59 protein-coding genes (2 of these 59 cut by a window edge) are annotated in these 54,643 nt (G+C 62.9%); 34 read left to right on the top strand and 25 right to left on the bottom strand.

Annotated features, from left to right (window positions below; all coding sequences use genetic code 11):
* A protein-coding gene (locus XB14_RS07635) for a uracil-DNA glycosylase family protein (protein WP_077961031.1) crosses the window boundary here: on the bottom strand, nt 1-402 show its 5' portion. Its footprint begins 237 nt before the window's first position; the window shows 402 of its 639 coding nt (coding positions 1-402); the start codon lies at nt 400-402; its stop codon lies off the left edge, out of view.
* Nucleotides 395-982 carry a thermonuclease family protein gene (locus XB14_RS07630; protein WP_077961030.1) on the bottom strand — a complete coding sequence of 196 codons (588 nt, stop codon included), beginning with the start codon at nt 980-982 and terminating at the stop codon, nt 395-397. The genes XB14_RS07635 and XB14_RS07630 overlap by 8 nt, the downstream gene beginning before the upstream one ends.
* A 308-nt stretch (nt 983-1,290) precedes the next feature.
* On the opposite strand from XB14_RS07630, the gene XB14_RS07625 reads away from it, so the two are divergent.
* Complete coding sequence (locus XB14_RS07625) at nt 1,291-2,826, top strand: sensor histidine kinase (RefSeq protein WP_077961918.1); 1,536 nt, start codon at nt 1,291-1,293, stop codon at nt 2,824-2,826.
* A 3-nt stretch (nt 2,827-2,829) separates the two neighbouring features.
* Nucleotides 2,830-3,387, top strand: a complete 558-nt coding sequence (locus XB14_RS07620) for a GNAT family N-acetyltransferase (RefSeq protein ID WP_077961029.1) — start codon at nt 2,830-2,832, stop codon at nt 3,385-3,387.
* Here the strand turns inward: XB14_RS07620 and XB14_RS07615 are convergent.
* Nucleotides 3,377-3,790: a diacylglycerol kinase gene (locus XB14_RS07615; RefSeq protein WP_077961028.1), complete on the bottom strand. Its 414-nt coding sequence runs from the start codon at nt 3,788-3,790 to the stop codon at nt 3,377-3,379. The genes XB14_RS07620 and XB14_RS07615 overlap by 11 nt on opposite strands.
* A 228-nt stretch (nt 3,791-4,018) precedes the next feature.
* Complete coding sequence (gene cobT / locus XB14_RS07610) at nt 4,019-5,035, bottom strand: nicotinate-nucleotide--dimethylbenzimidazole phosphoribosyltransferase (protein WP_077961027.1); 1,017 nt, start codon at nt 5,033-5,035, stop codon at nt 4,019-4,021.
* Between the two features lie 246 nt (nt 5,036-5,281).
* Here cobT and XB14_RS07605 point away from each other — a divergent pair, with 246 nt between their 5' ends.
* Genes XB14_RS07605 through XB14_RS07590 form a run of 4 tightly spaced genes read left to right on the top strand, consistent with a single transcriptional unit; the run spans nt 5,282 to nt 7,762 of the window.
* Nucleotides 5,282-6,070, top strand: coding sequence for an adenosylcobinamide-GDP ribazoletransferase (locus XB14_RS07605; protein ID WP_077961026.1), 789 nt, complete (start codon nt 5,282-5,284; stop codon nt 6,068-6,070).
* Nucleotides 6,071-6,105: 35 nt separating this feature from the next.
* A complete protein-coding gene (locus XB14_RS07600) occupies nt 6,106-6,327 on the top strand; it encodes a DUF1289 domain-containing protein (RefSeq protein WP_077961025.1) in 222 nt (73 codons plus the stop codon).
* Nucleotides 6,324-7,025: a TIGR02281 family clan AA aspartic protease gene (locus XB14_RS07595; protein WP_077961024.1), complete on the top strand. Its 702-nt coding sequence runs from the start codon at nt 6,324-6,326 to the stop codon at nt 7,023-7,025. Before XB14_RS07600 ends, XB14_RS07595 begins: the two co-directional genes overlap by 4 nt.
* A 53-nt stretch (nt 7,026-7,078) precedes the next feature.
* Nucleotides 7,079-7,762: a hypothetical protein gene (locus XB14_RS07590; RefSeq protein WP_077961023.1), complete on the top strand. Its 684-nt coding sequence runs from the start codon at nt 7,079-7,081 to the stop codon at nt 7,760-7,762.
* A 12-nt stretch (nt 7,763-7,774) separates the two neighbouring features.
* Here XB14_RS07590 and XB14_RS07585 read toward each other — a convergent pair whose 3' ends face one another.
* The 5 genes from XB14_RS07585 to XB14_RS07565 form a co-directional block, all read right to left on the bottom strand.
* Nucleotides 7,775-8,536: an ABC transporter permease gene (locus XB14_RS07585; protein ID WP_077961022.1), complete on the bottom strand. Its 762-nt coding sequence runs from the start codon at nt 8,534-8,536 to the stop codon at nt 7,775-7,777.
* Entirely contained in the window at nt 8,533-9,459 is a 927-nt protein-coding gene (locus XB14_RS07580) for an ABC transporter ATP-binding protein (protein ID WP_077961021.1), read from the bottom strand. The genes XB14_RS07585 and XB14_RS07580 overlap by 4 nt, the downstream gene beginning before the upstream one ends.
* 107 nt (nt 9,460-9,566) lie before the next feature.
* The gene (locus tag XB14_RS07575; RefSeq protein ID WP_077961020.1) at nt 9,567-10,052 is read right to left on the bottom strand and encodes a YeeE/YedE family protein; all 486 of its coding nucleotides are present in this window, start codon (nt 10,050-10,052) and stop codon (nt 9,567-9,569) included.
* Entirely contained in the window at nt 10,049-10,456 is a 408-nt protein-coding gene (locus tag XB14_RS07570; protein WP_077961019.1) for a YeeE/YedE family protein, read from the bottom strand. Before XB14_RS07570 ends, XB14_RS07575 begins: the two co-directional genes overlap by 4 nt.
* Nucleotides 10,453-10,785: an ArsR/SmtB family transcription factor gene (locus tag XB14_RS07565; protein ID WP_077961018.1), complete on the bottom strand. Its 333-nt coding sequence runs from the start codon at nt 10,783-10,785 to the stop codon at nt 10,453-10,455. The genes XB14_RS07570 and XB14_RS07565 overlap by 4 nt, the downstream gene beginning before the upstream one ends.
* 38 nt (nt 10,786-10,823) lie before the next feature.
* Between XB14_RS07565 and XB14_RS32595 the strand changes: the two genes are divergently transcribed.
* Nucleotides 10,824-11,438: a hypothetical protein gene (locus XB14_RS32595; RefSeq protein ID WP_143348280.1), complete on the top strand. Its 615-nt coding sequence runs from the start codon at nt 10,824-10,826 to the stop codon at nt 11,436-11,438.
* Here XB14_RS32595 and XB14_RS07560 read toward each other — a convergent pair.
* The 4 genes from XB14_RS07560 to XB14_RS07545 all read right to left on the bottom strand — a co-directional run bounded on the left by XB14_RS07560 (nt 11,435) and on the right by XB14_RS07545 (nt 16,049).
* Entirely contained in the window at nt 11,435-12,685 is a 1,251-nt protein-coding gene (locus tag XB14_RS07560) for an extensin family protein (protein ID WP_077961017.1), read from the bottom strand. The two genes, XB14_RS32595 and XB14_RS07560, sit on opposite strands and share 4 nt — an antisense overlap.
* A 324-nt stretch (nt 12,686-13,009) precedes the next feature.
* The gene (locus XB14_RS07555) at nt 13,010-13,561 is read right to left on the bottom strand and encodes a Kazal-type serine protease inhibitor family protein (protein ID WP_077961016.1); all 552 of its coding nucleotides are present in this window, start codon (nt 13,559-13,561) and stop codon (nt 13,010-13,012) included.
* A gap of 259 nt (nt 13,562-13,820) precedes the next feature.
* The gene (locus tag XB14_RS07550) at nt 13,821-14,225 is read right to left on the bottom strand and encodes a barstar family protein (protein ID WP_234804002.1); all 405 of its coding nucleotides are present in this window, start codon (nt 14,223-14,225) and stop codon (nt 13,821-13,823) included.
* A 9-nt stretch (nt 14,226-14,234) separates the two neighbouring features.
* The gene (locus XB14_RS07545) at nt 14,235-16,049 is read right to left on the bottom strand and encodes a methyl-accepting chemotaxis protein (protein WP_077961014.1); all 1,815 of its coding nucleotides are present in this window, start codon (nt 16,047-16,049) and stop codon (nt 14,235-14,237) included.
* A 274-nt stretch (nt 16,050-16,323) separates the two neighbouring features.
* On the opposite strand from XB14_RS07545, the gene XB14_RS07540 reads away from it, so the two are divergent.
* From XB14_RS07540 to XB14_RS07530, 3 genes are all read left to right on the top strand, one after another.
* On the top strand, nt 16,324-16,713 hold the full coding sequence (locus XB14_RS07540; protein WP_077961013.1) for an acyl-CoA thioesterase: 390 nt from the start codon (nt 16,324-16,326) through the stop codon (nt 16,711-16,713).
* A 10-nt stretch (nt 16,714-16,723) separates the two neighbouring features.
* Nucleotides 16,724-17,314: a hypothetical protein gene (locus XB14_RS07535; RefSeq protein WP_077961012.1), complete on the top strand. Its 591-nt coding sequence runs from the start codon at nt 16,724-16,726 to the stop codon at nt 17,312-17,314.
* A 123-nt stretch (nt 17,315-17,437) separates the two neighbouring features.
* Nucleotides 17,438-18,082 carry a TerC family protein gene (locus tag XB14_RS07530; protein ID WP_077961011.1) on the top strand — a complete coding sequence of 215 codons (645 nt, stop codon included), beginning with the start codon at nt 17,438-17,440 and terminating at the stop codon, nt 18,080-18,082.
* An 85-nt stretch (nt 18,083-18,167) separates the two neighbouring features.
* On the opposite strand, the gene XB14_RS07525 is transcribed toward XB14_RS07530, so the two are convergent.
* Nucleotides 18,168-18,521: a DMT family protein gene (locus tag XB14_RS07525; protein ID WP_077961917.1), complete on the bottom strand. Its 354-nt coding sequence runs from the start codon at nt 18,519-18,521 to the stop codon at nt 18,168-18,170.
* 480 nt (nt 18,522-19,001) lie between these two features.
* On the opposite strand from XB14_RS07525, the gene XB14_RS07520 reads away from it, so the two are divergent.
* Entirely contained in the window at nt 19,002-19,445 is a 444-nt protein-coding gene (locus tag XB14_RS07520) for a TIGR02594 family protein (protein WP_077961010.1), read from the top strand.
* Nucleotides 19,446-19,513: 68 nt separating this feature from the next.
* Here the strand turns inward: XB14_RS07520 and XB14_RS07515 are convergent, their stop codons facing one another.
* Entirely contained in the window at nt 19,514-20,029 is a 516-nt protein-coding gene (locus XB14_RS07515) for a GNAT family N-acetyltransferase (RefSeq protein ID WP_077961009.1), read from the bottom strand.
* 203 nt (nt 20,030-20,232) lie between these two features.
* Here XB14_RS07515 and XB14_RS07510 point away from each other — a divergent pair, with 203 nt between their 5' ends.
* Together XB14_RS07510 and XB14_RS07505 are read left to right on the top strand one after the other, a co-directional pair.
* Complete coding sequence (locus XB14_RS07510) at nt 20,233-21,987, top strand: adenylate/guanylate cyclase domain-containing protein (RefSeq protein ID WP_077961008.1); 1,755 nt, start codon at nt 20,233-20,235, stop codon at nt 21,985-21,987.
* Nucleotides 21,988-21,993: 6 nt separating this feature from the next.
* The gene (locus XB14_RS07505) at nt 21,994-24,165 is read left to right on the top strand and encodes a CHASE2 domain-containing protein (protein WP_077961007.1); all 2,172 of its coding nucleotides are present in this window, start codon (nt 21,994-21,996) and stop codon (nt 24,163-24,165) included.
* Nucleotides 24,166-24,345: 180 nt separating this feature from the next.
* On the opposite strand, the gene XB14_RS07500 is transcribed toward XB14_RS07505, so the two are convergent.
* On the bottom strand, nt 24,346-25,284 hold the full coding sequence (locus XB14_RS07500; protein WP_077961006.1) for a FecR domain-containing protein: 939 nt from the start codon (nt 25,282-25,284) through the stop codon (nt 24,346-24,348).
* A gap of 252 nt (nt 25,285-25,536) precedes the next feature.
* On the opposite strand from XB14_RS07500, the gene uvrB reads away from it, so the two are divergent.
* The 4 genes from uvrB (at nt 25,537) to tyrS (ending at nt 32,469) form a co-directional block, all read left to right on the top strand.
* Nucleotides 25,537-28,506, top strand: a complete 2,970-nt coding sequence (uvrB, locus tag XB14_RS07495) for an excinuclease ABC subunit UvrB (protein WP_077961005.1) — start codon at nt 25,537-25,539, stop codon at nt 28,504-28,506.
* Nucleotides 28,507-29,715: 1,209 nt separating this feature from the next.
* Nucleotides 29,716-30,819 carry an AIPR family protein gene (locus XB14_RS07490; protein WP_077961004.1) on the top strand — a complete coding sequence of 368 codons (1,104 nt, stop codon included), beginning with the start codon at nt 29,716-29,718 and terminating at the stop codon, nt 30,817-30,819.
* Nucleotides 30,820-30,909: 90 nt separating this feature from the next.
* Entirely contained in the window at nt 30,910-31,110 is a 201-nt protein-coding gene (locus tag XB14_RS07485) for a hypothetical protein (RefSeq protein WP_077961003.1), read from the top strand.
* Nucleotides 31,111-31,206: 96 nt separating this feature from the next.
* Nucleotides 31,207-32,469, top strand: a complete 1,263-nt coding sequence (tyrS, locus tag XB14_RS07480) for a tyrosine--tRNA ligase (RefSeq protein ID WP_077961002.1) — start codon at nt 31,207-31,209, stop codon at nt 32,467-32,469.
* Between the two features lie 604 nt (nt 32,470-33,073).
* Here the strand turns inward: tyrS and XB14_RS07475 are convergent.
* Nucleotides 33,074-33,424, bottom strand: coding sequence for a winged helix-turn-helix transcriptional regulator (locus tag XB14_RS07475; protein WP_234804001.1), 351 nt, complete (start codon nt 33,422-33,424; stop codon nt 33,074-33,076).
* A gap of 166 nt (nt 33,425-33,590) precedes the next feature.
* On the opposite strand from XB14_RS07475, the gene XB14_RS07470 reads away from it, so the two are divergent.
* Entirely contained in the window at nt 33,591-34,475 is an 885-nt protein-coding gene (locus XB14_RS07470) for an NAD(P)-dependent oxidoreductase (RefSeq protein ID WP_077961001.1), read from the top strand.
* A gap of 243 nt (nt 34,476-34,718) precedes the next feature.
* On the opposite strand, the gene XB14_RS07465 is transcribed toward XB14_RS07470, so the two are convergent.
* The gene (locus XB14_RS07465; RefSeq protein WP_077961000.1) at nt 34,719-35,306 is read right to left on the bottom strand and encodes a J domain-containing protein; all 588 of its coding nucleotides are present in this window, start codon (nt 35,304-35,306) and stop codon (nt 34,719-34,721) included.
* Nucleotides 35,307-35,947: 641 nt separating this feature from the next.
* On the opposite strand from XB14_RS07465, the gene XB14_RS07460 reads away from it, so the two are divergent.
* A complete protein-coding gene (locus XB14_RS07460) occupies nt 35,948-36,160 on the top strand; it encodes a cold-shock protein (protein ID WP_065774817.1) in 213 nt (70 codons plus the stop codon).
* Nucleotides 36,161-36,577: 417 nt separating this feature from the next.
* Here XB14_RS07460 and dusA read toward each other — a convergent pair whose 3' ends face one another.
* Nucleotides 36,578-37,675 (bottom strand): tRNA dihydrouridine(20/20a) synthase DusA, encoded by a 1,098-nt coding sequence (gene dusA, locus XB14_RS07455; protein WP_077960999.1) that lies wholly within the window; start codon nt 37,673-37,675, stop codon nt 36,578-36,580.
* Nucleotides 37,676-38,070: 395 nt separating this feature from the next.
* Here dusA and XB14_RS07450 point away from each other — a divergent pair, with 395 nt between their 5' ends.
* Nucleotides 38,071-38,826, top strand: a complete 756-nt coding sequence (locus tag XB14_RS07450; protein WP_077960998.1) for a hypothetical protein — start codon at nt 38,071-38,073, stop codon at nt 38,824-38,826.
* Between the two features lie 109 nt (nt 38,827-38,935).
* Here XB14_RS07450 and XB14_RS07445 read toward each other — a convergent pair whose 3' ends face one another.
* A complete protein-coding gene (locus XB14_RS07445; RefSeq protein ID WP_077960997.1) occupies nt 38,936-39,733 on the bottom strand; it encodes a glycosyltransferase family 25 protein in 798 nt (265 codons plus the stop codon).
* A 288-nt stretch (nt 39,734-40,021) separates the two neighbouring features.
* On the opposite strand from XB14_RS07445, the gene XB14_RS07440 reads away from it, so the two are divergent.
* The 9 genes from XB14_RS07440 to XB14_RS07405 all read left to right on the top strand — a co-directional run bounded on the left by XB14_RS07440 (nt 40,022) and on the right by XB14_RS07405 (nt 44,773).
* Nucleotides 40,022-40,405 (top strand): hypothetical protein, encoded by a 384-nt coding sequence (locus XB14_RS07440; RefSeq protein ID WP_234803999.1) that lies wholly within the window; start codon nt 40,022-40,024, stop codon nt 40,403-40,405.
* 143 nt (nt 40,406-40,548) lie between these two features.
* A complete protein-coding gene (locus tag XB14_RS33755) occupies nt 40,549-40,671 on the top strand; it encodes a hypothetical protein (protein WP_268802273.1) in 123 nt (40 codons plus the stop codon).
* 188 nt (nt 40,672-40,859) lie between these two features.
* On the top strand, nt 40,860-41,252 hold the full coding sequence (locus XB14_RS07435; protein ID WP_077960996.1) for a hypothetical protein: 393 nt from the start codon (nt 40,860-40,862) through the stop codon (nt 41,250-41,252).
* 127 nt (nt 41,253-41,379) lie between these two features.
* The gene (locus XB14_RS07430) at nt 41,380-41,946 is read left to right on the top strand and encodes a hypothetical protein (RefSeq protein ID WP_143348279.1); all 567 of its coding nucleotides are present in this window, start codon (nt 41,380-41,382) and stop codon (nt 41,944-41,946) included.
* A gap of 134 nt (nt 41,947-42,080) precedes the next feature.
* On the top strand, nt 42,081-42,269 hold the full coding sequence (locus tag XB14_RS07425) for a hypothetical protein (RefSeq protein ID WP_077960994.1): 189 nt from the start codon (nt 42,081-42,083) through the stop codon (nt 42,267-42,269).
* Between the two features lie 193 nt (nt 42,270-42,462).
* On the top strand, nt 42,463-42,699 hold the full coding sequence (locus tag XB14_RS07420; RefSeq protein ID WP_077960993.1) for a DUF982 domain-containing protein: 237 nt from the start codon (nt 42,463-42,465) through the stop codon (nt 42,697-42,699).
* A 325-nt stretch (nt 42,700-43,024) separates the two neighbouring features.
* Entirely contained in the window at nt 43,025-43,231 is a 207-nt protein-coding gene (locus tag XB14_RS07415) for a hypothetical protein (RefSeq protein WP_043625188.1), read from the top strand.
* A 249-nt stretch (nt 43,232-43,480) separates the two neighbouring features.
* Nucleotides 43,481-44,167 (top strand): fumarylacetoacetate hydrolase family protein, encoded by a 687-nt coding sequence (locus tag XB14_RS07410; RefSeq protein ID WP_077960992.1) that lies wholly within the window; start codon nt 43,481-43,483, stop codon nt 44,165-44,167.
* A gap of 75 nt (nt 44,168-44,242) precedes the next feature.
* Nucleotides 44,243-44,773 carry a gamma carbonic anhydrase family protein gene (locus XB14_RS07405; RefSeq protein WP_077960991.1) on the top strand — a complete coding sequence of 177 codons (531 nt, stop codon included), beginning with the start codon at nt 44,243-44,245 and terminating at the stop codon, nt 44,771-44,773.
* A 368-nt stretch (nt 44,774-45,141) separates the two neighbouring features.
* Here XB14_RS07405 and XB14_RS07395 read toward each other — a convergent pair whose 3' ends face one another.
* The 3 genes from XB14_RS07395 to XB14_RS07385 are packed head-to-tail and all read right to left on the bottom strand — an operon-like array spanning nt 45,142 to nt 47,265.
* Entirely contained in the window at nt 45,142-45,537 is a 396-nt protein-coding gene (locus XB14_RS07395; protein ID WP_077960989.1) for a Fur family transcriptional regulator, read from the bottom strand.
* On the bottom strand, nt 45,537-46,367 hold the full coding sequence (gene znuB, locus XB14_RS07390; RefSeq protein ID WP_077960988.1) for a zinc ABC transporter permease subunit ZnuB: 831 nt from the start codon (nt 46,365-46,367) through the stop codon (nt 45,537-45,539). Before znuB ends, XB14_RS07395 begins: the two co-directional genes overlap by 1 nt.
* Nucleotides 46,360-47,265, bottom strand: a complete 906-nt coding sequence (locus XB14_RS07385) for a metal ABC transporter ATP-binding protein (RefSeq protein WP_077960987.1) — start codon at nt 47,263-47,265, stop codon at nt 46,360-46,362. The genes znuB and XB14_RS07385 overlap by 8 nt, the downstream gene beginning before the upstream one ends.
* Before the next feature lie 184 nt (nt 47,266-47,449).
* Between XB14_RS07385 and znuA the strand changes: the two genes are divergently transcribed.
* The 3 genes from znuA to XB14_RS07365 all read left to right on the top strand — a co-directional run bounded on the left by znuA (nt 47,450) and on the right by XB14_RS07365 (nt 50,200).
* The gene (znuA, locus tag XB14_RS07380) at nt 47,450-48,439 is read left to right on the top strand and encodes a zinc ABC transporter substrate-binding protein ZnuA (protein ID WP_077960986.1); all 990 of its coding nucleotides are present in this window, start codon (nt 47,450-47,452) and stop codon (nt 48,437-48,439) included.
* Between the two features lie 346 nt (nt 48,440-48,785).
* Nucleotides 48,786-49,988, top strand: a complete 1,203-nt coding sequence (locus tag XB14_RS07370) for a GTP-binding protein (RefSeq protein ID WP_077960984.1) — start codon at nt 48,786-48,788, stop codon at nt 49,986-49,988.
* A complete protein-coding gene (locus tag XB14_RS07365; RefSeq protein ID WP_077960983.1) occupies nt 49,988-50,200 on the top strand; it encodes a hypothetical protein in 213 nt (70 codons plus the stop codon). Before XB14_RS07370 ends, XB14_RS07365 begins: the two co-directional genes overlap by 1 nt.
* 35 nt (nt 50,201-50,235) lie before the next feature.
* Here the strand turns inward: XB14_RS07365 and XB14_RS07360 are convergent, their stop codons facing one another.
* Nucleotides 50,236-50,637, bottom strand: a complete 402-nt coding sequence (locus tag XB14_RS07360) for an RcnB family protein (RefSeq protein ID WP_077960982.1) — start codon at nt 50,635-50,637, stop codon at nt 50,236-50,238.
* Between the two features lie 124 nt (nt 50,638-50,761).
* Entirely contained in the window at nt 50,762-52,390 is a 1,629-nt protein-coding gene (locus XB14_RS07355) for a glycoside hydrolase family 43 protein (RefSeq protein WP_077960981.1), read from the bottom strand.
* A 345-nt stretch (nt 52,391-52,735) separates the two neighbouring features.
* On the opposite strand from XB14_RS07355, the gene XB14_RS07350 reads away from it, so the two are divergent.
* Together XB14_RS07350 and XB14_RS07345 are read left to right on the top strand one after the other, a co-directional pair.
* Entirely contained in the window at nt 52,736-53,311 is a 576-nt protein-coding gene (locus XB14_RS07350; protein ID WP_077960980.1) for a TRAP transporter small permease subunit, read from the top strand.
* Nucleotides 53,308-54,643 carry the 5' portion of a TRAP transporter large permease gene (locus XB14_RS07345; protein ID WP_077960979.1) on the top strand. It continues 488 nt past the right edge of the window, so 1,336 of the gene's 1,824 nt are visible here — the first part of the coding sequence; the start codon lies at nt 53,308-53,310; its stop codon lies beyond the right edge, outside the window. Before XB14_RS07350 ends, XB14_RS07345 begins: the two co-directional genes overlap by 4 nt.

Genomic DNA, 54,643 nt, shown 5'->3' with positions numbered 1-54,643 from the left:
CTCGACCTGCGGCATCTGCTCCATCACGCGGTGGCGCCAGAGCGGCGCGCATTCGCGCCGCGGCGGCAGGTCGCTGCCATGGGCGTCGTAGCCGGGAAAGCAGAAGCCCATCGGCACGATCGCGAATTTCCCAGGGTCGTAGAAGGTCTCGCGGCCGACCCCCAGCCATTGCCGCAGCCGGTCGCCGGACGCATCGTTGAACGGCAGGCCGCTGTCGTGCACGCGAAGTCCGGGCGCCTGCCCGGCGATCAGGATGCGTGCGGTCGTCGAGATCACCGCGACCGGCCGCGGCTCGTGCGGCAGCCGGTCGCCGTCGCCGCGCAGCGGGTTGTCGCGACAGACGCGGCAGGCGGCGATTTCGGCTCTCAGGCGCTCAAGTTCTAGAATGCGGTCGTCAGGCATCGGCGATACCGGAAAAGACTGCGGTCAGGCGCTCGAGCAGCCAGCTTCGGATCGCCGCCAGCCAGCCATCGATCAGGTGCGGCCCCTCGTCAGGATGACCGTTTGTCCGGCGCCACTCCTGCGGCTTCACGAACTCCCCGGCCCAGAGCCCTCGTTGCTCTCGTTCCGCCTTTGCCTCCTCCGCTTCATAGCGACCGTAGCTCACCGCATAGCCCGAAAGCACCATCTCACGTCCGACATCGCGGCTGGCTGCATCGCAAACACCGAGTTCGCGGCCGTATTTGTCACGACCATGAAAACGACAACGCACGTCGCCCGCAGATACGAGCGCCCGCAATCGGTCGCGCGCCTCGCGGCCGCATTCCCACGTGGCGCCCTCACGCTTGCAGGTCTGGCCAAGCTCCGGCGCGTCGATGCCCTCGATGCGGACACGCTTGCCGGCGATCCGCAGGCTGTCGCCGTCACTTGCCAAGGCACCCCCGCGGGCTTCACCGGTTGGCGATCTTTCTCCCACAGGCAGCCGGTCGGAAAAATAGGCGCCGAGCGCCAGCAGTAACAGAATGGCCCATCCGCCGGCCATGCCACCGCGGCCTCCGCGCCGCGCACCACCCCGTTGCCCGCCGCCGCCGCTGGGATGCCGATATGTCGTCCGTCCGAATTTCACGTCTGTCCCAACCTTGATTGCCTGCGCGACTGCCTCGCAGGTCGCCGCGTCATAAACATGGTCGATTCCAAAAGATTAGAGAAGGAACCTCAGATCCCGCGCGACCTGTCGCGACCTCGGACACGGCGGCGCCACAATGGTTGTCGAATCCTTCACGCCCCGCAGCAACTTCTTAAGGATTGCTCACTAGACTGCAACGCAATCGCAACCCGTCGCATATGAGCATGAGTATCGCCGCCAGCACATCGACAGATAAGATTATCGTCGACAAATCTCGCAGCCATCGAAACAAGGCTGTTTCGAGGACGGTCCGTGCGACGCGTGAACGGCTGCAAACGGGCTCGTCGGTGCCCTCGGGCTTCGAGCGCGAGATGCTCAATCTCTACATCGATAGCGCACTGCATGGCGCAATCGCCATCCCCGTCCTCGTCACGCTGATTGCCGCCATCGGCATCTACCTCTCCGGCGATCTCGGTTTCATCCTCTGGGCGCTCATGACCTTGTCGGCCCATGCCGTCACGCTCTTTCTCGCCCGCAAGGCGCGCCGGGAAGACATGAGCGCCGAGAAGGTCCCGGTCTGGCGGCGTCGCTTCCTGCTTGGCCAGGTGCTGATGGGGCTCTGCTGGGCAACCTTCGTGGCGCAGGATTGCGCAAGCTGCGGCAATGTTCGTTTCGGCTTCTTCGAAGGCACGGTGCTGCTCGTCGCCCTGGCCGCGACCGCCATGGGCACGTTCCTGCTGCGCAATGCGCTCCTCTACACCTTCGCCCCGGTCGTGGCCGCGCTCGCCTTCGCAGCGCTGACGACAGGCGACCCGATCTATGTCGGGCTCACCGGCGTCATCTCGCTGTCGTTGCTCTTCCTGGTGCTGATGACCGACCGCATGAACCGCGCAAGCGTGCACATCCTTTCCGTCCAGTCGGAAAAGGACGACCTGATCGCGGAGCTCGAAGTGGCAAAGTCGATGTCGGACGAGGCCCGCCGGCGCGCCGAGGAAGCCAACCTCGCAAAGTCGCGCTTCCTCGCGTCGATGTCGCACGAGCTGCGCACCCCGCTGAACGCCATTCTCGGTTTCTCCGAGGTCATGTCGACCGAGGTCCTGGGCCCGCTCAGCAACCCGACCTACAAGGAATATACCAACGACATCCACCGTTCGGGCGAGCACCTGCTCAATCTCATCAACGAGATTCTCGACCTCTCGCGCATCGAGGCCGGCCGCTACGACCTCAACGAGGATTCCGTCAGCCTCGTCGATATCGCCGAGGACTGCATCGGCATGGTGCAGCTCAAGGCCCGCGCCAAGAACATCACGATCCATCAGCAGTTCGAATTCGGCATGCCGTCTGTCTGGGTCGACGAGAAGTCGATGCGCCAGGTCATTCTCAACCTGCTGTCGAATGCCGTGAAATTCACCAACACCGGCGGCGAAGTCACCTTCAAGGTCGGCTGGACAGCGGGTGGCGGCCAGTACCTCTCGATCAAGGACAACGGTCCCGGCATTCCCGAGGAAGAGATCCCGATCGTGCTTTCGGCCTTCGGCCAGGGCTCGATCGCCATCAAGAGCGCCGAACAGGGCACCGGTCTCGGCCTGCCGATCGTCCAGGCCATTCTCGCCAAGCACAATGGCGAATTCATCCTGCGCTCCAAGCTGCGCGAAGGCACGGAGGCGATCGCCATCCTGCCCGCCCGCCGCGTGCTCGAAAGCCTGCCGGCAATCGAGGATGTCGCAGCGCCCGTTCGCCGCCGCAAGAGCTTTGCCTGATCCATGCAGTTTGAAACGCAGCGCCTCAGGCTTCGGCCCTGGGAAGAACGCGATATCGCGCCCTTTGCAGTCGCCAATGCCGATCCGGAAGTCCGGCGCTACTATTATCCGGCCATTCTGACGCGCGACGAGACGGCAGCGATGATTGCCGACTGCGCCCGCCACCTCGCCGACCACGGGTTCGGTTTCGTCGCGGTGGAGCACAAATCCGATAACGCGCTCATCGGCGGCCTCGGCCTTTCAAGGACCGGAGACGATATTCCCGGCGGACCGCATGTCGAAATCGGCTGGATCTTCGCCCGCCCCTATTGGCGGCAGGGCTATGCGCTGGAAGCGGCAAGCGCCTGTCTGCAGCATGCGTGGCGGACGCTCGGGCTTGCCGAGGTCATCGGCTACACCTCGCGCATCAACCACCCGTCGCGGGCACTGATGGAAAAACTGGGCATGGTGTCGGATCGATCAGAGGATTTCGACGACGTCACGGTACCCGAAGGCAATCCGCTGCGTCCGCACGTGCTCTATCGGATCAAGGCTCCGGCCCCTTCGTCGATCACTGCATGAAGCCGTCGAAGATCACCACATAGGCCGCATAGACGCCGTTGGCGACGATCAGGCACAGGCAGGCGAAGGATCCGAGATCCTTGGCGTTCTTGCCCATTTCAGAGATCTCGGGAGAGACGCGATCGACGATTTCCTCGATTGCCGTGTTGATCGCCTCGAAGGCCATCATCAGCAGGAACAGGATCGCCATTGCCACGAACTGGAAGAAGGTGGCGCCGACGATGACAAAGGCAACCATGGCGATCCCGAAGGCGATGAGCTCATGGCGAAACGCCGCCTCGCTCACCAGCCGCTTCGCACCGCCCAGCGAATAGCTGGCTGCGGCGAAGAGATGCCGAATACCGGTCTGCTTCTCGACGGGACCCGTCTGTCCAATGCGGTGCGTGGTGTTCTTGGCGTCCATTTCTTCTCGACAGGGCTTGAAATCGTGCTTGCTTCGACATCGTGATTGAGGCGAATGCAAGGCGGTCTCGGTTGCAGGCACCCAAGACTATAGCTAGGGCGCGCATCTGCGCTTTGGATAGGCGAGAAGAACGCATCCATCAAGGCCCGACACGTGGTGGCGTCGCGCCCGTGACAGGCCTTGGACAGAAACCGGCCGGCCTTCCGGCAAAGCCCGGCCGTAACTTCACTATTCCTTGTTGCTGACGCCGGCCTGGGCGAAGGTCGCCATGCCGCTGTGGCAGGCGGCTGCCGCCTTGACGATTCCGGCAGCAAGTGCTGCTCCCGTGCCCTCGCCGAGCCGCATGCCGAGCGCCAGCAGCGGCGTCTTGCCGAGCTTCTCGATCGCGCGGATATGGCCGGGCTCGCCGGAGACATGGCCGATCAGGCAATGGTCGAGCGCCGACGGGTTGGCCGCCTTCAGGATGGACGCCGCAGCGGTCGCCACGTAACCGTCGATAATGACCGGAACCTTCTGGACGCGGGCAGCCAGGATGGCGCCGGCCATCGCCGCGATCTCGCGGCCGCCGAGGCGGCGCATCAGTTCGAGCGGATCGGACAGGTGATCGCGATGCAGCGCCACGGCCTTTTCAACAGCGGCGACCTTGCGCTTCAGCACTTCGCCTTCCGAGCCGGTGCCCGGGCCGACCCATTCCTCGGCCGTGCCGCCATAGAGGGCGAGATTGATCGCGGCCGCGATCGTCGTGTTGCCGATGCCCATCTCACCAATGCACAGAAGATCCGTGCCGCCGGCGATGGCTTCCATGCCGAAGGCCATGGTTGCCGCGCAGTCGCGCTCGGACAGCGCCGCTTCCTCGGTAATGTCGCCGGTCGGGTATTCGAGCGCGAGGTCGAAGACCTTCAGGCCGAGATCGTGGCTGACGCAGATCTGGTTGATCGCCGCACCGCCGGCGGCAAAATTCTCGACCATCTGCGCGGTGACGGAGGACGGGAACGGGGTCACGCCCTGGCGGGTGACGCCGTGGTTGCCGGCAAAGATCGCCACCAGCGGCCGGTTGACGGCCGGCGCCTTGCCTGTCCAGGCGGCGAGCCAGAAGGCGATTTCCTCAAGGCGTCCAAGCGCGCCCGGCGGCTTCGTCAGCTGGGCGTCCCGCTCCCGCGCGGCAACCAGCGCGGCCCCGTCCGGACCCGGCAGGTTGCGCAACAACTCGCGAAAATCATCAAACGGCAGGCCGCTGGCACTCATGGGAGGAATCCTTGCATCATCGTGAAGCTCTATCTACGCCCCTCATAGAGGTCGCCGAAAATTCGGGCAACGACATTTGCGCCAATCGGCGTCGCCGTTCGGACCCGGCGGCGCTCACAAGCGGTCTAGGAAGGTTTGGGAAAAGTGTGCGTTGCTTTCGCCCGGAACCCGCCCCGGCTTGCGGGACTCGCCGAGGTCGGCGAGTTTGGCAGCGGCCGGGTCAATGGCCGGAACCTTGGAGGAGCCATGGGCTTCGTTGGCGATTTCTGTGACGATGTGGCGCGGTCGATCGGCTTCTTGAGCCGCATCCCGATGCCCGCGCGCCACTTCGAAGGCTACGACGGGCGCTTGAGCCGCGCCGTGCGCGCCTTCCCGCTCGCCGGCCTGCTGATCGCCTTGCCGTCGGCAGCTGTCGCGGCGGCGCTCGTCGCGTTGCAAGTGAGCTCTCTCTTTACCGCCTTCGTCGTCGTCGCGATCCAGGCGCTCGTGACCGGCGCTCTGCACGAAGACGGACTTGGCGACACAGCCGACGGCTTCGGCGGCGGTCGCGATCGCGAAGCGGCACTCACCATCATGAAGGACAGCCGCATCGGCACCTATGCGGCCGTCGCGCTCATCCTCTCCTTCGGCCTGCGCGTCTCAGCGCTCGCTTCGATCCTGCCGCTGTTCACGCCTCTTGGCGCCGGCATGGCAATCCTTGGCGCAGCAAGCCTCAGCCGCGCCGCCATGGTCTGGCACTGGTCGTCGCTTCCGCCGGCACGCAGCGGCGGCGTTGCCGCCTCGGCTGGCGAGCCGCAGCCGGCGGCAACACGCGTCGCGCTCGGCTCCGGTCTTCTCGCCGCGATGCTGCTCTTCTATCTTGCGCAGGTTCCGGCGCTCGGCCTTATCGTCGCGCTCGGCGCTTTCCTTGCCGCCGTGAAGGGTTTTGCGCGCCTCGCGATGCGCAAGATCGGCGGGCAGACGGGCGACACGATCGGAGCCACACAGCAACTGACGGAAATCGCCGTGCTCGGTGCCCTTGCACTGACGGTCTGAAACATCGATATATCAAGGGAAAACTGAGCAAGCCCATGGAATCGCCCTGCATTCTCGTCTGTTCGATCGACGACAAGACCGGCTACTGTTTCGGCTGCGGCCGCACGCGCGACGAAATCGGGCGCTGGACGCTCTACACCGACGCCGAACGGCGGGCGATCATGACCACGCTGCCCGACCGGCTCGATACGGTCGAACGCAAGCCGCGGCGCGAAACGCGCCGCAGCCGTATGGCGAGGGAACGCGGCCAAGCATGACCCGTTTTGCCATCCTGCTCTCGATCCTGGCTATCGGCCTCATTCTGCTGATCATCAATCATGACGCCGGCCGCACGATGGGCCTTGCCAATGACGACTTCGGACAGCTCGTGTCGCTCGGCGCCATCGCAACGCTGATCGGCGCCGGCATCATCCAGAGCCGCCGGCGTTTCGGCGAAGGACTGCGTCAGGTTGCCCTCTGGCTCCTTATCGTGCTGGCGCTGGTCTCGGCCTATGTCTACCGCTTCGAGCTGCAGGGCTTTGGCAACCGCCTGCTCGCTGGCCTCGTTCCGGGCCGGGCGACCATCATCACCGACAGCGAGGGCCAGCAGGAGGTGGTGCTGCACAAGATGCTGAACGGCCACTTCGAGACGGGCGCCACCGTCAATGGCCAGGAGATCAGCATGCTGGTCGATACCGGCGCCAGCAGCATCGCGCTCACCTACGAAGATGCCGAAAGGATCGGCCTGGACCCGGCCAACCTCGACTATATCGTCACGGTCATGACCGCCAACGGCCGCGCCCAGGCCGCCCCGGTGATGCTTCAGGAAATTGCGATCGGCCCGATCACCCGCCGCAACATCGGCGCGACGGTTACCGCCAAGGGAAAGCTCGACCAGAGCCTGCTCGGCATGAGCTTCCTCTCCACCCTCGAAATGCTGCAGATGCGCTCCGACGAGTTGCGTCTGCGCGATTGACCGGCACCCGCCCGGCGCGGTCCTGCCACGCATGGAAGCAAGGGGAGCACGGTATGGATTTCATGCGACTGCTGAAGTCGATCGAGGAGCTGCTCTACGAACTCGTCTGCTGGCTGCTGTTCTACCCGCTGACCCTGTGGCGCACGCTTCGCCACCCGCAGGCGATGATGCGCTACGCCGACGTCGAACTCGGCGACGACCTGCCGGATCAGTATTCGGACGCGCTGAGCCCGCCGCTCTTTCTGTTGATCACATTGCTTCTAGCGCATGGGCTGGAGCTCGGCCTCGTCAGGCAGGCCGCTCCCTGGGCGTCAACGTCGCTGCTTGCCTCCGATTCCAACCTGCTGATGTTTCGCGCCGTCGCCTTCAGCATCCTGCCATTGCTGATGGCGGTGAAGCTCTTGCGCAGCAAGGGCGCGAAGCTGACACGCGATACGCTGCGCCCGCCCTTCTTCAGCCAGTGCTACGTCACGGCGCCTTTCGCGTTTGCGATCAGTCTCGGCGGCCAGCTGCTGATGGCCGGGCACAACGCCTTCACGTCGATAGGCGCCGTCTTCGTGGCGGCTTCCATCGTCTGGTACATCGTCGCCGAGACGCGCTGGTTCATGTCCGACCTCGGGCTGTCCTCGATACGGGCGCTGTTGCGCGTCGTCGTGACCATTCTGCAGGCGCTCGTTGCGATGGTCGTTGCCAGCGCGATCATCGCCTATGCCAGCGGAGCGGTGCCCGTATCCTGACGGCCGGAGCCGTCAGTTTCTCAGGCGGTAGCCGGTGCGGAAGATCCAGGCGAGCACCGACATACAGATCATCAGGAAGGCGAGGATGATCACCGCGCTGAAAATCGGATTGACGTCCGACACCTCGAAGAAGCTCCAGCGGAAACCGCTGATCAGGTAGAGCACCGGATTGAAGTGGCTGACCGCCTGCCAGAAGGGTGGCAGCATCTTCACCGAATAGAAGCTGCCGCCGAGGAAGACGAGCGGCGGGATCACCAGCATCGGGATGAGGTTCAATTGCTCGAAGTCCTTGGCCCATATGCCGATGATGAAGCCGAACAGGCTGAAGGATATCGCCGTCAGCACGAAGAAGAACACCATGACGAAGGGATGGGCGATCGTCAGGTCGACGAAGAGCGAGGCGGTCAGGAGGATGATCGTGCCAATCATCAGCCCCTTGGTCGCCGCCGCACCGACATAGCCAAGCACGATCTCGACCATCGACACCGGCGAGGACAGGACCTCGTAGATCGTGCCGGTGAATTTCGGAAAGTAGATGCCGAAGGAGCCGTTGCCGATGCACTGCGTCAGCAGCGTCAGCATCATCAGCCCCGGCGTGATGAAAGCGCCATAGGAAACACCGTCGATCTCCTGGATCCGCCCGCCGATCGCCGCGCCGAAGACGATGAAATAGAGCGAAGTGGAGATGACCGGCGACACCACGCTCTGCAGCAGCGTGCGGCGGGTGCGCGCCATCTCGAAGAAATAGATCGACTTGACCGCTTCGATGTTCATCGCCCTGCCCCCACGATTTCGACGAAAATGTCCTCCAGCGAGCTCTGCCGCGTGGAAATGTCCTTGAGCCGGATACCGGCTTCGGCGAGCGCCGCCAGCAAGGTGGTTATCCCGGTCCGCTCTGCGCTGGTGTCGTAATCGTAGATCAGGCAGTGGCCGTCGCCTTCGAGCGTCAGGTTGTAGCTCGACAGAACGTCGGGAACGTCGTCCAGCGGATGGGCGAGATCGACACGCAACTGCTTGCGGCCAAGCTTCGACATCAGCGCCGCCTTGTCCTCGACCAGCAGGATCTCGCCGCCATTGATGACGCCGATGCGGTCGGCGATCTCCTCGGCCTCTTCGATGTAATGCGTCGTCAGGATGATCGTCACGCCCGAGGCGCGCAGCCTTTCGACGACGTCCCACATGCTCTTGCGCAGATTGACGTCGACGCCCGCCGTCGGCTCATCGAGAAAGAGAACGCGCGGCTCGTGCGACAGCGCCTTGGCGATCAGCACACGCCGCTTCATGCCGCCCGAAAGTTCGCGCAGCATGTTGTCCTTCTTGTCCCAGAGCGACAGGTCCTTCAGCACCTTCTCGATATGATCAGGATTCGGCTTCCTGCCGTGCAGGCCGCGCGAGAACGTGACCGTGTTCCACACCGTCTCGAACGCATCGGTCGTCAGTTCCTGCGGCACGAGCCCGATCATCGCGCGGGTCTCGCGGAAGTCGCGCACCACGTCGTGGCCGCCGACCATCACGGTTCCGCCGCTCGGATTGACGATGCCGCAGATGATCGAGATCAGGGTCGTCTTGCCGGCGCCGTTCGGTCCGAGCAGCGCAAGAATCTCGCCCTCCTCGATATCGAGGCTGACGCCCTTCAGCGCCTTGAAGCCGGAGGCATAGGTCTTCGACAGATTGGAAACGGAAACGATGGGCGCCATGAAAACTGATCCGGAAGCGGGGGGCAGAGTCGTGAGGTCCCGCCCTATATGGGACAATTCATTCCGATTTGCAGCCGCTTGGAATGAAAAAACACGATGACTGTGCGTCAACGTGGCTGAGACAGTCGCGTTTCGACGCCCGCTCCGGCAGATGTCTGCCTTGGCACCTTGCGGTCAACCAGCCGGTCGTGGACCAGCATCCCGGCCACCATCGCGACCACGAAGACGATCGTCGCCGGCAAGCCGAGCGACAGCGAGGCAAGCGCCGGGCCGGGGCAAAGCCCAACCAGCCCCCAGCCGACGCCGAAAATCGCCGAGCCGGCGATCAGTCGCCGGTCGATGACCTGATTGGCCGGCAGATGAAAGGCCTCGTCGAACAGGGGGCGCTTCAGCCGGCGCGTCACGAGAACGCCGAGCGCCGAAACGAAGACGGCGCCGCCGAGCACGAAGGCAAGGCTCGGGTTCCAGTTGCCGGTGATATCCAGGAATGCCCGCACCCGGGCAGGATCAAGCATGCCGGACAGCGAAAGGCCGAAGCCGAAGACCACGCCGGAGACGAGGGTTGCCACGAGGCGGAGCAAGGTGCTGTTCATGCGAAGAAGCCCGCAACGAAGACCGTGACGATCGCCGACGCCATGAAGGTGGCGACCGCGGCAATCGAACGGCGCGACAGCCTTGCGAGCCCGACGACGCCATGGCCGCTGGTGCAGCCCGAGCCCATGCGCGAGCCAAAGCCCACCAGAAGACCGCCAGCCACGAGAAGCGGCCAGGAGGCCGTCACGGTCACAGATGGCCAGGCCGCGAAAATGAGGCGATAGAGCACCGGCCCGGCGACCAGACCCAGCACGAACAACGCGCCCGACGAAGCCTGTACGCCCTGCAACAGGCGTCCCGCTATGCCGCTGATGCCGGCCACCCGGCCATTTGCCACCATCAGGATCGCCGCCGACAGACCAATCAGTAGCCCGCCCGCCAGCGCATTCCCGTATTCATTCATGCTTTCGAACCATCCCGACAGAAAATCTGATAGAGCGCGCCGACGAGACGCGCCACCTTGTCGTGGCTGAGCCGGTAGAACACCTGCTTGGCCTGCCGACGGGTCGAGACAATGCCGGCATCCCGCAACACCGTCAATTGCTGCGAAAGCGTCGGCTGGCGAATGCCCAGCGTTTCCTCGAGCGCGGCGACCGCATGCTCGCCCTCGAGCAGCGCGCTGACGATCAGCAGCCTGTTGCGGTTGGCAAGTGTTCTGAGGATCTTAGAAACTTCGCCAGCGTGCACCGCCATATCGCTGCGCATTCCCGGAAATTGCATGACCGTTCCCATTTCGTCCTCCCGTGGCGCCAAGGAGTGAGCAGGCCGCAATGCTTGTAGCGACCAACCAGACACCATCCACGATTGTTATACGAAATAATATAATATCGTATTACTTATTACAAAACCAGACGAAAGGGAGAGACAGCGGCAGTTCCGGCATCCTGCCATTTTCGCACGCTCAGAAAAATACTAAAGAAATTCAGAGAGTTAAAAAGAACACCAAGAAAACGGGAATTCGCCATATTTGGGACAACCGACCGGAACGAGACAAGCAAGGGCAAAACCTAAAGTATAATATTATTTATTCCGGTCATCACGCCGACGGCCAGATCCGCGTCGGCAACCGGTTCGAACGCACGCAAACGACAGCCGGCGCAAGATTTCCTCAGCCGACGACAGCAATTGCGCGCCGCTGTCACGAAACCGTGATGCTCTTCGATCAGTTTGCGTCACGCGGGCCGCAACATCGCCCTTTGATTTGCGCTCGTGATTTGCACACCGGAGCCTCCCCCTTTTGCTCCGGTTGTTGGGCCGGCCTCCCCGCCGGCCTCTTTTTTTTGCCGGCTTCCGAGATTGGTAGCCGGCAGGCCATAACAACGATATCAAGCACACTCGGCATCGCGAGCCGCAGGCCGCCGTTCGCGCTCGGGAATCAGGCCTAGTCGCAGTGCCGGTAGCCGGTCTTGCGGGTTCTCAGGTCGAAGTGGAAATGGTCCTTGTGGAAGGGATCGCTGCCCGGGCCGAGCACGGTGTTGAAATACTTGCAGCTGTCGGAACGAACGGCCTTCAATAGCCCCTTTTCACGGAAGGCGAAGAAGCCCGGCTTGCGCACGTCGATTTCCTTGCCGTTCTTCAGCACGAACTTGCCGACGTCGATGGCGTTGCCGTGCGCATGTTCGGACATCGGATTGCCCCGTCGCGAATTCATCGTGCGGCAGGAATAGCCGCCGAGCGGCTTGATCGTCTTGACGCCGGACCAGTAGCGGTAGCGCGACGATGGCGCGAGTTCGTACTTCACCCACTTGGCAAAGGCTTCGGTCACCTCGCAATTGAGCTTGACCGCCGGCTTCACGCCGATACCGCCGGAGAGGCCGCTGAGCTCGATCGGATAGTCGATGCCGCAGGACGGTCCGTTGCTGATGCGCGGAATGTCGCGGAAGACGACGCCGAGCTTCCTCAGGCGCTGGCGGCAGGCAATTTCGGAGCCCGGCATCTGGCCCGTGTATTCAGGCGTCGCCATCGGATTGTTGGCGCGCGGCAGGAAGGCGACCTGTTGCGGCTCCTGCACCCGCTGACGAGCGCGCTGCGGTTCCATTGCCCGCGCGCGCTGCGCCTCCTCGGCCGCCATCTTCTCGGGCGACAGCGGCGGCAGGTCCGGGTCGTAGCCAAGGTTGGCCTCGGCTGGCGCCGGGCTGTTCGTGCCGCCAAGCTGGCGCACGTTCTCTTCGCCGATGCCGCCGACCACCGGCTGGCTGGCATTGCCTTCGGCAATGTCGTTGCTCTGCTCCTCCGCCAGTCCCACCACCGGCTGGTCGACGCCGAGCATGGCGTCCATGTTGACGCCTTCTTGGGGAATGGCCGCCGAACCGGCGCTTGCCGACTGCGCACCCGAAGCCACAGCCTCATCGCTATCGATCATCGGCAAGGCACGGCGCGTCTGCCGGGGCGGCTGTACCGCCACGGCATGTTCCGGATTGCCGTTGAAGGTCCTCGCCGGCGTGGCGGCGGGATAGGCCGCCACCTCCTCTTGCGGCACGGCATCGACGGGCACGGGGCCGATCGAGCCGACACGCGCCCCGCCGTCGATGCGACCGGGCGGCGACAGCGCGTCGTCGGTCGAGCAGGCGACGAGCGAAAACGAGAGAACGAGTGCCGTCAGCGGGCGATGGAGACGAGTAACATAGGCCATACCGAACTGCGCCTTCCTCCGGGCGGCCAGAAAAGACCACCGTCATCGCCCCGCTGCCCCGACAGCTCCATTGCGTTCGATTGGCACGCAATGGTTGCTGCAGCACTTGCAATTGCTGCCTTTTGCCTGTGTCGCAAACCGGGCACAGCGGCCAAAAAGGCTGATTTGCGGTGCATTTTATTCAAACACGGTAAACGAAGGCTTGCGCTGTACCTGCAGGAAATCGGGTGGCCAGGCCGGAACCCGTCGCTCCAGCCCGACACAAGAAAGCCCGCGTCCTCATCGGACGCGGGCTCGAATGATCAACGCTGGATCGCGCAGGTGTTAGCGGCACTCGCCGCGATGGACGACCTGGAAACCTGCCCCTCCCGCCTCGCAGGCGTTCGGGAAGGTTTCGGTGCGGCTACCGCGCTGGCCGCAGACCGGGGCATATTCGCGGGTGCAGAACTGGCCTTCGGACGGACGGTCGTCCTCCCTGCGGCACTCGCCGCGGCCGATCACCTGGAAGCCCTCGGAACGCGCCTGGCAGGCATTCGGGAAGGTCTGCGTGCGGCGGCCGCGCTGGCCGCAGACAGGCATGTACTCCATCGTGCAGGCCTGGGGCGGACGTTCCGGCGGACGATTGTCCGGACGGCACTCGCCGCGATGGATGACGTTGAAGCCGTCGGCGCGCGCCTGGCAGGAATTCGGGAAGGTGCGCAGACGATTGCCGCGCTCGCCGCAAACAGGCACATATTCCATCGTGCAGGCCTGCGGGCGCGTGGGCCTTGGCCCCGGTCGCGGCTCGTCGACGACGACGGTACACGCGGAAAGAAAGCCGAGCGCCAGCATCAGCACGGCGATCGGCCTTGTGAGAAGTAGTTTGAGAAGTGCCATGGTGTCCCCTCTGGTGCAGCGGCCGGCAACCGGAGCGACGCCCCGTCGATTGTCTCCCGCTTCTCGCGTATCTATCCCCGGTCACGATCAGGTCAAGACGGAGATACTCGTCGTGCACCGTAACCGGAGGCAAGAGCGGCAGATAGGCCACAATCGTTGTCATAGGATTGCGATTGCTGGCGCCCTATCGTTGCGACGACGCTGCAATCGAAGCCAGCGAGCGTGGTCCGGATTAGCCGGCTGACGAATGCTACCGGCTTCAGATGAACTTGACGCTTATCGTCGTCACTTCGCTCGCGATCGCTTTCAGCGCATCGAGAAACGGCACGTTGCCCTTTCCCGTCCGCAACCCCGACAAATCGTCGGAGTTCGAAAAAACGAGCGCAACCTCACCCGGCCATCCCGGTCCGCCGCCTTCAAGGGCATCCCAGAATGCATCGAGGTTGCAGCCGAACATGCCCGCGCCCTCCGGCTCCACAGCATCGAGATAGCGCTGCCAAAATTCGGCGGGCGATCGGATTCCGGAACAATCGACAACGACTTCTTTCATATCCCGACCATGGCCGTTGCCTGGGAAGACAGTCAACCGTTCGCCTATCGCGCACGATGGGCATCGCGCGAAAAACCCGCGCGGCATGCCGCGCGGGTTTGACGAGGACTGCAAGTTTTGTGCTCAGGCGGCGCGACCGTACCCCGCGTGCGAGCCTGATGGCTGCAGCCGGAACTTCGTCAGCAGCGATTTCAGCTCGCGGCTCTCGGCTGCGAGCGTCTGGCTGGCGGCCGTGGTTTCTTCCACCATCGCAGCGTTCTGCTGGGTCATCTGGTCCATGCTGTTGACGGCGACATTGACCTCTTGCAGCCCGGTCGCCTGTTCGCGGGCGGCGGTCGCGATCGACGCCACCTGCTCGTTGACGCGGTTGACCTGCGCCTCGATCTCCGACAGCGCCTCGCCCGTCGAACGGACCAGATCGACGCCGGCCCCGACCTCGCGCACCGACGCGCCGATCAGTTCCTTGATCTCCTTGGCGGCACCGGCCGAACGCTGCGCCAGTTCGCGCACTTCCTGGGCGACGACCGCAAAGCCGCGGCCCGCCTCGCCGGCGCGCGCAGCCTCGACACCGGCGTTGAGCGCCAGCAGGTTCGTCTGGAAGGCGATCTCGTCGATGACGCCGATGATCTGGCCGATCCGCCCGGACGAGCTTTCGATCCGCCCCATGGCGTCGATGGCATTGCGCACGATACCGCCGGACTTGGCGGCGCTGGCCTTGGTTTGATCGACCATCGCACGCGCTTCGTTTGCCCGTTCGGAGGCGTGGCGAACCGTCGAGGTGATCTCGTCGAGGGCCGCGGCCGTCTCTTCGAGGGCCGCCGCCTGCTGCTCCGTCCGGCGCGAGAGATTGTTCGCCGCTTCGGAGATATCGCCGGCGCTTGCCGTCACAATCTCGGTCGAATGCGAGATCGAGCCGATGACATCGCGCAGCGCTGCGACGGCGGTGTTGAAGTCGTCCCTGAGCTTGCCGTATTCCGGCGCGATGTGGCCGATGTCGGCGGTGAGGTCGCCGCTTGCCAGAAGCTCGAGCGCCGCGCCCACGGTCTCCATCGCATCCGCCTGCGCTTCCGCTGTTGCGCGATGGCGCTGCTCGTTGCCGCGACGCTCGGAACTCAGCCGCTCCTGCTGCTCGGCTTCGCGCGAGCGCAGTTCCAGCCGTTCCCGCACCGAATCACGCAGCACCACCAGAACCTTGGCCATCTGGCCGATCTCGTCGCCACGGTCGGTTTCCGGCACCTCGGACGAAAGATCCTCGTCGGCGATCGCCCGCATCGAGGCCTTCAGCTTCTCGACCGGCTTGACGACGCTGCGCACGATCGCAAGAGCCGCCATCAGAATGGCAAGTGCTGCCGCGGCAAGAATGCCCGCCACCTGCCATGCGCGCTCGCGGAACATCGCCGCCAGATCGTCGGCATAGACGCCGGTTCCGACCACCCAACCCCAGGGCTTGAAGCCGGCGACATGCGAATATTTCAGCACCGGCGCATCGGCGCCCGGCTTCGGCCAGTAGTAATCGACGAATCCCTGGCCGCTCTTTTCGACCGTTTTCACGAATTCGACGAAGAGATGCTTGCCGTTGGGATCCTTGTTGCCGGTGAGATCCTTGCCGTCGAGCTCGGGCTTGATCGGATGCATCACCATGGTCGGATGCATGTCGTTGACCCAGAAATAGCCGTTGCCCTGATAGCGCATCGCCTTGATAGCCTCGAGCGCGCGCTTCTGCGCTTCCTCGCGCGACAGCGTGCCGGCCACTTCCTGGCTGTGATAGGCGTCGAACACCGCGATCGCGTTTTCGTCCATCGCCGCGAGCATGGCCTTGCGTTCGCCGACGAGCTTTTCCTGCGCCTGGAACAGACCGAAGGTCAGCGCCGCCGCCATCGTCAAAAGCGCAAATGCCACCAGCGCGTAGAGACGCGCCGAAATCCTGAATTTCTTCATTGCCAATCCCCTGCCCCTTCGGCGCTCCCCGCGCCGCCCCAAATCCTGGCCGCCGCGGCATAGCCGACAGGCACTCCCAGAACCTGCAGGTTAGGATGAGGTCTTTGCAAAGCTCCTAACGAGGAACCCCTAAATTTGGCATTCCTCATTCACCCCCTGCGAAAGTATAACGCGCCAGCACCTCAAGGACGTTGCCGGCATTTGTTCGGCACCGGGTCTTCCCTCTAGAAGTGCGCTCGGGTTACATCTTTTCTCCAACAGGGAGACAGGCGGAATGACCGAACAGACGAGACCGACCGGCGAACTCACCTTGCGCACGCTCGCCATGCCGGGCGACGCCAATGCCGCCGGTGATATCTTCGGCGGCTGGGTGATGGCGCAGATGGACCTGTCCTGCGGCATTCGCGCGGCAGAGCGCGCCCGCGGCCGCGTCGTGACGGCGGCCGTCAAGGAGATGGCCTTCGCGCTGCCCGTCAAGATCGGCGACACGCTCTGCATCTACACGGACGTGGTCAAGGTTGGCCGCACGTCGATGACGCTCAAGGTCGAGGCCTGGGCGCAGCGCTACCTGTCGCATCTCATGGTAAAGGTGACGGACGCCATCTTCGTCATGGTCGCGCTCGACGAGAATGGCAAGCCGAAGCCGGTGCCGGCGGAAGAATAGGAGCGCGCGGATGGAGCCTGTCCATACAGACCCGGAGATCTTCTCGCATATCCGCGTCGTCATGGGCATGGTCGTCAGCCTCAGCCTGGCGCGGCTCTTGAGCGGCGTTGCGCTCTTCGTCCAGCATCCCGGCAAGACGCGTGTCTACTGGATCCACCTCGGCTGGGTCCTCTTCATGTTCGTCTTCCTCGTGCATTTCTGGTGGTGGGAGTTCCACCTGCATTCGCTGGCCGTGATCGACGTCAGCGTCTACCTGTTCGTCGTTCTTTATTGCTGCGTCTTCTTCTTCCTCTGCGTCATGCTGTTTCCAACGACGCTCGACGATTACAGCGACTACGAACACTATTTCATGTCGCGCCGGGCCTGGTTCTTCGGCGCGCTGGCTGTGGCCTTTGCCGTCGACCTCGTCGACACCGCGCTGAAGGGAAAGGCGTACTTCGCCTCCTACGGCGTTGAATATCCGCTGCGCAACGCCGCCTACATCCTCCTCTGCATTGCCGCCGCCTGGACCTCGAACCGACGCTTTCATGCGGGCTTCGTCGTCGCGGCCGTCGGCTACCAGCTCGTCTGGATGTACCGCGCCTTCGACCTGCTGGATTGAGACGCCATCGCGAAGCCGTCGTTGAGGATTTCCGTCCGGCGGTCTTGATCCAGCGGCCATGCAGTGCTTTATCCGTTAGTCATATCTGTATCTCGCATATGCACGTCGGGGGACTGTCGCATCATGGAAATCTTTACCGCTGCCGGTCTGGCTGCGCTTCTGCAAGTCATCGTCATCGACCTCGTTCTCGCCGGCGACAATGCCGTCGTCATCGGTCTTGCTGCGGCCGGACTGCCGACGGACCAGCGCAAGAAGGTCATTCTGGTCGGCATCATCGCAGCGACCGTGCTGCGCATCGCGCTGGCAAGCGTCACCGTCCAGTTGCTGGAGATCATCGGCCTGCTGCTTGCCGGCGGCATTCTGCTGCTCTGGGTCTGCTGGAAGATGTGGCGCGAAATTCGCGAACAGCAGGCGGCGCACGCGGCAGGCGAGAGCGGCGCTGCCAGCAATGCGCCGCAGAAGACGTTCATGCAGGCGGCCATCCAGATCGTCATCGCCGACATTTCGATGTCGCTCGACAACGTTCTCGCCGTTGCAGGTGCTGCCCGCGAACATCCGACGATCCTGGTGATCGGCCTTGCGCTCTCGATCGCCATGATGGGCATCGCCGCCGGCTACATCGCCCGGTTGCTCAACCGCTATCACTGGATCGCCTATATCGGTCTCGCGATCATCCTCTATGTCTCGCTCGACATGATCTACCGCGGCGCGCTGGAAGTCTGGCCACATCTGGCGCCGGCCGTCGCGGCGGTCGCAGCGGTGGTCTAGCCTTTCGCGCAGAAACGACACGCATGCAAAAGGCAGGGCGGCGGCCCTGCCTTTTTCTTTGGTCACCACAAAAAGATTGTCGGCCTCAGCCCTTGAAGATGAAGGAAGCACCCGCGGCGATCAGCGCGAAGCCGACCAGATGGTTCCAGCCGATCGGCTCCTTCAGCCAGAAGACCGAGAAGGCAGCAAAGACCAGCAGCGTGATTACTTCCTGCATCGTCTTCAATTGCGCGGCGGAATAGACCTGATGGCCGATACGGTTTGCCGGCACCGCCAGGCAATACTCGAAGAAGGCGATGCCCCAGCTCGCGACGATCGCCATGTAGAGCGGCGACGACGTGTACTTCAGGTGCCCGTACCAGGCGAAGGTCATGAACACGTTGGAGATCAGGAGCAGAAGAACGGGCCAGAGATAGGCCGGTGCAAGGGTGAACGACATGAAAAACCTCGGCGCGCGAATCACGCTGAGACGATGCGCCGGCACCCTGTCCGCGCGCAAGTGCCGCCCTCCTTTCGACCCGCGCGCCGCTACCGGAGCGCGCGTGACCACTATTTTTCTAGCGGATCGAGCGGCGAATCGACTGAGAACGATCAGTATTTCCGTAGAATAGCAATGCTTGCCCTAGTTTTTTACGGGTTTTGCCACAATTTTGCACCGGCCCCTGAGCAATGTCGGCTCGACTGCCCGACGGGGCAGGCAGGGGAATACCACACTTCGAAACGGCAGTTGCCGTGAAGTTGGCTCCGCGCCTCGGCGCGGTTCGCCGACAGGCCGATGCTGCGTATGAAACGCTGGGCACGCGCATGTCTGCCGAAGTTTCCCAAATGTGAGAAACCGTTGAGCAACCGGGTGCCATGCCGGCGATTGCCAGGCCGCCCCAACCGTTCGCACCAAGCAACTTGTCAAGGAGACGTGACCATGAAGGTCCTGGCGTTTCTTGCGGCTGCCTATGTCGCGCTTCTAACACCGGAATTCGCCAGCGCGGGCATGCTTGCCCAGGCGCAGCAATACAAGGGCCTGCACGAGGTCAAGAACAACAAGACCCTTCGCGCAGCGCTCGGCATCAATCCGGCCCGCACCCCCTGGTGCGGCCATTTCATGGGCATGGTTGCCCGCAAGGCCGGGCGCAGCCCGCCGCAGAGCTTCGGCATCGCCCGTTCCTGGCTGCGTTTCGGCGCGCCCGTGAAGCTCGGCTACGCCCGTCCCGGCGACGTCGTCGTCGTGCGCACCGGCCGCGGCTATCACGTCGGCATCCTGTCCACGCTGTCGAAATCGACGGCCCAACTGATCGGCGGCAACCAGTCCGGCGGCGTCAGGGTCTCGCAGTTCGCACGCGGCCAGGTGGTCGCCATCAGGCGGTAGCGCGGCCCTAAACCGCGCCCGAACGAGCTCTTTTCAGCACCGGCTTTCCGGATCGGCGATGCGCGTCCTTAAGAGAGCGACAACCGCATGGCGCAACGCCGGGCCGCCGGCAACCCATGCGCCGCCTCGTTTGCGAGGATTTGCGCGAGACGCGGATCGAGGTCGCCCGCGTCGAGCGTCACGAAGCCGAGCTTGCGGTAGAACAGCTCGTTCCACGAGAGATCGCGGAACGTCGTGAGCGTCAGCGACGAGAGCGACGTCGCGCGCGCATGCGCGATCGCGGACAGCATCAGGCTGCGCCCTAATCCCTGCCCCTGATGCTCGGACAGTACCGCCAGCTGCCAGATATGCAGGGCATCGTCGGTAACTGCCGCGCACAGGAAACCGATCGGCCGGTTGGACGCATCGACCACGACGGCCGACAGCCCCTTTTGCAGGAATTCCCGATGTGCCTCCTCCGATTGCACATCGTCGTCGGCAATCCAAGCAAGATCGGGGATCGTGCGGAACACCTCGCCCGAAGAGCGTTCGATGTCGGGCAGAAGAGAAAGGTCGCTTTCGCGTGCAGGTCGAATCAGGGGCATGACGGCGACATCCTAGCCAAGGGCGACGCTGCGTCGACCCCCTCGCCTCGCTCGGTCCATGGCCATCGATCGCCATGCAGCCGTTTACCGCCACGCCGCGCTCGAATGAAAGGCAAATCCGGGCGATTTACGCTTCTCGGCTTTTCTAATTTAAGTTACGCTTAATTTCCTTCTGACCAGATGCCGCAGGAGGGCCCGCCGCCTTGGAACGGAAGCTCGCCGTGATCCTTGCTGCCGATGTCGCTGGTTACAGTCGCCTTGTCGCGACCGACGAGGAAGGCACGCTTGCGACCCTGGCCACCTACTGCGAGACGATTTCCGGCCTGGCTGCGGAGCACGGGGGCCGCGTCTTCGGTGCGGCCGGCGACAGCCTGGTCGCGGAATTCCAGAGCGCCGTGCAGGCCGTGCGGGCGGCGGTCGCGATCCAGCGAACGCTGCAGCGCCGCAATGCCGACCTTCAGCCGGAGCGGCGCATGGAGTTCCGCATCGGTCTCAATCTCGGCGATGTCGTCGTCGACGGCGGCAATCTGCTTGGCGACGGCGTCAACGTCGCCGCCCGGCTCCAGCAGGTGGCGCAGCCGAACGACATCTGCATCTCCGGCGCGCTGCATGACCAGATCGAAGGCAAGCTCGAGTTTCCGATGCAGCGCCTCGGCGAGCGCGCGCTGAAGAACATACCGCGTCCGGTCCTGGTGCACCGCGTCGACTGGCGCGAGGACCCGGCGGGCGGCGACCTGCCCGGCATGCCGCTTTCCCTGCCCGACAAGCCGTCGATCGCCGTTCTGCCCTTCGTCAACATGTCCGGCGACCCCGAACAGGACTTCTTCGCCGACGGGCTGACCGAGGACATCATCACCGCGCTGTCGCTCTACCGCTGGTTCTTCGTCATCGCCCGTAATTCCTCCTTTGCCTACAAGGGCCGCGCCGTCGACGTCAAACAGATCGGCCGGGACCTGGGCGTGCGCTACATCGTCGAGGGCAGCGTGCGCCGCTCCGGCTCCCGCGTGCGCGTCACCGGCCAGTTGATCGAGGCGGAGACCGGCAACCACCTCTGGGCGCAGCGCTACGAGCGTGAGTTCGCCGACCTCTTCGCCATTCAGGACGAGATCACCCAGCATGTGGTCGCGGCGATCGAGCCGGAAATCCTGATCGGCGAAAACCGCCGCGCGCTTCTGCGTGGCACCGACAATCTCGACGCCTATGAATGCCACATGCGCGGCACGCTCCTGCACAACGCGCAGGATTCCGCCGCGCATTTCGACGAGGCGATCGAATGGCAGCGGCGCGCGATCGCCCTCGACCCCGAATTCGGCCGCGCACACATGATGCTCGCCCGCTCGCTCTTTGCCCGCTGTTTCTTCGGCTTCAGCAAGGACATCGACCGAGACAGCGCCGAACTGCAGGCGGAAGCCGCCCACGCCGTCGTGATCGACGATCACGATCCCTACTGTCACTATGTCATGTGTCTCGCCAACTTCGCCGCCCAGAGGCCGCACGCTGCGGTAGAGGAAGCGCAGCAGGCGATCGACATCAACTCGAACTTCGCGCTCGCCCACATGGCGCTCGGCTGGGCGCGCATCTATATCGGCCGTTTTGCCGAGGCGCTGGACCCGTTGCACAAGGCGCTGAGGCTGAGCCCGCACGATCCGCTGACCTACCTCTTCCTCAACCGTATCGCGCTCGCCCACTACCATCTCGGCGGCTATGAGGAGGCCTTGCGCCATGCCGAGCGGGCGCTGCTTCTGCGCCGCACCTATTTCAACCTCGTCATGCTCATCACCTGTCTCGGCCAGCTCGGCCGCATCGACGAGGCGCGCAAGCTGTTTCCGGAGGCGATCGCCAATGCGCCGCGCGACGTGCCGCGCTATTGGCGCTTCTTCACCGCCTATGTCGACCCCGCCGACCACGCGCATTTCAACGAAGGGCTCGTCAAGGCGGGCCTGCCCATCGTTCCGTAGGCCGCCATGACACGATCGCAACTGTTCGGCGTTCTGATCGGCATGACGGTGGTGGCCTTCTTCACCATCCTGCGCACCCAGGATCCGCAGTTGCTGCGCCAGGCGCGCGACGTCACCTTCGACGAGTACCAGCGCATCGCGCCGCGGCGCTTCGAGGCCATGCCGGTCAAGATCGTCGATATCGACGAGGCGTCGCTGCGCGAACTCGGGCAATGGCCCTGGCCACGCGACCGGCTGGCGAAGCTGACGAACCGGTTGGGCGAGATGGGAGCCGCCGCGATCGCCTTCGACGTGCTCTTTGCCGAACCGGACCGCCTGTCGCCGCGCACGGTGGTGCGCGATGTCGGCGGCGTCGATCCGTCCTTCCTTGCCGCCCTGCCGGACAATGACGAGATCTTCTCCGAAGCGATCCGCGACAAGCCCGTCGTGCTCGGCTTCGGCCTGACCAACGAGGGCAGCTACCTGCCGCCGGTCAAGGCCGGCTTTGCCCTGACCGGCGAAAGCGCCAACGAAGCGCCGCCGCGCCTGCGGGCCGCGACGCCGCTCAGGCCGCAGCTCGAAGCCAATGCCGCCGGCCTCGGTCATATCAGCCTCAATCCCGGCTCGTCCTCGGCGGTGGTGCGCACCGCCCCGCTGTTCCTGAGCGACGGCCAGCAGTTCTATCCGAGCCTGGCCATGGAGGCCCTGCGGGTGGCCCAGGGCGCTTCGACCTATGTGCTGGCCGCCGCACCCGACGTCGCCAACACGCTGACGGCCGTCAAGATCGGCGACTTCGTCGTGCCGCTAATGTCGAGTGGCGAGGTCTGGCTCTATGTCACGCCGGACACGACGGAACGCTACATCTCCGCGCGCCGCATTCTCGCCGATGGCGAGCCTTCGCCGGATATCCGCGCCGGCATCGAAGGCAGCATCGTCTTCATCGGCACCTCGGCGGCCGGACTGCAGGACGTGCGCACCACCGCGCTCGGCCAGAACGTGCCTGGTGTTTCGATCCACGCGCAGATCGTCGAGCAGATCCTGTCGGGCCGCTATCTCTCGCGCCCGGACTGGGCGAATGGGCTCGAAATCCTGTCGATCGCGCTGGCCGGAACGCTGCTGGTGCTGCTCACCACCTTTGTCAGCCCGGTCGTCGCGCTCGTCTGCGGCCTTGCCGTCACCGCGCTCGCGCTCGTCGCCTCCTGGATCGCCTTCTATTATGGCGGACGGCTCTTCGATCCGCTGGCCCCGATTCTTGCCGCCTCGATCACCCATTTCGCGGCCACCGCCTATCGCTTCCTGGTGACCGATCGCGAACGGCGCGAGGTGCGGCAGGCCTTCGGCCGCTATCTCTCGCCGTCACTGCTCTATCGCATCGAGCATACGCGCAATGCACTCAGCCTCGGCGGCGACGATCGCGAGCTGACGGTGATGTTCGTCGACGTGCGCAGCTTCACCGAGATGAGCGAGCGCATGACGCCGACCGAGGTGGTCGCCTTTCTCAACACGCTGCTCGACGCGCTGAGCCGGCATGTGCTGGCCAACGAGGGCACGCTCGACAAGTTCATCGGCGATTCGATCATGGCCTTCTGGAACGCGCCGGTCGACGTCGCCAACCATCCGCAAATGGCGGTGCGCGCGGCGCTCGGCATGCGCGAGACGCTGGCGCGGCTCAACGCCGACAATGCCTTCGGCTTCGGCGCCGATCAGGAAGTGCGCATCGGCATCGGCATCCATACCGGGCTTGCCTGCGTCGGCAACATGGGCGCCGAGACGCGCTTCAACTATTCCGCCGTCGGCGACACCGTCAACATTGCCGCGCGCATCGAAGCCGCCTGCAAGGACGTCAACATCGACATCCTCGTCTCCGAGGCGACCGCCCAGGCGCTGCCGGACCATGCGATGCTCGATGCCGGGGCGCTCAGCCTGAAGGGCAAGACGACCCGAACCCGCGTCTACGCCGTCGCCGGCGACGAAACCCTCGCCGCCACGCCCGCCTTCCAGGACCTGCGCGGCCTGCACGATCGGCTCGTCGAAGCGCTGCGCACCCGCACCCAGACCAGCCGCAGCATCATCAATGCCGCCAAGCTGAAGGCGGCGGCGCTGACGCCGGCGCTGACAGGCTTCTACGCCCGGATCGGCCGGCGCGCCGAGCACTTTGCCCAGGCGACGGAAGAGACCGCCAGGCGCCCGGCCGAATGAGTTTTCCGGCGGCTGTCGAGACCACCTGCGGCGCCTCATACGATACATGCGGAAATCGCCGCAGCCTCATGATTCAAGGATATTTTCATGCAACGAAACCGGCCGTAGACCATCGGCCGGTGGCGCGGATCTGGCTTCGATCCGGAAAGGTCGGCGGCAAAACCTTTGCCGCCACATCCATCAATCCTGGCTGGGGGCCTGATCCTGCTGCGTCCCCTGATCCCCGTTCGGCTGGTCTCCGCCACCGCCGTTCTGCGGTCCCGGGTCACCCGGGTTGTCGTTGCGTGGACCGGGATCGCCGGGGTTCTCCGGCCGCGGCCCTGGATCGCCGGGGGTCTCGGGCCGCGGTCCCGGATCCTCTTTGGGCGGCGGCTTCTCCTCGCGCGGCTTCTCTTCGACGGGAGCCGGTCGTTCGGGTACCGTGCGGGTGGTGCCCTCGAACTGCGCCGCGCGCAGCCCGCAACCGCCGCCCACCCAGCCGATCGCTCCGGACAGGCGTTGTCCGCCGGACAGGAACGGCAGCGCCTGGGCATTGCCCAGGGATTTCAACGTCGTGCGGCTGACCCGCTTCGGTTCGGTGGCCCGGCGGCCGGGCTTGGCGACGATGCAGTCGCAGCGCTGCGTCAGCTGCCGGCAACCGCCAGGGCCGCAGAAATCCGCCGCGCCGCTGAGCAGCACCACCGCAGTGGTGCCATCCGGGCCGACGAAGAAGTCGAAGGCGGTGCCGCGCACCCCGATGGTGCCGGCCGGCGTGACGATTTCATAGGCGGAATGGCCGGACTTGCCGCTGATCCAGCGGAACGTGCCCTTGGCGGCCAGGATGGTGAGTTTCTTCACCGACTTCTTGTCGTCGTAGACGAACTTGTCGATGACGACGGAGGAGCCCCAGCCGACCGCAAGCTTGGTGCCGTCCTCGAAGACGAACTGCCCGAGCCCGGACTTCGATGTCGATATCCGTTCGTTCTTGTAGACAGGGTCTCGGACCGCAATCGCACCCCGGGCACCGTTGACCGCTGTCCGGATCTCCACTGCCTTGCCGACCGGTTCGGCGGCAAACAGGGACATCGGACCAAGGACCACGGCGCAAAGCCCAAGTGCGGCACCACGCAAGCAGAACATGGCACCCTCCAAAGAACTATTGGTATCACGCGCCAGGCTTGGCTGTCTTCTCGCCCAATCGGGGTAACGCTGCGTCAGGCGCGCAACCGTAAGGGTTACGCCGCGACGCGTTTCCGGCCCGTCACGGTTGAACGGGCACGTTTCGTGATGCGACGACCCAAAAAGCCAGGGCTTGCCGAGGCAGCGAAATGTTGCCTATTTGTACTCGTTCGCCCCTTCACTTTCGCCCGGACTCTCTCCATATTCCCCGCCATGACCAAAGCTCCGAAGAATGCCCCGCCGAAGCCCTCCACCCCGTCCGGTTTCGAAGAAGCGCCGCAGGCGCCGTTTTCCGGCGCGCCGCTCAGTGGCAACGTCTCCGACTGGGTGAAGCAGCTCGAGGCCGACGCGGAAGCCTCCGCCTTCGAAAGCCAGCGCGAGATCGCCTCGAAGGCCGGTAAACACCGCAAGAAAGTGGAGATCGCCGCCTCCAAGGCGGCGCGCAAGGCGGCCGGCACGGATGAAGACGCGGCGCCGAAAAAGGCGGGCAAGAAGGGCAAGGTCGAGATCGTCGGCAGCAAATCGGCGCGCGGCACGTCGATGGGCGGCTCGACCGACCCGAAGACCCGCGCCGCCGCCGGCCTCAATCCGGTGGCCGGCCTCGACGTGTCGCTGGAAGACGCCGCCAAGCTGACCTCCACCTCGGGCGTCACCGCCACCGTTGAGGCGCTTTCGGCACTGATCGAGAGCGGCAATCCGCTTTTCAAGGACGGCAAGCTCTGGACCCCGCACCGCCCGGCCCGGCCGCCGAAATCCGAAGGCGGCGTCGAAATCCGCATGGCCTCGGACTACCAGCCGGCCGGCGACCAGCCGACGGCGATCGCCGATCTGGTCGAGGGCCTCTCCTCCGGCGAGCGCAGCCAGGTGCTGCTCGGCGTCACCGGCTCGGGCAAGACCTTCACCATGGCCAAGGTGATCGAGGCGACGCAGCGCCCCGCGGTCATCCTGGCGCCGAACAAGACGCTCGCCGCCCAGCTCTATTCCGAGTTCAAGAACTTCTTCCCGGATAACGCCGTCGAGTACTTCGTCTCCTACTACGACTATTACCAGCCGGAAGCCTATGTGCCGCGCTCGGATACCTTCATCGAGAAGGAATCCTCGATCAACGAACAGATCGACCGCATGCGCCACTCGGCCACCCGCTCGCTGCTGGAGCGCGATGACTGCATCATCGTCGCCTCGGTCTCCTGCATCTACGGTATCGGCTCGGTCGAGACCTATACCGCCATGACCTTCCAGATGAATGTCGGCGACCGGCTCGACCAGCGGCAGCTTCTCGCCGACCTGGTGGCGCAGCAGTACAAGCGTCGCGACATGGATTTCCAGCGCGGCTCGTTCCGGGTGCGCGGCGACACGATCGAGATCTTCCCGGCCCACTTGGAGGACGCTGCCTGGCGCATCTCCATGTTCGGCGACGAGATCGACGCCATCACCGAGTTCGATCCGCTGACCGGCCAGAAGACCGGCGACCTGAAGTCGGTGAAGATCTACGCGAACTCGCACTATGTGACGCCGCGCCCGACGCTGAACGGCGCCATCAAGGCGATCAAGGAAGAGCTGGTGCACCGCCTGGCCGAACTGGAAAAGGGCGGCCGCCTGCTCGAAGCCCAGCGGCTGGAGCAGCGCACCCGCTACGACATCGAGATGCTGGAGGCGACCGGCTCCTGCGCTGGCATCGAGAACTATTCGCGCTACCTCACCGGCCGCAATCCCGGCGAGCCGCCGCCGACGCTGTTCGAATATATCCCCGACAACGCGCTGCTGTTCATCGACGAGAGCCACGTCTCCGTCAGTCAGATCGGCGGCATGTATCGCGGCGACTTCCGCCGCAAGGCGACGCTGGCCGAATACGGCTTCCGCCTGCCCTCCTGCATGGACAACCGCCCGCTGCGCTTCGAGGAATGGGACGCGATGCGCCCCGACACGATCGCCGTTTCGGCGACGCCCGGCTCGTGGGAACTGGAACAGTCCGGCGGCGTCTTTGCCGAACAGGTCATCCGCCCGACCGGCCTGATCGACCCGCCGGTGGAAGTGCGCTCGGCGAAAACCCAGGTCGACGACGTGCTCGGCGAAATCCGCGAGACGGCCGAGGCCGGCTACCGCACGCTCGTCACGGTGCTCACCAAGCGCATGGCCGAGGACCTCACCGAATACCTGCACGAACAGGGCATTCGCGTGCGCTACATGCACTCCGACATCGACACGCTGGAGCGCATCGAGATCATCCGCGACCTGCGTCTCGGTGCTTTCGACGTGCTCGTCGGCATCAACCTGCTGCGCGAAGGTCTCGACATTCCCGAATGCGGCTTCGTCGCCATTCTCGACGCCGACAAGGAAGGGTTCCTGCGTTCCGAGACCTCGCTGGTCCAGACCATCGGCCGCGCCGCCCGTAACGTCGACGGCAAGGTCATCCTCTACGCCGACCAGATCACCGGCTCGATGCAGCGCGCCATGGACGAAACCAGCCGCCGCCGCGAAAAGCAGATGGCCTATAACGAGGCCAACGGCATCACGCCGGAATCGGTAAAGGCGAAGATCTCCGACATCCTCGACTCGGTCTACGAGAAGGACCACGTCCGCGCCGACATCTCCGGCGTCGCCGGCAAGGGTTTCGCCGACGGCGGCCACCTCGTCGGCAACAACCTGCAGGCGCACCTTAACGCGCTGGAAAAACAGATGCGCGACGCCGCCGCCGACCTCGACTTCGAAAAGGCCGCCCGCCTGCGCGACGAGATCAAACGCCTCAAGGCCGCCGAACTGGCTGCGATGGACGACCCGATGGCAAGGGAAGAGGCAAGGTCGCAGGAGGGTGGACGCGGCACCCAGGGCGGCAAGCGCTCCGGCAAGGGCGAGCCCAGCGCAATCTCCCCCCCTGTGGGGGAGATGTCCGGCAGGACAGAGGGGGGTAGTCCCTCCTCCTCCGACAGCTATTTCCAGAAACCCGACCTCGACGAAATGGGCCGCGACGTCGCCACGCTGGCCGGCGCGGACCGCTCGCTGTTCCGCCGGAACACCCTCGACGAAATGACCGTCGGCCGGACGGAAAAGCCGGTCATCGGTCACGTGCCGGAGAAGCCGATCCTCACTCGGGCGAAACCGGGTGTCGGGTCCTATGAAGATCCGGCGGATCAGAAGCGGCAGAAGGGCCGGACGAAAGGCAAGACGGGGCGGCCTGGGCGGTAGCCAATCTAGAGCGGGCCTCGCCAATCAGAGAAAGTCACGTGGTCCGGCAAGGCCGAGCCCAGCGCAATCTCCCCCCTTGTGGGGGAGATGTCCGGCAGGACAGAGGGGGGTAACCTCTCCTCCTCCGCCAAGATACCCCCCTCTGCCCCTATCGGGGCATCTCCCCCACAAGGGGGGAGATCATCCGAGAGCGACTGCCAGAAACCCGACCTCGACGACATGGGGCGCGACGTTGTCACTCCCGTCGGAGCGGACCACTCGCTGTCGCCGGAATACGCTGGACGAAATGACCGTCAGCCGTACCGAAAGGCGTATAAGCCACGTGCAGGAAAGCCGATCCTCACCCCAACAGAACCGGGTATCGGTTCCTAGGAGGGCGCGGCGGACATGAAACGCCAGAACGGGGTGGTAAAGGAGAAGACGGAGCGGTGAGATCGAACACATCGTGTCACCGCTGAGGCCCGCACGATGGCAAGCGGCCGGTAGCACGGAGAGATAACCCGCAAGATGACTTAACGTTTGCCTAACATGCGCGAATTTGCAACACGCGTTGTCACCCCATGGGAATCAATTTAAACGTGCATTGTTTTTTCGGGGGCCTGACAATGCACAGAGTAATAAAAAGCCACTTTGACAATTTCGTTAAGGATCACAATTTAACGCATGATGAATCTAAGAATTTTGAAGCGTTCTCTGCTTATTGCATCGGAAAGCACTTCACCTTTGACACCATAAATCCAGATTCATTGATATACGATGGCGACGAGCCAGGAATAGATTCCGCCTTTTTTGTGTGCGATGAATCGATCGTTACGTCGGCTGACGAAATCAAGTCCCTATTCGAAAAAAAGAAAAACAACCATGATATCACATGTGTCTTCATTCAGAGCAAAACATCGGAATCATGGGACAAATCAGAAATAAACACATACGAAAGCGCGGTTCTTGATTTTATATCGGATAAACCAGAGCATAAATATAATGAAGTTCTTTTAGAGAGAAGAGATATTTTTGAGACCATCATAAATAATGTTGGAAAAATAAAAAACGGTCGACCGAGAATTTCTTGTTACTTTATAAACACTGCAAAATGAAACAAATGCCAAAGAAATATTGGCGGCACAAAGAACCTTCAAAAATAGAATTGATGAAACTGGTTTATTTTTCGCGTCGGACGTCAATTTAGTCGATAGAGAAAAATTGCTAACCATGTGGATTAAGTCACAGGGCGCATACGAGACAACGTTTGAAATCATTGGATCCGCATCGTTTCCCAAAAGTACAGGGATTGAAGAGAGTTACGTCGTAACGGTATCGGCGAAGGAGTTTACCAAGAAGGTCCTAACTGACGAAAACGGAAGCCTGCGAAGATCCATTTTCGAGGAGAACGTCCGCGATTTCATCCCTTTTGATACAAGCGAAATTAACGGCGAAATTAGTCGAACTCTCCGGGACGAAGATCGCACCCAGCGCTTCGGCATAATGAACAACGGCCTAACAATCATTTCTCCCGACGTTCGCTTACAGAGCAATGAGATATTTATCTCAAACTACCAAATAGTGAACGGATGCCAAACCTCGAACGTTCTTTTCGAGGAAAACGCGATTATCACTGATAAAACGACGATAATGGCAAAAATAATCGAAACTGATGATCAGGATATTGTCGACGACATTGTTAGATCAACAAATCGACAAAACAAGATCGAGGATCACCAGTTTCTCGCGACGTTGGATAGTGTTAAGTCGGCAGAGCGCTATTTTATTGCGCGCGGTGGGGACGAGGAACATCGGCTGTATTTCGAGCGAAGGCCGAATCAGTACGGGCGCGATGGAATACCGAGCATCCGAATATTTGACCTGAAAGAAATTGCGAGATGCACCGGTGCAATGTTCTTAGACAAGCCCGACGTGGCAAGCAGATATCCAAATCAATTGGTAGAGGAATTACACGGAACGGTGTTCGACCCAAAAAATAGGGAAGAAATATTCTACACCGCGTCTTTTTGCAGCTATCGATTAAAATTGCTTCACAGCAATGGAAGGATAGACAAATCACTTAACCGCCTGAAGTGGTACTCCCTGATGGCTATAAAGTACCGAATATGCGGAGGAAGCCCCTCGAATGTCACGTCTCGCAAAGTCGAGAAGGACTGCGAGAAGATAATAGATGTAATTTCGCGAAACGACGAAGTTTGCATAAATCTCTGCAATGACATTGCGAGACGTTTCGCAACTCTTGGCGAGATTGACCGCGATCGATTGAGAACAACACGCTTTGTCGCAGAAGTTAGAGATGCGATGACTTCTTAATTATGCTTGGGCCGAGGCGCTCGTCTTCAGCGGGTTTTCTTCTGAATTAGGGGGCGAGCGCCATCTGCTCTGTGTGGATCGATAGACCATATGGGTGACGCTAGACAGTGGATCAACATGTTCAAGAAGACACGATCGCGCGAGGAGTCCGCTGATGCACTGCTTTTCGTGCTTAACTGCGCTGCGTCTCGCCAACCCCGCACCCTTGCCGCCACCCCCATTCCCCGCTACAACCGCACGATGATCAAGACCGCGCGCATCGCTGTCACCTATTATGCGACGTCTCCATAAGGAGCGGCGCGGTTCGATCATGCCTTGAAACAAGCCGCCGTCAGGCGGCTTTGTTTTGTTCAGTGCTCCCTGGCGGCAATGCCATGGAGACTACCAATGCCCCATCCAGACAACCCCACCGATGCCTTTGAGCCGCGTTCGGCGATCACCCGGACGCTGGTCGAGCGCGGTTATGTCAACCAGGTGACCGACGTTGCGGGCATAGACAGCGTCTTTGCGGCCGGGGTCGTGCCGGTTTATGCCGGCTTCGATGCGACGGCGGACAGTCTGCATGTCGGGCATCTCATGCCGATCATGGCGCTCAGGCGGCTGCAGCAGGCCGGTCACAAGCCGATCGTGCTGATCGGCGGCGGCACCACCCGAATCGGCGATCCGAGCTTTCGTTCGGCAGCACGGCCGATGCTGTCGGAGGACGAGATTGCTACCAATGTCGCCGGCATCCGCAAGGTTTTCGAGCGGCTGCTGACCTTCGGCGACGGGCCGAGCGATGCTGTCATGGTCAACAATGCCGACTGGCTCGACCGGATGGCCTGGATCGACATGCTCCGGGACGTCGGCAAACACTTCTCCGTCAACCGCATGCTCTCCTTCGACAGCGTGAAAACACGGCTGGAGCACCAGGAGAACCTGAGCTTCCTCGAGTTCAACTACATGATCCTGCAGGCGGTCGACTTCCTCGAACTGTTCCGCCGCACCGGCTGCCGGCTACAGCTCGGCGGCGGCGACCAGTGGGGCAACATCGTAGGCGGTGTCGATCTCTTGCGCCGGATCGAGGGCGCGGAGGTCTTCGGCATGACCACGCCGCTGCTGACCACCGCCTCGGGCGTCAAGATGGGCAAGACGGCTGCCGGCGCGGTCTGGGTCAACGAAGACCGCCTGTCGCCCTACGACTACTGGCAGTTCTGGCGCAACGCCGAGGATGCCGACGTGGTGCGCTTCCTCAAGCTGTTCACCGAACTGCCGATCGACGAGATCGAAAGGCTCGGTCGCGCCGAGGGTGCGGAACTGAATGCGGTGAAGGAGCGGCTTGCCAACGAGGCGACGGCGCTGGTGCATGGGGCCGACGCCGCACGGCAGGCGCAGGAAACCGCGCGGCAGGCCTTCGGGCAAGGGCAAGCGGCCGAGGGGCTACCGGCGGTCGCGCTCAGCGAAGAGGAACGCGGCGATGGCGTGGCACTCACCGACCTGCTCGTCCGCGCCGGTATGGCCTCGTCGAAGAGCGAGGCGCGACGGGCGATCGCCGGCCGCGGCGTCCGCATCGATGGCGAGGTCGTGGAGGATGCCGAGACGATGGTGACAATCGTTTCGGGTCCGATCCGCCTCTCCCTCGGCCGCAAGCGCCATGCCGTGGTGAAGTAGCGGTTCTCCGCGACGACCAAAGCCTCACCGCCCTCCACCCGGTGCTCGTCATCGGAATCCGGCCGCGCCGCAGCTGCGGCGCGAGGGGATGCGTCGGTAGACCTAAGAGCCTGGGCGCGTTGGCTCGGCATCTCCTGCCGCGCCGACGCGCGGCGGCTGGATCTCTGTGACAGGCACCAGAGATGAGGGTGGAGAGGGGGATGCAGCCGCAGAGATCGTGGCCGCATGGGCGTGACCACGGTGACCGGATCGCGGCGCTCTGATGGAGGCGGGTCACAGCGTCACCACCGTTGCCGAAGACGTGCCGGGATTACCCGACCGCCCTCATTCCTGTGCTTGTCACGGGAATCCAGCAGCGCCGCGCCTGCGGCGCGAAGGGCCCGCTGCCAAAATTGTGAGCCCCAGTGTGCCGGCGCAGTTTTCCGTCGTGCGGCCGCATGGCTACTGAGTCCCTGTGACAAGCAGGATGGAGTTACATAGGGCTGCAGCCGCCAGATCGAGGCGAACGGCCCGGGCAACAGATCGAGGGCTGCGGCGGCCGGCATCGTGGCTCCAGCGCCGCTCGAAAGTGAGCCAGCCCACGGCCGCGCTGACGTCGCAGCGGTCAGCCCGCCGCAACCGCCCTCGCCTCGGCCTGCCCCACGTCGTCGCCAAACTCCTCGCCCCACTTGCAGAGCGCATCGGCCGCCGCGTTCAGCGCGGCACCGCGTTTCGTCAGCGAATAGACCACCTTTGGCGGCGTTTCCGGATAGGTGGTGCGGCTGACGAGGCCATCGGCTTCCAGTTCGCGCAGCTGCTGCACCAGCATCTTTTCGCTGATGGCGGGCATCGCCTGGCGCAGGCGGCCGAAGCGGCGCGCGGCCTTGCCGAGTTCGCAGAGGATATCGACCTTCCACTTGCCCTCGATCGCCCGCAGCGCGGTCATGAAACCGCAGTTTTCCATGGCATCCGTCACGTCATCCTCCCTTACGCCGGGGTAACCACTTACCCGCGGGTGCGTATTGCGACCCGATTGTCCCACATTACGTCTCAGCCGCGACGACAAACGCGTCGCCTCGAACAATCGAAGCGGGATGCGCGTTGCGAGCGACGATCCCGCACCATGGATATGGAGACTGGATATGCAACCTGCAATCAGCGTTTTGGGAATGGGGCGGATGGGGTCGGCACTGGCGCATGCACTGCTCAAGGCCGGACACCCGACGACCGTGTGGAACCGTACGCCGGCAAAGGCGGCGCCGCTCGCCGCGGCCGGAGCCGAGGTGGCGGCCAGTGTACGCAACGCCGTCGCAGCGTCCGACATCGTCATCGTCAATGTCAGCGACTACCAGGCGACGCAAAGCCTGCTGCGCGCCCCTGACGTTACTGGCACCCTCAAGGGCAAGCTGATCATCGAGCTGACCTCCGGCACGCCGGACGGCGCGCGCGAAGTGCAGGCCTGGGCCACGCGGCACGGCATCCGCCATCTCGACGGCGCCATCCTGGCGACGCCGGATTTCATCGGCACCGAGGCGGGCACGCTGCTCGTCTCCGGTCCGTCCGCTGTTTTCGAGGAAAGCCGCGCGGTGCTCAGCGCGCTCGGCGGCAATGTGCAGTTCATCGGCGAGGATCCGGGCCTTGCCAACGCGCTCGACAGCGCCGTGCTGGCGCTGATGTGGGGCGCGCTCTTCGGCGGCCTGCAGGCGATCGCCGTTTCTCGCGCCGAGGCGATCGATCTCGAAACGCTTGGCAAGCAATGGTCGGCGACGGCGCCTGTCATCGACGGCCTGGTGTCCGACCTGATCAAGCGTAGCGCCGCCGGGCGCTATGCCGCCGACGGTGAAACGCTCTCCACCGTCTCGCCGCACTACGGCGCCTTCCACCATCTGGTCGAGCTGATGAAAGCCCGCGGCATCGACCGGACGATCACCGACGGCTACCAGACGGTCTTCCGCCGCGCGATCGAGGCCGGCCACCTGCACGACGATTTCGCGTCGCTGTCGCTGTTTATGAAACGGCCGGCGTAAAGCGAAAGCGGAAGGGCGCGGCGATCAGCAGCCGCGCCCTCAGGGGTGGTCGACGGCAAACTGGCCGCCGCAGCGTTGATCACGACATTCTACCTGCAGGGAGGGCTACGCCTTTCCCCGCATTGCTGCGCTCACGTGGCTGCACGAAGGCGGTGCAGGACCGGGAGACACGCGGCGCTGCCGCCGCGCTTTGGGAGCGACCGTTGCCTTCGTCGCGTCGAGCGTACGGAAGGCAGGCAGGCCCTACTCTGCCGCGTGCGCCTTCACCTCCAGCGCCTCCAGCTCGTAGGAATAGCCTTCCAGCATCTCATACGCCTGCTCGATCGTCTTGATCTGCTCGTCGGTGCTCTTGATCGCCTCGGCGATCGAGCGCGAGCGGGCCCGCAGCATCGAGCCGAGCACGTCGGTCTCCGGCCGGCGGCCGAGGCGGTCGAGGTGCTTGCGCACGCGGGCGCGGTGACGCTCGAGCTCGAGGATATGGAAGCGGCTCTTGACGATGTCGTCGGAGAGCTTGCGCCGCATGGCGGCCACCGGATCGAAGCTGCCCGGCTCGCGCTCGTCGAGAATGAACTCGTTGACCAGCGTTTCCAGCATCATCAGGCCCTTGAGGTCGCGCGGATCGGCAAGCTGCGGATCGTAGCCGGTATCGTCATACACCTTGCGGCGCACAGGATCCTTGAGCAGCTCGTAGGCCACCTGCAGCCGCGCAAACTGTTCGGGATCGCCGCCGGAATCCGGATGCGCCAATTTCGCCGCCTTGCGATAGGCGCTACGGATTGCCTGATTGTCGGCATCGCGTTCCAGTCCAAGCAGTTCGTAAGGGTCGATCACGCTGTCCCTCTCCGTATGTCACTCCCGCCGCGGCCAGGGCCGTCGGCGCATTCTGCAGGCACGTCACGCCGTCCCGCATTGCGGCCGGCAGGGCATCGCTAAGCCATCGCGGCCGAAGACGGAACCAACCTTCGGTAAAACCTGCGCGTTATCCCTGATATGCGCAAGCTTTATCCCTGGGGAACCAGAAGCCTTCGGCAGCGACCAGGCGAAGCGAAAACCTTCCACCCCGACGTGCGAACGGCCGCCGGCGGCGCGCACGTTCGGTCGCGGTCGGGACGAAATTGTGTCGAGAAACGGGCCGTCCCCGATTTTTCTGCCCGCCGCCAGGCCGGGCGTCGAGAACCGGTCAAAGCCTTGCAAAGACAGAGGCCGCGCGCCTTGGCGCGGCGCACAAGGCGCTTGCCTTTTTCTGCAAATCCTGTCACTTCTTGCGCCGTTCGGGCGATTTCTATCCCGGAGACTGGACTTTCAACTGCGCCCGGCCTTGTGCTGGGACCGCCGGCAGCGGCACCGTAGACGTCTTTTCCCCGATATCGTGACCACTCGACGCCTTTCCGCTTGCAAGCGGAAGACGAGATGCCCACATCCCCCAGGGGGCGCGGGCAACGCAAATTGACTGAAGGAAAAGGACTTCTTCCATGGCCACTAAGGGCACCGTAAAATTCTTCAACCAGGACAAGGGCTTCGGCTTCATCACGCCGGATGGCGGCGCGAAGGACGTGTTCGTGCACATCTCCGCCGTTCAGGCCGCTGGCCTCGCGACCCTCAAGGATGGCCAGCAGGTCACCTTCGACACCGAGCCGGATCGCATGGGCAAGGGCCCGAAGGCCGTCAACATCCAGGCTGCCTAAGCCGGATCGTCCAGTCGGACATTCATTTGGAAACGGCGCTCCGCAAGGGGCGCCGTTTTCGTTTGGGGGAAGAAGAATAACATCGTTCGTAACGCGTCCACGTCCTCCGTCATGCTCGGGCTGGACCCGAGCATCCAGAACCGGGCACGCCGCATCTCTCGTTTGAGGTTGTTGAAGAACCGACGGAGAAAGCCGAGACGTGCAGGAGCCAACCCCCGTCATGCTCGGGCTAGACTGGAGCCTCCAAAACCACGCGCGCCACCTGTTTCCCTCGATGCAGCATGCCTGCTCCTGGGCTGCCAGCCTCAAGGATCCTCGGGTCGAGCCCGAGGGTGACGCGTGGAGAGGTCTGCGACACCGCCCCCCGAACGTCGCGCGGAGCCTCGCGCCTTACCTGTCGCAATCTATACCGACGCCCTATTCCGCCGCCTGCTTGGCCGCCGTCGCCTCGAACACCGCGTCGAAGGCCGCGTGGATCACGTCCGGCCCCGCGCCCTGGCGGGTCGCATCGGAGGACAGGATCTGGCGATAACGTCGCGCGCCCGGCCAGCCCTGGAACAGGCCGACCATATGACGGGTCACATGGATCAGGCGCCCGCCACTCTCGATATGCGCGGCGGCGTGGTCCGCCATTGCGTCGCGGACTTCAGCCCAGAAATCGAGATCGAGACGATGGCCGCGCTCGGAGAAGGTGGCGCCGTTTTCCACGACGGGCTTGGCGCCGGTCAGCGGATGCGGGAAATGGCCATCGGCCGCCGTCAGCATCGCGCTGTCGTGGTAGGCGGCGCGGCCGAGCATCACACCATCCAGATGCTGAAGCTGTTCAAGGGCCTGATTCAACGTCTGAAGCCCGCCATTGATGCCGATGAAAAGATTGGGATTTTCCTGTTTCAGCCGATGCACGAGGCCATAGTCGAGCGGCGGGATCTCGCGGTTTTCCCTCGGGCTCAGTCCCTGCAGCCAGGCCTTGCGCGCATGCACCCAGACGGCGTCCGTGCCGGCATCCACCACCCTTGCCACGAGCGTGCGCAACGCCACTTCCGGATCCTGTTCGTCGACACCGATGCGGCATTTGACCGTAACCGGGATATTCACCGCCGCCTTCATCGCCGCAACGCAGGCCGCCACCGTCTCCGGCTCCTGCATCAGGCAGGCGCCGAAGGTGCCGGACTGCACCCGGTCCGACGGGCAGCCGACATTCATGTTGATCTCGTCGTAGCCGAAGCCTTCGGCGATCCGTGCCGCCTCTGCCATCTTCGCCGGATCATTACCGCCGAGCTGCAGCGCGACCGGATGTTCGCAGACGTCGAAGGCGAGCAGCCTCTGCCGGTCACCCCGCAGGATCGCTTCGGCGACGATCATCTCGGTATAGAGAAGCGCATGCTGCGACAGTTGCCGCGCGAAGAAGCGATAATGCCGGTCCGTCCAGTCGATCATGGGCGCCACGGCGAATACGGGCCCCCTGAAGTACCTGCGCCTTTCCCCGTTCTCAGCCGTTTGCGCCGTTTCCATCATCTCTTGTCAGCTCTTGTTTGAGCCCTTCTCAGACCGTTTCGCGGGGGCGATTGCTACAATCTCGCAAATGGTCAGGGGCTAGTCGTAAGTCCGTGGGCAGCATCGCCGGGCGAAAGCGCCCCCATGGGCAGGGATCATATACTGCGTGGATCCGCAGAATGCGAGAGGGCAAACAGTCCAGGGTGGGAGACGTGGCAGACGGGACTGGCGGGACCGGGCACGCTGGGAAACGGGAAGGATCCTCGCCGACGCGATCGCTCGCTATCTGGTGCAGAGCAGCCAATCGGAAGGACGAAGGCGCAGGGGCGAGAATAGCAGCACCGTCGAAGCCCTCTAAGTCGTTTACAAACCACAATTTTTGTTTAGTTAGAGCGGATCGCCGCAATGAGGGATTGATGTCGAATATTGTCAACACGGTTTGGATCGGCAAGCAGCTTGGCCCTGTTCATGCCGCCTGCTTGCGATCGTTTTTGCGTAATGGCTATGACGTGGTGCTGCATTCGTTTGCAATGCCGGAAGATGCGCCTGAAGGCGTGAGGTTATTCGATGCAAGCAAGCTGATGGCTTTGCAGGAGATCGACGTTTTCCGAAAAACCAACATGTTGGCTCTTGCCTCGGATATCTATCGCTATCGCATTCAACGCGAGAATCTGGGGCTCTATGTCGACTGCGATGTGTATTGCCTGAAGCCTTTTGAGGAAACTGATTACATTTTCGCCTGGGAAAGCTCCAAGCTGATCGGCAGTGCCGTTCTCAAGGTTCCTTCGCAAAGCCGTTTGTTGCAAGAGCTCGTAGAGGCGTCTGAGGACCTTCATTTCATTCCGCCGTGGCTACCCCGCCGCAAAAGAAACAAGATGGCACTGCGGAAAAAGCTCGGCTTTCCGGTTCATGTCGCAGATCAGGCTTGGGGTGTCATCGGCCCGCAACTTTTGACGCATTATGTGCGCGAGTTGGACCTGACGAACCATGTGTCCAGCATCGATACCTTTTACAATCTGCATTTCGAATGCACTGGCTTGCTGTACGAACCCGGGCTTTCCGTTCTTGACCTGGCGACCAGGCGTTCCTCTTTTCTTCACCTATGCAATTCCCGCCTGAAGCCAAGTGGCGTTCCGGCCGGCAGTCCGATGCACGAAATCCTGAACTCGTGACATCGCAGGACATCGAAAAGACGGGACTTGGGTGAGATCGCCCTGCCCGTCTTTCGGCCTGAGAAGTCGCAGATGCGTGGCGACGCTGCCACGATGAACAGCGTCCGACTTAGCCGAACGGCACGCTGGTCCAGCGGTAACGGATGCTGCGCAGAAGGAACGGCGGCAGCGCCGCTGCCTGTAACGACAGCCGCATGCACTCGCGCCAGAGCTTCTGGTGTGCCTTGAGCTTCGGCTTGACGCGAACCGTTGCGCCGGCCTTGCGGATCGTGCTTCCATGCGCGGGATCGGCGCTGTCGAGCAGCACGCCCTGGATGCAGACGGCAGGATAGAGCTGATGAATGCGGCAGTCGTCCGGCCGCGGCACCTCATCGTCGAACATGAAATGATCGACAGGGCATGGGAACGAGCCTTCGGAGAGCTCAAGCAGCCGCTTTGCATAGCCCTGCGAGATCACATAGCCGCCCGTGCCGACGTGGCACCCTTTCAATCCGTGGATCGAGCGCCCGGCATCGGCGAGCACACGGGTACGGCTGAGGAAGACCTTCTGCCTGAAGGTTTCGATCTTCAGCAAGCCCACTTCGGCCGGGATCCAATCCGACGACGAGAGCGCCTGGGCGGCGCCCGGCGAAAAGAAGACGTCGTCCTCGATCACTGCGCCATAGGCATCGCTGCCTTCCGCGATGATCGCCCAGCACTTTCGATGGCTCATGAAGCAGGCGATTTCCGCCTTGTTCATCCTCTTCCATTCTTTCGACGCCGGCTGCATTGCCAGCACGGCATCATCGAGCTCTCGCCCGTCGACTGCTGCGACGCGCTCGAAATTCAGGCCGAGAATGGAAAACTGGCTTCCGATATGGGTCAGTCGCTCGGGGGAACGGTCGAGATTGATCACCAGGCAGCGCATGGCAAAACGTCCTGTGTCCTTCCATCTTTGCGTGTGCGGGCTGAAAACGATCGCCGCTTGGCGTGCCGATTGCGCCCGAACACCTGAATTACAGAAAATTCTCCGAAATCAATGGCAACGCAACCGAGCGCATCATCGGGATTCGTATGATTGTGTGACCGGCTATCACGGATCGCGCAGCGTCACAACGACCAGCGAAAAACGGGTCCACTTGCCTAGAAGTTGATCTTGCAGGTATCCCGTCGGCCATCTACAACCTGCGCGACAAAAACTCATGAGGGACAAGGAATGCTGAAATACGTCTATCTCGGGCTGGCCGCTCTGGCGCTTTCCGGATGCCAGCCGCCGGCGCCGGAATCGGTCCTCGCGTCTCAAAAGCCGCCGTCGGCAGCAGTGCGCAGCGCCTATGTGAAATTGGCAAGGAGCGTTGGCGCCACGGGCGCGCAGTTCAAGATGGCCCAGATATCGAGCGTGGTGCTGTTCAACCCCGACGCCAAGATCTATGCCTTCTGCGTTCGCTTCAGGGAAACGCGGATCCAGCATCGGCTGGCGGTCAGTGGTTACGCCCTGCGCGATGGGCAGATCATCGACGCGAGCACGAATGATTCGCGCTGCGGCGACAAGCGGCTGCGCTACTACGACTTCCCTGAACTGCTCGCGGTACGAGGCTGATAGGAGCACTACCAAGGCGGCGGCTCGGCGTTCCCCCGGGGGAGCGCCCCGTCGCCGAAGCTGCTTCAGCGATCATGGTTTCCATCTTGTTAAGGAAGATCGCCGATTGTTCCGCATCGACATGATCGTCGTCGGAGCGAAACATGAGCTACGATTGGAGCGGCGCACGGCGCCGGCGAACAATAGCGACCGTCATCGGCGCCGCATTTCTGCTGTTGGCGCTTGCCGCCACGGTGGCAGCATCGGTTGGCAGCGACCTTTTCTGAGCGACAGAGGCTTTTTCCCGCCGTTGAACCATACAGGAAGAAACGCGCGAAGCGCGGCGGGACGAAGGCAAGTATTCGGCTCGTCCTGTCCCCGCCGCTGCGCGCAGCACGGACTTGACGACGCTCGCGGACAGGACTAGGGCAGCGTTCCTGTATCGTTACCGATGACAGGAACAAGGACGGACGGCATGAAACGCGCGATCGTGGCACTGCTCACGCTTCTATTGGCCGGATGCCAATCGATGGAGTTGGAGGCGCCCGAAGCCGCAAGGCCGAGACCGGCCGCCCCTTCCGTTCCGACGCTATCGGGCGACGCGCTCCAGGCCTTCCTGGTCGGCAAGACGCTGCGTTACAATCTGAACGGCGTCAACTCCACCTTCTACCCCGACGGCCGCTATGGCTACCGCGACTACGAGGTGCGCGACGGCGGCAGCTACACGATCACCGGCGACGAGGTCTGCATCACATTCGAGGATGGTGGACGGCGCTGCGATCAGTATGCGCAGATCGGCTCCGACTATTACCGCATCGAGGAAGGCGGCCGCCGCACCAAGGTGGACCGCGTCGTACCCGCGGCCTGATAGGGCTCACTTTCCAAGCCTCGAGAAAAAACCAGCCATGCAGAGTCCGAGCCAGATCGTATCGATGCGCGAGTTTCTGCGGACGGGCGTCTTGGGGCCGGTTTCCTGCGCGATGACGCTACTGGACGTGGCCAAGGCGCTCGGCGCCCCGGACCGATTCTTGACGGAATATGCCGAAACCGTCCCGACCTATTGGTGTTACGGCAAGCTCGAGATCGAGTTCGACGAAGACGCCCCGCACCCGATGAACTGGTTCCAGATCGAGTTTGCCGGTGAACTGCGCGGGGATTTCGAGATCCTGACAGATAGTCTCGTTCTATCCCTCGAAGGCCTGAATGGGCGGACGAAGCCATCCGCATGCATCGAGGCCGGCCGGTGGGACCCGGCCGGGACGCTCGTCAACATCGGCGCGAATGTGGATGACATCATGATCAACATTTGCGCCGGGCCGGTTCAGATCTTCTTCCGCGTCGATTCGACCTTCATCCCCGACGGCGACGCCGAGCGTTACATCGCCGAAACCGCGCTCGGTCAGATCATCAGGGACATCGACGGGCGCACCGAGTTCGACAGCATCTATTCACTACCAACGGCGGCGATTGCCAGCACCAGGTCGCGTCACGGCTACAAGTTGGCCACGGACGGCACAACGTATCTCGCAGCCCTCGCCTACAGCAGTCGGGAACCTCTCTGACCCCTCATTCCGAAGGGGTCCAATTCGGCTGAGTTCTGCCATAGTGCGTGCAACGACCGGCAGAAGACGGCGTGCGGGAGGGACGGGTGGCCCCATTGCGTGCGACACAATGCCTGGCACTGTCGAAGACAGACATGGCGAGGCTGCAGCGGGTCTTTGACGCGCTTTGCGTCGAACAGGGCTGGGCGCGCGACGGCGAGGCGGCGCGGCGTCATGCCAGGATGCTGATCGACGATTATCTCGCAGGCAATACGAGCGAGGGACGCCTGCTCATTGCCGGTCGCGCTTTCGCCGAGAGATTGCGGCGCGATATGCCCCGATAACGCCGACGGGGCGATCGCGCGAGACGGCGAGGCCCTTGGCGCCTGCAACCTGCCCTCGCGATACTGAAATCTACTTACAAAAGCGAACTCCTGCGTTACATTAGCAAGATCGACTGCCGACGCCCTCGAGAGGAGCCTGGGCCCGGCTGTCGCGTGGCCGACATTCATTGAGATGATCTCAAGGAGGAGACGCATGCAATTAGTCTGGAAACAGCCGATCGAGCTCGACTTCATCAGTGGCGATTGCCGTACCGTCAAGGGCCCCTCAGATGCCCTCGCCTGCCTCGCGGACCATTGGCCTCGCCGCGGACCATTCTATGTCGCCGCCCGCAGTGCATGCCGCGCCGCCATCGACGGCCGTCGCACCGCCGAGGAAGCCCGATCGCTGTTCATCTCGGCCGCTCAGGAAGCAGAGCTGAAGACGCACTAAGGCGCCAACCGGCGCTCGATCGACTGTGCCGCCGCAATGCGGAGAGCGCTTGCCATAGGGCAAGTGGCAAGACTGATATTTTTGTTTCGAAGCAACGGCGCTGGTCGCCGGATATGACATTCCGGTACCGGCCAGACGTCGGGAAACGCATCATTTCAGCACATTACTGCCCAATCTCGGGTGATTTTTCCAGAAATGGCCCGATTTCTGTCGTGAAGCATTCATTTCTTTCTACTATATTCTGAGGTGCCTCACAAAAACCCATTTCGGAGCGTTAAGTCCCTATCAAGGGAATCTAAAAAAACGATATACGGGAGAGAACAGTATGAGCGAGAGCAATCTCTATCGCATCGTTGAAGTCACCGTGAAGCGCGAAGGCGGCCGCCGTGATCTCGGGATCATGACCGTGCGCCAGGCCCTTGAGCTTCCCCAGGTCCCAAGCCTCGAATACAGCCATCCCGAACTTAACTCGCGTTCGGACGGTCGGTTCCTGACCCGAGATCAGCTTCAGGCCTACGCGCAGTGCGCCTGAGTTTGCCGCTCACGGCATCCGCGCGGATGCCGTGATTGCGCGCGCCCATCCGGGCGCGCTCCAGCCGGAACAGTCTCCCCCAATCCTTCCTTTATTTTTTTTGCGGATCGATTCCGATTCGCGGATTTATGCATTAACGTCCGGATTCTCTCCCGCCTCGCCTGACACCGAAATCGGTCGACGTGCGAGCGCCCATCAAACGCGGTCTCCTGTCGATGAAGACAGGCGGGCGCCCAAGACCGGACGATCATGGAAACCATCATCCCTCCTCCGCTTCCCGTACTGCTGCCGATTTCCGGCAGCCTCGTCGGATTTCCAGTCCGCCGGGTCTATTGCGTCGGCCGCAACTATGCTGCCCATGCGATCGAAATGGGCCACGACCCCAACCGCGAGCCGCCGTTCTTCTTCCAGAAAAATCCGGACAATCTGCTCGCCGCCGGCAACACCTTCCCCTACCCGCCATTGACCACCGACGTTCACCACGAGGTGGAGCTCGTCGTGGCGCTGAAGCGCGGCGGCAGCGACATCGCCGTCGAGGACGCGCTGGAATGCGTCTATGGCTACGCCGTCGGCATCGATTTCACCCGCCGCGACCTGCAGGCCGAGGCCAAGAAGGCTGGCAAGCCCTGGGCCGCCGCCAAGGCATTCGAACATTCCGCCCCGGTTTCGGCGATCGCATCGGCCGAAACGATCGGCCATCCGGTCAACGGCAACATCTGGCTGAAGGTCAACGGCGAAATGCGCCAGCAGGGCGATCTCGACCAGATGATCTGGAAGGTGCCGGAGGTGATCGCCGAACTCTCCAAGCTCTTCACGCTGGCGCCGGGCGACATCATCATGACCGGCACGCCCTCGGGCGTCGGCCCGGTCGCGCGCGGCGACGAGGTCATGTGCGGCGTCGACGGCGTTGCGGCCCTTGCCGTGACGGTCGTCTGACAGGATCATCTGCGGAAGGCGGTCCCCCGCTTGCCGCCCGGCGCCGCTTGGCCGCGTCACGAAAGGACAAAATGGATGCCACTATACGCCCTCGGATCACTTCGCCCGCAGACCCCGCCGAAGGGTAGCTATTGGGTGGCCCCGGACGCCAATGTCATCGGCCAGGTCGAGATCGGCGACGAGGTCGGCATCTGGTTTGGCGTGACGCTGCGCGGCGACAATGAGCCGATCCGGCTTGGCGCCCGCACCAATATCCAGGAAAACGTCGTCATCCATGTCGATCCGGGTTTTCCGGTGACGATCGGCGAAGGCTGCACCATCGGGCACAGTGCCATCATCCACGGCTGCACCATCGGCGAAAACTCGCTGATCGGCATGGGCGCGACCGTGCTCAACGGCGCCAGAATCGGCCGCAACTGCCTCGTCGGCGCCAATGCGCTGGTCACCGAAGGCAAGGAGTTCCCCGACAATTCGCTGATCGTCGGCGCGCCGGCCAAGGCTATCCGGACGCTCGACGATGCGGCAGTCGAAGGACTGAAGCGTTCGGCAGCGCACTACGTCAAGAACTGGCGGCGCTACGCCGCCGACCTCACCCGGCTCGACTGAGCCCACTTGAGTGGGCACAACTTCTTGGTCTGGGATCACACGTGACCGAGCCTCCACGTTTGGATGTCGAAGCGAACTGGAAAGCGCTGGAGATGTTGTCCAACGGGACAGCGTCAGTTCGAGCCGTAGTCGAGCAAAGCGAGAATCACGGCCTGCTTCGATACTCTATCGAGCAGTACTTCGGTCCGGCGGAAGAAGATGAAGGGCAGTGGCCGCTAGGTTTTTGGCAGGCAACATCGCGTTCGGGCCTATATGATTCCGTCATCCAAACGGTGAAGGAAGCCCAAGCTTCCCTTCATCGAACCCGGGTTCGCGTGGGGGACGACATCTGATGTTCGGCGAGACAAGCGCAGTTGCCGGACCAGACCCTACGCGCAGCTCTGGCAATGGCCGCGGATCTCGATCGTGGTCTTCTCGGTCTTGAAGTTCTGCGCCCGCGTCAGCGTCGAAAGCCGCTGCTCGATCGCCTCGTCATGGAACTCGGTCACCTGGCCGCAGCCCTCGCAGATGGTAAAGGCAGTGACGCCATGGTCGTGCTCGTGGTCATGCGGGCAGGAGCAGGCGACGAAGGCGTTGATACTCTCCAGCCGGTGCACCATGCCGTATTCCTGCAGCTTGTCGAGCGCGCGATAGACCTGCAGCGGCGCGCGAAAACCATGATCGCGCAGCTTGTCGAGAATCGTGTAGGCGCTCATCGGCCCTTCGGAATGGCTGAGCGCATCCATCACCAGCGTCTGGTTCTTGGTCAGTTGCGGCGTAGCCATCAGTGATGCCCTCCAGGCGTGGAATGATGCGCTGCCTCGATCTGGCGGCGTCCGATCGGTAGCAGACTGAGAACGAAAAGCCCAACGGCTGCAACGACGATAGACGGTCCCGATGGCGTATCCCAGTGCAGCGAACCGAAAAGACCACCGGTAACGGCGAGCGCACCGATCACCGATGCGAGCACCGCCATCACTTCCGGCGACGTCGAGAAGCGCCGGGCGGTGGCGGCCGGGATGATCAGCAGCGAGGTGATCAGCAGGATGCCGACGATCTTCATGGCGATCGCGATGACAAGCGCCATCAAGAGCATGAAGAAGAGCCGCGTGCGCTCGGGCTTCAGCCCCTCGGCTTCTGCAAGTTCCGGATTGACGGTGGAGGCAAGCAGCGGGCGCCAGAGATAGACGATGGCGAAGATGACGAGGATGCCGCCGCCCCAGATGATGTCGATGTCGGATTCGGAGACGGCAAGGATGTCGCCGAAGAGGAAGCCGACGAGATCGATGCGCACCCAGGTCATGAAGGCGACGATGACGAGGCCGAAGGAGAGCGCCGAGTGCGAGAGGATGCCGAGCAGCGCATCCGTCGATAGCGCGCCGCGCCGTTGCAGGAAGAGCAGCAGCACCGAGACGGCGGCGGCAACGATGAAGACGCTGAGCATCAGGTTGAGTTCGAGAAGCAGCGACAGGGCGACGCCGAGCAGCGCCGAATGCGCCATGGTGTCGCCGAAATAGGCCATGCGCCGCCAGATGACGAAGCAGCCGAGCGGCCCGGCCATGACGGCGATGCCGATGCCGGCGATCAGCGCGCGCACGAAGAAATCGTCAAGCATCGCGCTTCTCCTTCGCCTCGTAGCCATGCAGGCGCGTGTGATGGCCGCAGCCGCAGTCCTCGCCGTGGTCGTGCACGTTTTCCTCGTCGTCGTGGTGATGTCCGTCGCCGGGATAGCAATGTTCGGTGATCGAACCGTCCGCATGCAGCACCCGGCCATCGGGCAGATGGGTGTGGTCGTGGTGGTGGCTGTAGACGGCAAGCGTATTGGCCGCGCGCCTTCCGAAGAGCTTCTGGTATTCCGGGCTCTGGCTGACCGCCTGCGGCGTACCGCGGCAGCAGACATGGCCATTGAGGCAGACGACCGTATCGGTTTCGGCCATGACGATATGCAGGTCGTGCGAGATCAACAGGATGCCGCAGCCGGTGCGGTTGCGGATCTGCTTGATCAGTTCGTAGAGCGCGATCTCGCCGCTGAAATCGACGCCCTGCACCGGTTCGTCGAGCACCAGGAGGTCCGGCTTGCGGGCGATGGCGCGGGCAAGCAGCGCCCGCTGGAACTCACCGCCGGAGAGATGCTGCACCTCGGATTTGGCCAGATGCAGCACCCCGGTTGCCGACAGCGCTTCCTCGATCTCCCGGCCCTTCAGGGGGCCAGTCAGCGTCATCAGCCGCTCGACCGTCAAGGGCAGCGTCCAGTCGACGGCAAGCTTCTGCGGCACGTAGCCGACCTTCAGGCCCGGCTTGCGCTCGACATGGCCCTCGTCCGGTTTCAATACGCCGATCGCCGTCTTTGCCGTCGTCGATTTGCCGGAGCCGTTCGGCCCGATCAGCGTGACGATCTCGCCCGGGCTGATCGAGAATTCGACGCCGCGCACCAGCCAGCGACCGTTGCGGAGCACGCCGGCATTGCTGAGATTGACCAGCGGCAGCGTTTCTGGAGAACGGAAATTCAGCATGAAAAAATTCCGGATTGCATGGTTGCCACTGGCTATCGCACACGTTATAGCATAACGCAATTGATGTAATAACATTACATGACAACTTCAAGGCCATCAACGGCCTGTTGGAGTAATAGCTTTGCATGCCCGACAGCGCGCCTGGCCAATGCGGCAGGCGCGTCAATCAAGCCCGGAGAACCCGATGAAATCGACATCCGCCCTGCTCTTTGCCTCCACCATGCTGCTCGCCGCACCTGCTGTCGCCGCGGGCCCCGATGTGGTGGTTTCGATCAAGCCGATCCACTCCCTCGTCGCCTCGATCATGCAGGGCGTCGGCGAGCCGTCGCTGATCGTCGAGGGCGCCGCCTCGCCGCACACCTACAATATGAAGCCATCCAACGCTTCCGCGCTGCAGGCCGCGAAAGTGGTCTTCTGGGTCGGTCCGGGGCTCGAAGCCTTTCTCGACAAGCCGCTCGACGCCTTGAGCAGCGGCGCCAAGGTGGTGGAGCTTAGCGAAGCGCCGGGCATCGAGAAGCTGAAGTTCCGCGAGGGCGGTGCCTTCGAGGCGCATGACCACGGCGAGGAAGGCCACGGCGAGGAGGGGCACAAGGATGCCGAGGGCGAAGCCGGCCACGATCACGGCCATGATCATCATGACCACGGCCACGGCGATACCGACCTGCACATGTGGCTTGACCCCATGAATGCCAAGGCGATGGCCGCCGAGATCGAAAAGACGCTTGCCGCGGCCGATCCGGACAATGCGACCGCCTACAAGGCCAATCTGGATGCGCTGAACAAGCGCCTGGACGCGCTGGATGCCAAGCTCACGGAGACCGTGGCGCCGGTCAAGGACAAGCCCTTCGTCGTCTTCCACGATGCCTACCAGTACTTCGAGCACCGCTACAAAGTGCGCGTCGCCGGCTCGATCACCGTCAGCCCCGAGGTCCTGCCGGGTGCGGATCGGGTGTCGCAGATCCATGCCAAGATCAGGGAACTGGGTGCGACTTGCGTCTTTGCCGAACCGCAGTTCGAGCCGAAGCTGATCAATGTGGTGATCGAGGGCACACCGGCGAAGTCCGGCACGCTCGACCCGGAGGCCGGCACGCTCGACGCCGGCCCGGATCTCTATTTCCAGATGATGGAGGGGATCGGCACGTCGCTGAAAACCTGCCTTTCCTCGGCAAGCTGACCCGTCCTCCCAAGACGACGGTGGCGGGCGTCTGCCCGCCTCACGCTGCTGCCAAAGCTTGAGATGGCATGCTGGTTGTTATCCCGCGCTCCGTCATCCCTTCCCTTGTGGCGGGGATCCAGCGACCCGACGTCCGTCGGGTCAAAAGACTCTTCCGGCCCAAAGCTTGGGCCAGCAGGATTCCTGTGACAAGCACAGGAATGACGGAGGTGTTGTTGGCTGACCCGGCCTTCATCGGCCGCTGCCATAATCAGAAGCAGCTTTGTCAGCAGTGCGAGGCGAGCGTCGGCGCCCGCCTATTTTTTTCGCAAGTACTTGTAACGATATAACATACAGGAAACAATCGATGGAAAAGCTTCCCGTCACCGTTCTCTCCGGCTTCCTTGGCGCCGGCAAGACAACGCTGCTCAACCACGTGCTTTCCAACCGCGACGGTCTGCGCGTTGCCGTCATCGTCAACGACATGAGCGAGGTCAACATCGACGCGGCATTGGTGCGTGACGGCGGCGCCGGTCTGTCGCGTACCGAAGAGCAACTGGTGGAAATGACCAACGGCTGCATCTGTTGCACGCTGCGCGACGACCTCCTGAAGGAGGTGCGCAACCTCGCAGAACAGAACCGCTTCGACTATCTGCTGATCGAATCGAGCGGCATATCCGAGCCCCTTCCCGTCGCCACCACCTTCGACTTTCGCGACGAGGATGGCGAAAGCCTGGCCGACGTCGCGCGCCTCGACACGATGGTGACGGTGGTCGATGCGGCAAATCTTTTGGCCGACTATTCTTCGCTCGATTTCCTCGCCGACCGCGGCGAGACGGCGGGCGAAGGCGACACGCGCACGCTGGTCGATCTTCTCGTCGAACAGATCGAATTCGCCGATGTCGTTGTCCTCAACAAGGTGGGAACCGCCACGCCCGAGCAGGTGGATGCCGCGCGCAAGATCGTCGTCGGGCTCAATCCCGATGCGCAGCTGATCGAAACCGATTTCGGCAGGGTCAAACTCACGGAGGTGCTTGGAACCGGACGCTTCGATCTTGCCAGGGCCGAAGAACATCCGCTCTGGTACAAGGAATTGCACGGCTTCAAGGACCATATCCCGGAGACCGAGGAATACGGCATCCGCTCCTTCGTCTACCGCGCCCGCCGTCCGCTCGATCCCATGCGCTTTCAAGCCTTTCTCAATCGCTCCTGGCCGGGCGTGCTGCGCGCCAAGGGCTTCTTCTGGCTCGCCACCCGCCCGCATTATGTCGGCGAGATCAGCCAGGCCGGCCCGCTCGTCAGGACCGGCAAGATGGGCCTCTGGTGGTCAGCGGTGCCGCAGGAACAGTGGCCACGCGAACCAGGCTTTCTCGCCGCTGTTGGCCGCTACATCGATCCGGTCTGGGGAGACCGGCGACAAGAGATCGTCTTCATCGGTGCCGATCCGATGGACGAGGCCGAGCTTCGCGCCGAACTCGACGCTTGCCTGATCGCCGACGACGTCTTCCGTCCGGAACGTTGGCGCGATCTCGCCGATCCCTTCGCCAACTGGTCGCCGCGGGCTGCCTGATGGCAGACACCGCGCACGTTCCGCGCCGACCGCGCTACATCTGCATGGCGCTCAATGCCGCCGGGCGGCCGGTGCCGATGTTCGATCCGTTTCTGGGGGATGAACCTGCAGGTGAGGACGAGTGGCAGGAGGCAGGCGCTATCGAAATTCTGCTGTTTGGCGACCGGCAAAACCCACGCGCCGGTCACCGAAAAGGCGAAGGGGCAGCGTGAAAACGCCGCCCCTTCGCTGAACCCAGAGCGCCTTATCAGCGTGCTGCCGCCAGGCCGACGATGACGCCGGTTGCAAGGCTGATCAGCAGGAAATCGTTGCCGGACCGGACCCACTGCTGGCCGCGCGGCGGCGGACGCAGTCGGTAGTAACGGTAGTCGCGCACCTGCGCCATGTGGCGACGCTCGGCCGGCGACAGGCGATGGCCGCGCGCCCAGCGTTCCTTCTTCTTGACGATCACCCGCTTCTCGATGGTGACGTGCTTGTCGACGTGGCGATCCACGCGGCGATCGATGTGACGATCGTAATCGCGATCGACGGGTCGACGCGAACGATCATAGTTCTGCGCCACCTCGAAGGATCCTGCCGGCTGGGCAAGGGCTGCGACCGGCGTGATCAGAACCGAGCTGGCGACGAGCGCGATCAGGAGACGTTTCATTCGGGTGTCCTTTCGTTGTCTGCACCCGAAAACTAGTCCCCGCTTCCTGAACCGAATATGAAACGCTACATTACAAATGCGTAATGATATCCATCACTTATTTTGCATTCCTAATGTTCACGGATCAACCTGCAGCAAGGCTGACGTAGCGGAAACGGTCGAAGTCGGCAGCCCTGCCCGCGCCCGATGTGTCGAAGGCAAACATGCCGGCGAAGGCGCCGGTGAAGGAGCCATGCTCGCCGCGACCGCCCTCGTCCGAGACGACGCCGGCATCGAGGACCGGGCCGATCGGCAACCAATCTCCGCCTCCCGTCGTCCGCCAGAAGAACTGCAGGTCGTTGTCGCGAACTTCCATGGCAAGGTCGATCGGACCATCGGGAACGGCGATGCCGCTGCCGACGGGGAACTGCAGCCGGCCGTGCGGAAAATCGCCGGGGCATGAAAGGATCGTCAGCGCCCGGCCCAGCGTTTCGTGCCAGGTGACGCCGAGCGCATGGAATTTGTGGCGATTATAGTAGTGCGTCAGCCCCGCCACCTGCTGGTAGGTATCAGCCGAAATTTCGACCGTCGTTTCAGCACGGAAGGAATGGTGCTCCTGCCTTCGTGCCACCAGCGCCTGCTCGAACCAGCTGCCGATGCTCTCCCTGCCGAACAGTCTGAGGTGGCCCGGTCGCCACTCGAGCGAGAAAATCCGCTCCGGCTGAGGGGTACGCAGCCACTGGAACTCCGCCGGCAGCGCAGCGTTATCGAAATCCGTCTCCACTACGGACGGCTCAGCGCGCCGCTCCACTGGTTCCGGCGCCGGCACCAGCACGTCCGGCATCGGCCCGCCATTCTCCAGATAGAGCCAGCCATCCTCGCGCCAGACGCATTTCTGCAGCGCCGTCTCGCGGCCGAGCGTACAGCGGCGCTGAGGCGCCAGCGGCCGGCCGGTCAGATGGGTGTGATAGGCCTGACCATCAGGCGTTTCGACATATTGGCCGTGGCCCGCGCGCTGCAACGGCTCTTCGGGGTGGTCCTTCGACGTGATCAGATAGATATCCGGATGCATCTCATAGGGGCCGTCGATCGCGCGTGAGCGCGCCATCGTCACCGCATGGTCGTATCCGGTGCCGCCTTCCGCAGTCGTCAGGTAATACCAGCCGTTCTTTTTGAAGAGATGCGGGCCCTCGACGAGACCGAGCGGCGAGCCGGCAAAAATGTTCTTCACCGGGCCGACGAGCCTCCGCGTCCGCTCGTCCCATTCCTGCAGCAGGATGCCGTCAAAGGCGGGATGCTTGGGCGAACCGCCGAAGCTTTCGCTGCGGTGGTTCCACTGCATGTTGAGGAACCACTTGCGGCCATCGTCATCGTGAAACAGCGAAGGGTCGAAGCCGGAGGAATTGACGTAGACCGGATCCGACCAGGTCGCCTCGATCGCTTCCGCCGTCACGATGTAATTGTGCGCGTCCTTGAAGTTGCCGTCGAAACGCTTGACGTCGGTATAAACAAGCCAGAACAGCCCATCATCATAGGAGAGGCACGGCGCCCAGACGCCGCAGCTATCCGGGTTGCCGCGCATGTCGAGCTGGCTGGCCCGCTCCAGCGGACGACGCACCAGTTTCCAGTTCACCAGATCCCGCGAATGGTGGATCTGCACGCCCGGATACCATTCGAAGGTGGAGGTCGCGATGTAATAGTCGTCGCCGACGCGGCAGATCGACGGGTCCGGATTGAAGCCCGGCAGAATGGGGTTGCGGATCATGGTGGTCATGGTTCAGGCGTCCTCCCTTGGCGGCGCCATCCGACCTTAAAAATCATACAAATTCAAGACCGCAACGTTACAGTCATTCACACATCGGACTGTTTGCGACCCGCTTTCCACATCGATTCGGCCGGCGATCTGCACCTTAAGGCGGCGGACGATCGCCGTGCCTCGCCATCTGTAACCGGATTGCACAAACAATGGGCAGAGCGCCGGAACACCTCATTCTACTTTAGTCGGAGGCGGCCGAACTACACGGGAAAATCGCGGCCCGGACTTGAACGCGCGCTTGAAATCGGCACTCTGGCTGTGCTTGGCACAAGAACCATAAAAGCCATCGCGGGGAGGAAATCGATGAGAGCTTTGCTCGGCTTCAGCCGACTTATAGACACGATCACGGAATTCATCGGAAAGAGCGTTTCCTGGTTCATCCTGGCTGCCGTGCTCGTCAGCGCCGGCAATGCCGTGATCCGGAAAATCTTCAACATGTCGTCGAATGCCTGGCTCGAGGCGCAGTGGTACCTGTTCGGTGCCGCCTTCATGTTTGCGGCCGCCTATACGCTGAGCCAGAACGAGCATATCCGCATCGACGTGGTCTATGGCCAGTTCTCGCGCCGCGTGCAGCACTGGATCGACCTCCTGGGCCACCTGCTGTTCCTGATGCCCTTCGTTCTGCTCGTGCTCTACTACCTCTTCCCCTACGTGAAGATGTCCTACGTCTCGGGCGAGGTTTCATCGTCGGCCGGCGGCCTGATCATCTGGCCGGCCAAGGCCATCCTGCTCTTCGGCTTCCTGCTGCTGGCCTTCCAGGGCGTGTCGGAGATCATCAAGAAAATCGCGATCATGACCGGAAACATGGAAGACCCGACACCCTATGTGCCGACCCATGCGCCGCTTGACGATGTCGTGTCTCCGGAGACCCGTCCATGATCGAATTCATTGCTGAAAACCTGGCGCCGATCATGTTCGCGTCGCTGATCGTGTTCCTGCTTTTGGGATACCCGGTCGCCTTCTCGCTTGCCGCCAACGGCCTGCTGTTCTTCATCATCGGCGTCGAACTCGCGCCGTTGTCGGATTCGATCAATCTCTCCTGGCCGTTGCTCAACGCTCTGCCTGACCGGTTCTGGGGGGTGATGTCGAACGACACTTTGCTCGCCATCCCCTTCTTTACCTTCATGGGGATCGTGCTTGAGAAATCGGGCATGGCGGAAGACCTGCTCGACACCATCGGCCAGCTCTTCGGCCCGATCCGCGGCGGTCTTGCCTATGCGGTCATCTTCGTCGGCGCGCTGCTTGCAGCCACGACAGGCGTCGTTGCCGCCTCGGTCATCGCCATGGGTCTCATCTCGCTGCCGATCATGCTGCGCTACGGCTATGACCGGAAGGTCGCCTCGGGCGTTATCGCGGCTTCCGGCACGCTCGCCCAGATCATCCCGCCGTCACTCGTGCTCATCGTTCTTGCCGACCAGCTCGGCCGTTCGGTCGGCGACATGTATGCCGGCGCCCTGATCCCGGGCCTCGTGCTGACCGGGCTGTACATGGTCTACATCCTGATCATGACGATCCTGAAGCGTGACTCCATGCCGGCCCTGCCGCTGGAAGCCCGCACGCTTGGCTCCGGCGTTACCTCGCTGTTCATCGCGCTCGCGGTCGCAGTCGGCATTGCCTATGCTGCCCACGTCTATCTCTACCCGACACAGGGCGAGAACGCCGACATCCTCGGCGGCACAGTGGGCGTCGCCTTCATCTATATCGTCGCCCTGCTCGACCGCGGCCTGAAGATCAATGCGATGTCGAGGCTTGCCCAGCAGGTCATCATCGTGCTGATCCCGCCGCTGGCGCTGATCTTCCTCGTGCTCGGCACCATCTTCCTCGGCATCGCAACGCCGACAGAAGGCGGCGCCATGGGTGCTGTCGGCGCCTTGATCATGGCGGCCGCCAAGAGCCGTCTCACCATGGACGTGGTGCGCGGTGCACTGACGGCCACAACGAGGCTTTCCGCCTTCGTGCTGTTCATCCTGATCGGTGCGCGCGTCTTCTCGCTCACCTTCTACGGAGTCAACGGCCACATCTGGGTCGAACATCTGCTGACGGCGATGCCGGGCGGCGAAACCGGCTTCCTCATTACCGTCAACGTGCTCGTCTTCTTCCTGGCGTTCTTCCTCGATTTCTTCGAGCTCGCCTTCATCATCGTGCCGCTGCTTGCACCAGCTGCCGACAAGCTCGGCATCGACCTCATCTGGTTCGGCGTGCTGCTCGGCA

The organism is Ensifer adhaerens (assembly GCF_002007205.1).
GTDB classification, from domain to species: Bacteria; Pseudomonadota; Alphaproteobacteria; order Rhizobiales; family Rhizobiaceae; genus Ensifer; species Ensifer adhaerens_D.
The sequence above is the reverse complement of the archived record's forward strand: the minus strand, read 5'-3'. Positions and strand labels throughout refer to the sequence as shown.

Bases quoted from the DNA above. Each gene is read 5' to 3' on its own strand.
- XB14_RS07630 (WP_077961030.1), bottom strand. From the start codon at position 982: ATGGCCGGCGGATGGGCCATTCTGTTACTGCTGGCGCTCGGCGCCTAT.
- XB14_RS07625 (WP_077961918.1), top strand. From the start codon at position 1,291: ATGAGTATCGCCGCCAGCACATCGACAGATAAGATTATCGTCGACAAA.
- XB14_RS07620 (WP_077961029.1), top strand. From the start codon at position 2,830: ATGCAGTTTGAAACGCAGCGCCTCAGGCTTCGGCCCTGGGAAGAACGC.
- XB14_RS07615 (WP_077961028.1), bottom strand. From the start codon at position 3,790: ATGGACGCCAAGAACACCACGCACCGCATTGGACAGACGGGTCCCGTC.
- cobT (WP_077961027.1), bottom strand. From the start codon at position 5,035: ATGAGTGCCAGCGGCCTGCCGTTTGATGATTTTCGCGAGTTGTTGCGC.
- XB14_RS07605 (WP_077961026.1), top strand. From the start codon at position 5,282: ATGGGCTTCGTTGGCGATTTCTGTGACGATGTGGCGCGGTCGATCGGC.
- XB14_RS07600 (WP_077961025.1), top strand. From the start codon at position 6,106: ATGGAATCGCCCTGCATTCTCGTCTGTTCGATCGACGACAAGACCGGC.
- XB14_RS07595 (WP_077961024.1), top strand. From the start codon at position 6,324: ATGACCCGTTTTGCCATCCTGCTCTCGATCCTGGCTATCGGCCTCATT.
- XB14_RS07590 (WP_077961023.1), top strand. From the start codon at position 7,079: ATGGATTTCATGCGACTGCTGAAGTCGATCGAGGAGCTGCTCTACGAA.
- XB14_RS07585 (WP_077961022.1), bottom strand. From the start codon at position 8,536: ATGAACATCGAAGCGGTCAAGTCGATCTATTTCTTCGAGATGGCGCGC.
- XB14_RS07580 (WP_077961021.1), bottom strand. From the start codon at position 9,459: ATGGCGCCCATCGTTTCCGTTTCCAATCTGTCGAAGACCTATGCCTCC.
- XB14_RS07575 (WP_077961020.1), bottom strand. From the start codon at position 10,052: ATGAACAGCACCTTGCTCCGCCTCGTGGCAACCCTCGTCTCCGGCGTG.
- XB14_RS07570 (WP_077961019.1), bottom strand. From the start codon at position 10,456: ATGAATGAATACGGGAATGCGCTGGCGGGCGGGCTACTGATTGGTCTG.
- XB14_RS07565 (WP_077961018.1), bottom strand. From the start codon at position 10,785: ATGGGAACGGTCATGCAATTTCCGGGAATGCGCAGCGATATGGCGGTG.
- XB14_RS32595 (WP_143348280.1), top strand. From the start codon at position 10,824: ATGCTTGTAGCGACCAACCAGACACCATCCACGATTGTTATACGAAAT.
- XB14_RS07560 (WP_077961017.1), bottom strand. From the start codon at position 12,685: ATGGCCTATGTTACTCGTCTCCATCGCCCGCTGACGGCACTCGTTCTC.
- XB14_RS07555 (WP_077961016.1), bottom strand. From the start codon at position 13,561: ATGGCACTTCTCAAACTACTTCTCACAAGGCCGATCGCCGTGCTGATG.
- XB14_RS07545 (WP_077961014.1), bottom strand. From the start codon at position 16,049: ATGAAGAAATTCAGGATTTCGGCGCGTCTCTACGCGCTGGTGGCATTT.
- XB14_RS07540 (WP_077961013.1), top strand. From the start codon at position 16,324: ATGACCGAACAGACGAGACCGACCGGCGAACTCACCTTGCGCACGCTC.
- XB14_RS07535 (WP_077961012.1), top strand. From the start codon at position 16,724: ATGGAGCCTGTCCATACAGACCCGGAGATCTTCTCGCATATCCGCGTC.
- XB14_RS07530 (WP_077961011.1), top strand. From the start codon at position 17,438: ATGGAAATCTTTACCGCTGCCGGTCTGGCTGCGCTTCTGCAAGTCATC.
- XB14_RS07525 (WP_077961917.1), bottom strand. From the start codon at position 18,521: ATGTCGTTCACCCTTGCACCGGCCTATCTCTGGCCCGTTCTTCTGCTC.
- XB14_RS07520 (WP_077961010.1), top strand. From the start codon at position 19,002: ATGAAGGTCCTGGCGTTTCTTGCGGCTGCCTATGTCGCGCTTCTAACA.
- XB14_RS07515 (WP_077961009.1), bottom strand. From the start codon at position 20,029: ATGCCCCTGATTCGACCTGCACGCGAAAGCGACCTTTCTCTTCTGCCC.
- XB14_RS07505 (WP_077961007.1), top strand. From the start codon at position 21,994: ATGACACGATCGCAACTGTTCGGCGTTCTGATCGGCATGACGGTGGTG.
- XB14_RS07500 (WP_077961006.1), bottom strand. From the start codon at position 25,284: ATGTTCTGCTTGCGTGGTGCCGCACTTGGGCTTTGCGCCGTGGTCCTT.
- uvrB (WP_077961005.1), top strand. From the start codon at position 25,537: ATGACCAAAGCTCCGAAGAATGCCCCGCCGAAGCCCTCCACCCCGTCC.
- XB14_RS07490 (WP_077961004.1), top strand. From the start codon at position 29,716: ATGTGGATTAAGTCACAGGGCGCATACGAGACAACGTTTGAAATCATT.
- XB14_RS07485 (WP_077961003.1), top strand. From the start codon at position 30,910: ATGGGTGACGCTAGACAGTGGATCAACATGTTCAAGAAGACACGATCG.
- tyrS (WP_077961002.1), top strand. From the start codon at position 31,207: ATGCCCCATCCAGACAACCCCACCGATGCCTTTGAGCCGCGTTCGGCG.
- XB14_RS07470 (WP_077961001.1), top strand. From the start codon at position 33,591: ATGCAACCTGCAATCAGCGTTTTGGGAATGGGGCGGATGGGGTCGGCA.
- XB14_RS07460 (WP_065774817.1), top strand. From the start codon at position 35,948: ATGGCCACTAAGGGCACCGTAAAATTCTTCAACCAGGACAAGGGCTTC.
- dusA (WP_077960999.1), bottom strand. From the start codon at position 37,675: ATGATGGAAACGGCGCAAACGGCTGAGAACGGGGAAAGGCGCAGGTAC.
- XB14_RS07450 (WP_077960998.1), top strand. From the start codon at position 38,071: ATGTCGAATATTGTCAACACGGTTTGGATCGGCAAGCAGCTTGGCCCT.
- XB14_RS07445 (WP_077960997.1), bottom strand. From the start codon at position 39,733: ATGCGCTGCCTGGTGATCAATCTCGACCGTTCCCCCGAGCGACTGACC.
- XB14_RS07440 (WP_234803999.1), top strand. From the start codon at position 40,022: ATGCTGAAATACGTCTATCTCGGGCTGGCCGCTCTGGCGCTTTCCGGA.
- XB14_RS33755 (WP_268802273.1), top strand. From the start codon at position 40,549: ATGAGCTACGATTGGAGCGGCGCACGGCGCCGGCGAACAATAGCGACC.
- XB14_RS07435 (WP_077960996.1), top strand. From the start codon at position 40,860: ATGAAACGCGCGATCGTGGCACTGCTCACGCTTCTATTGGCCGGATGC.
- XB14_RS07425 (WP_077960994.1), top strand. From the start codon at position 42,081: ATGGCGAGGCTGCAGCGGGTCTTTGACGCGCTTTGCGTCGAACAGGGC.
- XB14_RS07420 (WP_077960993.1), top strand. From the start codon at position 42,463: ATGCAATTAGTCTGGAAACAGCCGATCGAGCTCGACTTCATCAGTGGC.
- XB14_RS07415 (WP_043625188.1), top strand. From the start codon at position 43,025: ATGAGCGAGAGCAATCTCTATCGCATCGTTGAAGTCACCGTGAAGCGC.
- XB14_RS07410 (WP_077960992.1), top strand. From the start codon at position 43,481: ATGGAAACCATCATCCCTCCTCCGCTTCCCGTACTGCTGCCGATTTCC.
- XB14_RS07405 (WP_077960991.1), top strand. From the start codon at position 44,243: ATGCCACTATACGCCCTCGGATCACTTCGCCCGCAGACCCCGCCGAAG.
- XB14_RS07395 (WP_077960989.1), bottom strand. From the start codon at position 45,537: ATGGCTACGCCGCAACTGACCAAGAACCAGACGCTGGTGATGGATGCG.
- znuB (WP_077960988.1), bottom strand. From the start codon at position 46,367: ATGCTTGACGATTTCTTCGTGCGCGCGCTGATCGCCGGCATCGGCATC.
- XB14_RS07385 (WP_077960987.1), bottom strand. From the start codon at position 47,265: ATGCTGAATTTCCGTTCTCCAGAAACGCTGCCGCTGGTCAATCTCAGC.
- znuA (WP_077960986.1), top strand. From the start codon at position 47,450: ATGAAATCGACATCCGCCCTGCTCTTTGCCTCCACCATGCTGCTCGCC.
- XB14_RS07370 (WP_077960984.1), top strand. From the start codon at position 48,786: ATGGAAAAGCTTCCCGTCACCGTTCTCTCCGGCTTCCTTGGCGCCGGC.
- XB14_RS07365 (WP_077960983.1), top strand. From the start codon at position 49,988: ATGGCAGACACCGCGCACGTTCCGCGCCGACCGCGCTACATCTGCATG.
- XB14_RS07360 (WP_077960982.1), bottom strand. From the start codon at position 50,637: ATGAAACGTCTCCTGATCGCGCTCGTCGCCAGCTCGGTTCTGATCACG.
- XB14_RS07355 (WP_077960981.1), bottom strand. From the start codon at position 52,390: ATGACCACCATGATCCGCAACCCCATTCTGCCGGGCTTCAATCCGGAC.
- XB14_RS07350 (WP_077960980.1), top strand. From the start codon at position 52,736: ATGAGAGCTTTGCTCGGCTTCAGCCGACTTATAGACACGATCACGGAA.